Below are 57,671 nucleotides of genomic sequence, written 5' to 3' on the forward strand. Positions count from 1 at the left end.
TTTTCGGTCAGTCTGGCGATATCCGTCAGATCCATGCTATCGGCCTTATTGCTCAACTGGGTTTCTGAAAGCTCAACATTTAATGTATCCAACTGAGCTTGCTTATTTTCAGATTGTTTATTCTGACAGGATACGATTGTGACCAAAAATATAAAACTGAAAAGATAAATCTTTTTCATTTTAGTAGCTAGAATGTGATTGTAAATTAACTAAGTTCAAATAGATAACAATTCTTTGATGCAATTGTTTAAACTTTCTTCCCATTTAGGGATAGTAAGGTTGAATGTAGATTTTATCTTGGTTTTGTCCAGTACACTATATTTAGGCCTTGTGGCTTTTACCGGATATTGTTCGGTCGTTATAGGGTTCACTTTGCATGTATTGATACCCGCTTCTTTGTGGATTGCTAATGTGAAATCGTACCAGGTAGTATCCCCCTCATTGGAGTAATGGTATATACCGGGTTTAAATCCGTTTGCTTCACTGAAATCAAGTATTTTTACAATTGTTTTGGCCAGATCTGTTCCATTGGTAGGTGTTCCTCTCTGGTCGGCTACAACGTTTAGTGTTTCGCGCTCTTTGCCTAGTTTTATCATTGTCTTCACAAAGTTGTTCCCAAAAATGGAATACAACCATGCTGTTCGTATGATAATACTATCAGCACAAGCTTTCAATAATTCAGCTTCGCCTTCTTGCTTCGATTTACCATATACAGACTGAGGATTTACCGTATCAGTCTCAACATAAGGTTTGTTTGCTGTTCCATCATACACATAGTCTGTGGATATATGTATAACTTTAGCATTGTTGTTTGTTGCTGCCAGCCCTAAATTGGCAACAGCATCACGGTTGATTTTATAACATAAATCTACATCATCCTCTGCTTTGTCCACAGCTGTATAAGCTGCACAGTTGATAATATACTTTATATTATTTTCTTTTATAAAGGAATCTACAGCCTTAAGATCAGTGATGTCTAACTCTGCTACATCTGTAAAGAAGAAACGGAAGTTGTTTTCATGATTAGCCGATATTCGTCTTATCTCATTTCCCAACTGTCCGTTAGATCCTGTAACAAGAATATTTTTCTGAACGAGTTCGAACAGAAAAATATTCTTCGCTGTTTCATCTTGATCGTCGGCTTGTTTATTTCCTGAAAAAAAAGCCATTTTGATTTATTTTTTTAAATGCAGCTAACCAATTGTTGCTTGCCTGTTGCAGATACCTGTGGTGCTATTTTCTTTACAAGACCTTGTAAAACATTACCCGGTCCAAGTTCCACAAATTCAACAGCTCCGTCTGCAACTATATGTTCAACAGATTGAGTCCATTTTACAGGTGCTGTTAATTGTGCGATCAAATTGTCCTTTATAACGGCAGGATCTGTTTCTCCTACTGTAGACACATTCTGATATACAGGACATGTAGGAACTGTGATAATTGTATTGTTTATAGCTTCCGACAATTTTACTTTTGCAGGCTCCATCAATGGAGAGTGGAATGCTCCTCCTACTTTCAGCTTAAGAGCTCTTTTTGCTCCGGCAGCAAGTAACAATTCGCATGCAGCATCAATACCTGCATTAGAACCTGATATTACCACCTGTCCGGGACAGTTATAATTAGCCGGTACAACTACTTCGTTCTTGATAGATGCACATATTTCTTCTACTTTAGCGTCTGGCAATCCTAACACTGCTGCCATTGTAGAAGGATTCATTTCGCATGCTTCCTGCATAGCAAGAGCACGTTTATAAACAAGATTTAAACCATCTTCGAAAGACATGGCGCCGGCAGCAACCAAAGCAGAGAACTCTCCTAAAGAGTGACCCGCAACCATATCTGGCTTAAATTCATCGCCAATTGTTTTAGCCAATATTACCGAATGGAGGAAAATAGCCGGTTGAGTAACTTTAGTCTGACGGAGATCTTCGTCAGTACCGTTAAACATTAAATCTGTTATGCGGAAACCTAAAATCTCATTCGCTTTTTCGAACATTTCTTTAGCAACAGGAGATGTTTCGTAAAGGTCTTTACCCATTCCTACAAACTGAGCTCCTTGCCCTGGGAATACAAATGCTTTCATTTTCAATATTTATAATTTATATAAGCAATTCAATTCAGGGTGCAAAATTAGTAAAAAAATGAAATATAAGACACTGATAATGCACAAATAAAAAAAGTATGAGTTAAAAAGACATACTTTACTTCTTAATTCACTTATCAATACTATTATTTTGGATTGGTGTAGAAAATGCTTTTGCTGCCTCTTGCAAAGGTTATAGAATTACTAAAAAAGAAAGGCTAATGATCATATCTATCATTAGCCTCTCATATATAATTGCATTTATTACTCTGCGCTTTCTTCTTCGTTTACCGGAGCTATCAGTTTGTAACCTTTACCGTGTATATTGATGATCTCAATACTTGGGTCAGGTTTCAATAGCTTACGCAATTTAGTGATGTAAACATCCATGCTACGAGCGTTGAAGTAGTTATCGTCCACCCAAATTTGCTTTAGGGCATGATTTCTTTCCAGAATGTCGTTAGCATGAGCACACAATAGAGCAAGAAGTTCTGCTTCTTTTGTTGTAAGTTTAGTACTTTCTCCATTGATCGTCAAAATTTGTTTTTGAGTATCAAAGTTCATATTACCAAACTGATAAAGCTGTTGTTCTTTACTTCTTTTACCTTTCACACGACGGAAGATTGCTTCGATACGAAGAACAAGTTCCTCCATGCTGAACGGTTTCGTGATATAATCGTCTGCTCCGGCTTTGAATCCTTCCAGAATATCATCTTTCATATTTTTGGCTGTCAAGAATATGATAGGTATTTCTGTATTGATTGCTCTGATCTCTTTCACAAGAGTGATACCGTCTTTTTTAGGCATCATAACATCCAATATACACAAATCATACTTTTCTTTAACAAAGCCTTTGTATCCAACCTCACCATCGGTGTAGAGGTCTGTGTCGTACCCTTTGGCCTGAAGATATTCTCTTAGCAACATACCAAGATTTTCATCATCTTCACATAAAAACAGTTTCAATTTTTCTTCCATAACTTACTTATTTACAGTTTATTTTGCTTAACTAACTTTTACTCTTCATTATAGGCAGGCAAATTATAAATTTGGTGCCCTTCCCCAGCTCACTCTCGGCTTTTATTGTTCCTTTATGATCCTCTATTATTTTTTTTACGTATGCAAGTCCTAGTCCAAAACCTTTGACATCATGTCTGTTACCTGTTGATACCCGATAAAACCGTTCGAATATTTTCTTTACATATTCCTTTTTTATTCCGATACCATTGTCCTCTACAGCGATGTACAATTTATTATTGCTGTTCCACGTTCGAATCATCAGTTGCAAAGGAACATCTTCTTTTCTGTACTTCACGGCGTTATCGAGCAAATTGAACAACACATTTGTAATGTGCATCTTGTCTGCTTCGATAGCCGATTCGGTAGCTTCTAGATCGATATCGAGATTTCCTCCAAATTTTTCAACTTTGATCTGAAATGTGTTTGCAACCCCTACTACAATGTCATTGGCATCCAGTTCCTTGAGTTTTAGTGTAGCTCTTTGTTTTTCGAATAGCGACATCTGAAGAACTTTTTCTACCTGAAAACTCAATCGTTCCGTTTCGTCGTTTATTACCCCGGATATATGTTTAAATACCTCGGGTGATTTTGTAATAGCCCCGTCTTTTAACATCTGGGCGGCTAAAGATATAGTCGATACCGGTGTTTTCAATTCGTGGGTCATATTGTTCATAAAGTCATTCTTCATTTCCGATAAACGCTTTTGTCGGAATGTAATGTATATTATTATTATAAATGTAACCAACAAGATAAAAGTAAATATTATGGCCGGATACAAGAATGATACCTCGCTTGATAGATAGTGTCCTTTATCGGGAAAGTAAACTTTCAGATAGGTGACTTTATTTGGCGGATCATTCGGAAATAGTACTTGTTGATATGCATATTTCTTGTCTCTATCCAGAAAACGAGGTTGCCTATAAACCGGCTTATCATTTTTATCTACAACTTCGTACTGGAAAAGTAACTCTATATTATTGTTTTTTAATTCATTCTTTATCTTAGTCTCCAGATCTTTAAAGTTTATTCTTTCTTCTATAGGCACATCACTTGCCGATTTGAATATCCTGTTCAAGACATCATTCATGATATCTTTTTCATATAGGTATCTCTTTATCTGCTCTTCCTGTAGGTCGAAGAATGTTTTTGAGATCGCATTAGTGCCGCTTTTAGGCGACTGGAATACCTGTTTAGGCGGTGTTGTTTGTACCGTAGTCACATTGTGTTCCATATAAATGACTGTACCGTCGGGTGCTGTCATCTTTGTTCTTTGCTGCTGTGTAACAGTTTCTTCCTGTGGCTGATTTCTTAATGCCATAGAGCGATTGTAAGCCGCTGCATCCTTCTTCTGTGTTTCAATGAACGCTTCATCCAGATATTTTTTTGTTTGATCGAGTTCCAAATTTCTTGAAATTTGAGCCAAACTACGGTTTACCGCTTCATTAAACTGATCGCTCCTCAATCTTATTGATTCGCGTAAATAGGTTATTTGTAAATACAACAGACCAAAGAATGCTACAGCCATTATTGCTGCGAGTATCCAAATTGTCGATTTTTTCATTTTCTCTTAATATCCTCAGTCTTCTCTAGTCAATTAAATAATGCGATAATTATCAAACATTAACCTTTTGCACTGAACAACTATTTAACAATTGAGAGTAAGATATTGTTTAACATTTGAGGAAATAAACTTATATGATTTTTTTTTCTTATGCAAACTTATCAATATTTTTTATTGTACAAGTGTAAATTTTAAACTTATTCCAAAATTACTGTTGGTTGTTGGATAAGATGAAGCTGAAATCAACGGTTTATTTAAAATCCTGTCATAGAATGCTCTTAGGGTGAGTGCACGGCTCAAAGTATAGTCGGCTGATATCTTTAATGTAAAAACTGTAACCCCACTGGTAGCTTGGGTAAAATATTCCTCTATTTTTCTCAACAAGGCTTCTGATGATTTATAAGATACCTCTGTTTTTATATTCAGGTCATTATTAAAATTCTTAGGCGTTCTGGATGTTAATCCTATCACCCTATTAAATTCATTGATACGGTAACCGAATCCCAAAACAAATTCTTTTTCGAGATATTCGATGATCTGATAAGACGACATGTTCAGCGTAAGTGTACGCCCACTATTGTACTGAGCGTTGATATTCATGTTGTTATTGAGTATCCCTTCGGCTCCTATCAGGGGTCTGAACAATTCTGTAATACCTACTGATGATATATTGTATGGAGATGATGGGATAGGGTTACCTCCGAGTACATCACGTATGTACCCCAAGTCATCGCCTCCGCCTATGGCTTGTTGCCAGCCAGAGAAAGAGCTGTAACTTCCTACCTGATAAAAACAGCTGTAGGAATGACTCAACCTCAACGATCTGAACTTAGATTTAATAAGAGGTATATTGTTTAATCCATCGTAGGTTATGTTCCAATTCGGGAGGATAGACCATATAGATGGGAATGCCGACATGGAGATATTATTTACATCACGCCCTGTATAAGCTGCTATAAAAGCAGGAATAAGTACGTCTCCCGAGTTTGGGTTGACCGTTGCGGCATTTCCGCTTGCCAAACCATCGGGTAAGGTTACATTATTGTACTGTTTTTGTAGCCTGTCTTTGATTATTTCCTTATAAGCTAAGAATTTGTCGAATGTATCGGATTGATAGTCATTTTTTGAGTTGCTGCCTCTAAGAGTTGTTTTTAGAGCAATAGTAGTCATAGAGAAGTTTCCGCCCAGTGTGCGTGGCATCCCTTTCGACATATATTGAATTTCAGTTCTCTTATTATTTTCGTAATTGGCATTAAGCTCTATTTTGAGATTCTTGATAGGTTCTATCTGAGCCCTTAGTTCCAACTTTTCGGCACTGTTATATACAGCAGGCGATATATTCATAGTGTCCATCACCAACCAATCTCTACTCAACGATTTGTTGATGAACTTTTCTCCTCCTTCGAGACCGAATGCAAAACCCAGACCCGGAACAAGCCCGTACTCATTTGTATCTTTCTGTCCAAACATATCTCCAATAGTTGGGATAAATCCCGAAAGATGTGTTTCTCTTCGTTTCGAGTAATTAATATTCAGAGTACGTAATGACATTAAGCCTCTGGCGGAATAGTCTATTATATCAGTAAGTAGCTGCGAGCTATTCGGGTCGTTGATCTTACTCTCGACGCTGATCAGGATATTTGCAGAATCTTTATTCGTTATTAATATTGTATTTGTATCTGTCTTTTTGAATTTTACAGAATACGGTTTACCGTCTATCTTTGCTGATACCTGTATATTTTTTGTATTCAGTCCGTGCCTTAGGGTGTATGTTGTATCCTTTCGCAATGTAATATCCTGAGTAAAGCGCCTTCTTTCAGGCTGTCTCTTTTCTTGCTGTCTTTGAGTTGGAGACTGTCTTCTCCTCGAATCGAATCGATCGTTTACTTTTTTGAGGAATCCCCATTTATTGTATAGAGAAACCATGTCGATGCGATTGGTAAAGTCTAGGGTTACATTATTGCTTATCGTATTTCCTACCTCTATTCCTTCTACTTGTGCTCCCCGATCCCATTGATACCCGCTTGTGTAGCTGGCATTGGATGTCAGCCAGTCGGTAGCCGGAATGTTCTTGAATGGCAATTGATAAGTTACTCTGGCTATCTGGCGATAGGATAGAGGACTGCCTAAGTTTCTGATACTGTGCATGACAGAATCTTTCCAGATCTCATAGTCGTTCCTGTTCAGTTTCTTGTTTACTTGTAGGTATGGTTCTTCTATTTCGGCTCTGGTCCCCGATTGGAATGAGAATTTTAGATTTTTTGTAAAATCCCAATTGATATTAAAATCTCTGTCCCATAAGAAAGACTGACTCCACGACAAGAACTCATTATTATTGCTTCCGCCCAATGAGTAACTTTCTATGTCACGTAAGAGCGTCTCGCTATAATAACGGGTAATCCTTGAGTTGAGGGCAATATTACTTGGCAGGTAGTTGAACCCGAGCGATTTGGCATATTTAGCCGCGCCGGATTTACTTTTTGTATTCTTGAAAGGCTCCCACGTTTTTACTATCGGGCTATAATTATATCCAAAAGTCAGGTTGTAATTTTTAGTAACATCGTAGACTGTACTTGGATTTTTAATTTCAGTCTGATTAAATGAATATCCGATATTGAAATTTGCCGGGTCGTAAGGCATTGGCGTCTTACTTTGTATATTCACTTTTATATTGTTGAGGCTTATACTCTTTGTGGTAGACTTTTCTTGAGCAAGACTTTTTATCGAGTCTTTTTCTGCTTTAGTTTCTACCAAGCTGAATGATTCTTTCAGCGTTACATCCTGATCGAACGGATCGTATTTAGGCGTTGTCGTCTGATTCGAGTATGAATAATACAGCGGCAAGCTAACCTTTGCCTTTTCAGGTAAAAACCTTCCCAAATCTATGTTTGCGGCTATGCTGTATGTATGATAGTCGTCTTGTCGTCTTTCCATCAGGCTTTGATCCAGAGCTCCGAATCCAGCTGTCTCCTTCCGTCCCGAAACGCTGATGTTTCCCAGATCCGAAAGAGCAACATTCAGGCTACCCTGAGCCGCCCATCCTCCTTCTTCGTCGAAATCGGTCAGGCGAAGCTCGTTGATCCACACTTCACCCGATTTGGTTAGTCTGGAGTTGTTGCGGACACCGATCATGATTACGTAAACATCAGATAAAGACGGATTACCCATTACACTTACTTTATTGTTTGGTTTATCAGGGTCATACTCATGGTATAGGGTTGTATAAGAAACCGTTGAGCCCGACTTTCTTTTTTCTCTGTTTCTGTTCAGTTTTATATTTTTCAGTAACTCGAGAGGGAAATCAAACATATTATCTTTAGGCCATACCACAGCCCTGTCTCCGTTTCCATAATTGCCTTCGGGTGTTATTGTTAAAGGTATTTCATATTCATAGTAATTGTTCTTGTAGTCTGAACCTAAACGCATAAATACAGATATGTCTCCATTTGCCAACTCAGTTCTATTTATAAGATTTTCGGCATGTGTAAATAATTGTATGCGCTTATAGCGTCTCAGGTCGTAAGATGTATTCTTGTATATGGCTCGTGCATCTTCCGGATCGAGATTTGTCACGCGCATCGATAGCGATTGCTCATTTTCTTTGGTCAATTGTGTTTGGTCAGGATCTAGGGATCTGCTTAGCCCCGGAGGCAATACATAATTTACGGGTTTTCTTTCAGAGTTTTCTTCGATATTTACTGTCGAAATATCAATAGACCCATTTCCCATCTTAGCCCCACTTGTTAAGTCCTGATCGTAAACACGCCAATCACCTCTAACAAGCTGTAAGGTTCCGAATCGCAGCACTGTCTGCTGTTCAAAATCAGTCAGGAACATTCTCATGAAACGGATGCTCTTGAAATCGTTGATATTTCCAATTCGTTTTCCTTGGCGAATTGGAATTTTGAACTGATACCATCTTACCTTTTCTTCTTTTCCGTTTCGGAGCGGGACAGTTACTTCTCGTTCGTCTACAATATAGTTGCGACCGACATTCATGCTGTCCGGCTTCAGTGATACCCGATATTGGTAATACGATTCATTTTCATTCAGCGTGTAATCCTGATCTATATCTTCTACATCGGGAACTCCACGTGCTGCGGTAGAATACCTTTCTCCACTCTGATCTGTCGGTTTCGAATTTCCTTCCGTACCGTTATAGTATTTGTAGCGGTCGAGTATCCCTTTTCGCTCGCGGTCGTAGTCTGAACCACGATAGAAATGATATAAGTCTCTCGAAGGAGTATTGAGTGGAGAGAAAGGATCGTTTGTCATTTCATTTAGCGTGCTTTGAGGTAACTTTGTTCTCAGATTGTCTAAGAAATCCTTATATACGCCGTATGTTTTTTCTTCCTCTTGATTCAATCCATTTAGCCCGACATCCTGTTTTTCGCGGGCAATAGCTCCCAAATTATCATCGAATGCATATACCGTAGATTGGCGCGTAGGTACTTTTCCCCACACAGTTTTTGTATATGCTGTAGGATCATCATTGACAGGTAGTCCGTTTTCGTAAAACTTTTTCCCATCTTTCAAAACATCTTCCGATATTTCTCCCAGATTGAAATAAAGGTCTCCTCCTTTGTGCGAACTTGAAAAATCTTTTACAAATGGATCCATTAGCCAGAATTCAATGTATTCGATATTTGAAGCTTCGAAGTCACGCACATCCATTTTACGTGTAATGCCCGCCCAGCGATCTCGTGGATTTAATAATTTCCCATCCGAATCTATTTTTTCTCCATCCAGATTGTAAGGCCCCCTTTCGTTAGGGTAGTACGATAAGTTTAATGTTGGTATTGTTGCCGATTCTGTTTGTCTGATATCTCGGTTCGGATATATTTCGGTGATACCAATTTCCCTTACATAGTGATCTGATAAAGAGTCACTATTTATATAACTTGGTGTAAGTGACGACCCTTTGCGTGTAAATAACGGATCGATAGTAAACCAAGATAACATGGCTCTGTTTTTTGCATATTGGATACTATCCGAAGGTTTATTCCCTGATATAGTAGGAGGATAAACATATTTAGGTAGTTCCTTCGGTGTTGACGCAAGATTCCATGCATAAGGGCTTTTGAGTTCGATGCGTGATTGCGATGACTCAAAATCATCGAGATAAGAGAATCCACCCGTATCTTTATTTTGGTAATGTCCCGGTATCATGTGCGCAAACTCACCCATAAAACTAATTTGAGAAGGTTGTGTTGCATTCACAAACGGTATCTTGTCAATCAGGTTGGTGAGCCACATCGACTCGGTTTTATATGACGTATTCAATCCCCATAAGGTATTATTGACAGATTCTTCGCCAATAACTGTTTTAGTGGTAAGGGGTTTTTCGTATAGATGCATAATTGTACCGCCGATGTTGAAATTCTTTGAGATATCGTAGCTCAGATTCAGCCCCATCATTGTTTTTCGCTGCATACCTAACGATCGTTCCTCTAACGAAGCCTGTATATTGGCATCGGAATCTATCAGGTTCTGATTTATGATAGTGACTATACCTGATGTGTAGTCAACTATATAGTCTGTTCCTTCGGTGAGGAGCATACCATTGGCTGTAAGTTTAACTGATCCTTGTGGTATGTTTGTCGACATCAGGTCAATTTCAGCTTTACTGTTCGATGATCCTCTGAATGAACCGTATATCTTGAATTTGTTTTTTTCTGCGATTTGTCTGGCTACGGTCAATGTCGAGTCATATAATTGCTGGTAAACATACTTTTCTGCAATAATAGGACTGCCTATTTTATTCGCCAGATGCTTTCCGAATGGTTCAACCACAGGGAATATAATTCGTCCGTTCTGAGACTGGACGGTATATCCTTCAAGATAGTCGAAAATACCATCGCCTTTTGTTCCGTCTTTTTGGGTGACTTCTTTATTCTGAGAGTTCAATCTGTCTAGGTTCATCACCTTTATCAGAAGTTGATTTTTAATGTTTCCTTCAGGCAGATAGTTTATGTATGTACCTAAAGTGTCTGACTGATAGGCTATGTTTAATCTAAAACGGTCTTGTTGTATATTGCTTGCACCAAGGGAGTAAATGTTTTTCATCATTAAATCCCATGTATATGAGCGTGGAGACAGAGAGATGGGCTTTAATAATTTTACAAACAAAGCACCTGATTTGGGGTTGCTTGATTCATAATTGGCAGATATATCCGTTGATAGTTCTCCCACTTGATACGTAGTTCCATTTACTGTATACTGGTAAGCTACTGCAAGTACTTCGTCGGCTTGCAATGCAGAGTTTAGAGATAAGTACCCTAGTTGTGCGTTGTATGTATATTCCGAAGAACTAAGCATTCGCGCACTTTCTATCTTCTCATAGTCGAGTCCGCTTTCTATATAGCCATTAAACTCGCTGGTTACTTGCGAAATATCCCTAGCCCTGGTGTGAGCTGTGGTCATCGTACCATATAGGTTATTAGCGGCATTGTATGGTGTCTTTACAGAGCCTGTCCCTATCCATTTTGGGTTTTTAATATTGTCACGCTCTGCAATATCGGCAAAGGCAACAATATTTCTCGACTGCATAAAGTCGCTTCTCCTATTCGTAACCCACACTTCTATTTTAGTGATTGATACAGGTGAGTTGATATAAGGGATTTTACTCATTGCATTATCGTAATTATCACGGAAATAGTATCCCAAGAAGAAGTGTCTGTTTTCGTCGTATTGATCAGCCTTAAAAGAGAATTCGGTTGTTTGTATTCCTCCCTTTGTATTCACCGTCTGCGACTGAGACTCCTGTTGAGAGATAACTGTATTTATCCGTAGTTTTCCGAACTGAAGTTCTGCGTTGATCCCGAATAAGGCTGTTCCTCCGTTGATGAGCGAGTTTGTTGTACTCATGCTTACGTTTCCAGCCTCTATCTTCTTTATTATTTCGTCTTCCTTTCCATCGTACCCCAATTTCAGCTTTTTAGAGTCGAAATCAAATAAGGCTTTGGTGTCATAATTCATGCCAAAGTTGATCTTATCACCAACCGAGGCTGTAACGTTCATCTGGATATCTTCTTTGAACTGAAAGGTAGTGTGACTTCGGTTGCGTTCCGAGAGGGTAGGGTTGTCTGTGCTACTTCGTTTAAAGCCCATTGTAGTTTCAACATATCCTTGAGTTCTCACCTTTACTCCACCGGGTCCAAAAAGCCGCTCTGCCGGGCCTAAGTTTAGTTTTATGTCTTTCAGAGAAAACTCATCTTTTTCATCCTTCTTGTCGTATGCTTCTGCATTTTTAGATCTGAAATATCTACTCATGGATTGCTTGAGGGTGTAATCCATATACTCGTCAGAACTTAAAGAAAAAGGAGTGGATATTTCCTGATCTCCGATTTTTGTACGGAAAATATACAGTCCGCTGGCAGGGTCATATTCTACAGACTTCTTTAGGTTGTCGGGGTCTTTGAGGTCTGCCGGAGGATTGACGTTAAGGTCTTTATAAGTTTCTATCTGAGTTTTCTTTACCGGAAAGAGAGGCACAGTATCATTTGTTTCTAGCAAAAAGCTTTCTTTTTGGGCAATATCGATTTCCTTTTTTCCGTAAATACCGGAAAATAAACTGATCGAGCTTACTAAAAGCGTGATAAAAAACAAATATTTTGTAAGTTTCTTCTTCAATCCGACAAGGTAAATATAAATAGAGTGAATGATCAGAGCATTTTTAGTGCCGTCTTTATTATTTGCTCAACAGTACTGTCAGGTTTGTCTTTCAATATTTTGGATACTGCTTTTTGCGAAGCCTGTTGTGGAAAGCCTAACATTACCAGTGCTGCGATGGCTTCTTCTCCGGCCTGACTTGTTTTTGCAAACATCTCTACAGACTCAATTCCACTGACCTTGATTTTATCTTTCAGGTCAACAATTACACGTTGGGCGGTCTTAGTGCCTATACCCTTCACGGTTTTTAGTATATCCGAGTCGCCGGAGGCTATTACGTTTGTTAATTCCTGTACAGTCATCGACGATAGAATCATACGACCCGTGCTTGCTCCTATACCCGAGACACTTATCAATAAGATGAATAGCTCACGTTCTTGTTTTTCGGAGAAACCATATAGCTGGTAAGCGTCTTCTCTTATTGCCTCATATATGTATAATTTGGCACTCTTTTGTCCTGAGATACTGGTATATGTATTTAAGCTTATGTTAATAAAATAACCTATACCATGTGTTTCGAGTGTAGCGGAAGTAGGGGTCAGTTCAGCAATATCCCCTTTTATATAATCTATCATAATCGGTTCGTAAATTTTACTAATTTATAACGTGTAAATATTAAAAAAAGTATATTTCAAGACGATTTAGAGGTTGTTTAACTTTTGTTTTACCGAGTATACGTATAATAAATTAAGGATATTTGCTATCAAATCCAAATTCTTATATCACGCCTCTTTGCGTATGCCATTAAATAATAATCTAAAAATGAAAAATCAAATACTCTATCTTTCTTGTTCGTGTTTGCCATTCAGGCTTCTTATTTAATGGGCAAAGGTAAGATTTTTGTGTTACTTTTTGTACCTTTGTATGTTTCCATTGAATTATTTAATTTAAAACTATAACGATAAATAGAGTCCTAAATCAAGCAAATCATTTATGTATCGGTAAAATTGATAATGGAAGTTAAATAAAGAGATAATTGATAACCTCAAATATTTGAATTATATGAAAAAAAAGTGTTTTTTCGTTTTATTATTAACAATAGCTATGACTACAATTCAAGCTCAAAACCCGTTTTTCTCGGCGTATAAAACGCCTTACGATACACCGCCGTTCAATAAAATCAAGAACGAGCATTACGAACCTGCTATAGAAAAAGGAATAGCAGAGCATCAGGCTGAAATAAACAAGATAGTAATGATCAGGGCCGTTCCTACTTTCGAGAATACAATCGTTCCTTTGGAAGAGTCCGGAAAGTTGCTAAGTAGAGTAACATCTGTGTTCTTTAATCTACTCAGCTCGGAAAGTAATGATGAGATGATGGAAATAGCACAGCGTATTCAACCAAAACTTTCGGAGCATTCCAATTCAATAACATTGAATGAAGGTTTGTTTCAAAAAGTGAAGGCTGTTTATGATAAACGTCTGGAATCGAACCTTACACCCGAGCAAATCCGTTTGGTAGAAAAGACATACCGTGGCTTTGAAAATAGCGGGGCAACACTCGTAGGAAAAGATAGAGATACATATAAAGAGCTTTCTACAAAGCTGAGCCAATTGACTTTAGATTTTGGACAGAATTCTTTGAAAGAAAGTAATAAATTTGAGATGCTTCTGACAGATGAGGCTGATTTGGCAGGATTGCCTCAGATGGTGAAAGATGCTGCGGCAGCTAAAGCAAAGGCTAAAGGAAAAGAAGGGTATATGTTTGACCTTTCTGCGCCTAGCTATATCGCATTTATGAAATATTCTACTCGTCGTGACCTCCGTCAGAAACTATATATGGCATACAATACAAAATGTGTGGCAGGTGGAGAGTTCGACAATCAGGAGAATGTAAAAGAAATAGCTAAAACCAGAATGCAAATAGCGAATCTTTTGGGTTATCCGGATTATGCTACTTATACATTACGTAACAAGATGGCAAAAGATAAGGAGCATGTTTACGGCTTGTTGGATGACTTATTTAGCGCTTATGCACAGGCGGCTCGTGAAGATGTGAAGATGGTAGAAGGCTTTGCCGTAGGAATGGAAGGAAAAGCAATAGACCTGCAACCTTGGGACTGGTCTTTCTATTCAGAAAAACTTAAAGATGCTAAATATAGTGTAAGCGATGAATTGGTACGTCCTTACTTTGAATTGGAAAATGTAAAGAAAGGTGTTTTTGGCCTGGCTACAGATCTGTATGGAATCACATTTAAAAAGAATACTAAAATACAGGTTTATCATCCCGAAGTAGAAGCTTTTGATGTGTTAGACGAAAATGGTAATTTTTTGGCTGTTCTGTATACAGACTTTCATCCACGTGAAGGAAAACGCCAAGGAGCATGGATGTCTGAGTTTAAAGGGCAGTATGTAGAAAAAGGAAAAGACTCTCGTCCGTTTGTTACTATTGTGATGAACTTTACACGTCCAACAGAGACTGAGCCTGCTTTGCTTACTTTCGACGAGGTAGAAACATTCCTTCATGAGTTTGGACATGCCTTGCATGGTATGCTAACTAAATGTACTTACGAAACACTCTCAGGTACAAATGTTTTACATGATTTTGTAGAGCTGCCTTCTCAGATAATGGAAAACTGGTTGACAGAAAAAGAATATCTAGATAAGTTTGCTGTTCATTACAAAACAGGAGAAAAAATACCTGCTGATCTTGTAAAGAAACTTGTAGATGCCGCCAATTATAATGCAGGATATCTATGCTATCGTCAATTATCATTCGGATACCTTGATATGGCATGGCATACTCTAGAGCAACCATATACAGGTGATGTGATCTCATTTGAGCGTAAGGCAATGGACAAAACGGCTTTGTTGCCAGTAGTAGAAGGTACTAATATGTCTACATCATTCAGCCATATATTTGCCGGAGGATATGCTGCCGGATATTATGGTTATAAATGGGCGGAGGTATTGGATGCAGATGCTTTTGCATTGTTCAAACAAACGGGTATTTTCAACAAAGATACAGCTCGTTCGTTCCGTGAAAACATTCTAGAGAAAGGGAATACCGAAGAACCAATGACTTTGTATGTTAAATTCAGAGGGCAAGAACCTACTGTAAATGCATTGCTGGAAAGAAACGGTATAAAGAAATAAAGCCGGAGAAAATATTATAAAAAGAGTCGTCGGGGTTTTCCGATGACTCTTTTTTTATGGAAGGGTTAAATCTTATTGCATCAATAAAAAAGGAGTTGTCATCGAAAGAGACAACTCCAATTATAGACTTAATGTATTACAAACTTTCTGAGTTTTTTATTTAAGTAGTTTTATTTTAACCTTAATGTGTTAATCGATATGCTTTATTCGATATTTTGCTGTTTAATAATGTTTTATGTTTAAAGCTTCCAGTAAATAAGGCTGGTGCGTATAGCACTGGTTGAACTTAGTCCCTGTCTTAATGTCCAGTTCGATAAATCGGGTCTAAGCATACTGATGATAACCTTATCTCCTGCATCAAATGTTCCTCCTAGTGTTACGCTATAACTATAATCTTGTTGGTTAGTTGGTAGCCCTAAAACTACTACGTCGATTTCAGCGGCATCTATAAGGGTAGATTTGTCGTTTTTTTGAAGATATATATAGAATGGTAAACGATTCTGAGAGGTTGTTCCAATTCGGCCGTAAAGTCGTAGTGAGAATGCGTAGCTTCCCGATTCATTTATTGTGATATCGCCGAATGGAAGTTGGTTGGCCTGAGCATGGTCTCCATTTACACTATTATAGGTTGTGCTGATAGTAATATCGCTGGTTAAGTTTTTTAGGTTTATGCCTATCATGCCGTCACCGATTTTTATATTACTACAAGTCTGACCTAAAAAGTCTATAGAAGGTATGGTTGCTGCTGTTGGAGATGATGCTATCGGTGTCCCAAATATTCGGTACATAACTTCTCCTCCTCCGTAGGCGAGTTTACCTCCAATTCGTTCTATCGATAGTCCATTATCTATTGATGTTGCGGCAGTTCCTGAGTATGATCCTCCATTTCCTCCTAAATAAGGTACTTTTAGTATTCCTTCAAAAGGAACATTTGCCGTATAGGTATTAGGTGTCATTTGAGAACTACTGCATATTAAGGATGTGATTTGAGGTTGTATAACCGGACTGTCGTCTATTTTTCTCCATTCTGTCCCTGTCCAGATATGTACTCCAATAACAAAGTCGCCGGTATTTGTTAAATTAAATACTGTCATTCCTACATGTTTCTTCTTTAACTCTGCTTTGTTGTTTGTGTATTCAGTTTGTTCAGAGCTTGTAGAAGTATTCCAATACATAGGGTATAACTCATTTTTGTTTGTAAGTAGTACGCGAGGCAGAACTACACCTTTGTCTGATGTTTGGTTTTGACTTTTGGCCGCAAACTCCTTTAGGTCTAAAATAGAACCTCCCTCCGGTGAGACATTCGAACCTATTGTTACTTGTCCCGTAGCATTACTTGTGATCATAAAGCAAGCAAAGGTCATACATAGGTAAGCGAAACTTTTTGTTTTCCTTGTTCTTGTCTTTTCCTTTAATCCGTTAAGGTGAATTAAAAAGTAATTAAGTAAATTGTTTGTTGTCATAAATGTAAAAGTTAATTGTTTGTGTATTTAAGTCTGAAATTCCTGACATTTCAATATAATAATATGTTTGTGTGTATGGTGTGCCCAAAATGCTTTGTGCAAACAAATTACAAAATAGATAAAAGAGTAATATTTTATTATCTATTAGTGTTAAAGACTATAGTTTGATTTTCTCTGGGTATTAATTTTGTAAAATTTCCTTATATCGAACGGTTTAAATTTTGTTTTATAAAGTTTGTTATGTTAAATGAGTTCGTGTCAAAGTTTGTTTGCAAATGTAATGTTTATTTTTTATAAATACAATATTCAATTTTAATAAAAGAATATTGATTGTTGTTGAACAAGTCTTCCATCTTTTTTGGAAAGGGATTTTGTTATTGTGCTGAATGAGAGAGAATCATCACTTAAAGAGGAAGTATTCCAAGTTTGGATATATGATATAATAAAAAAAGAAACTGTTTATTTAACAGTTTCTTTTCCAGGGTGGAAGACGGGGCTCGAACCCGCGACCTTCGGAACCACAATCCGACGCTCTAACCAACTGAGCTACAACCACCGTTTTGCAATTGCGGTGCAAATATATGCATTTTTCTTGTATTAGCAAGGGGTATGATGAAAAATCTTAATCTTTTTTATTTAGACTCTTCACCTATAAAATCTATGTTCTTTTAATACAGATATTTCGAAATGAAAGTGTATTTTTGTCGACTTATATAAGAGTTTGATTAATGAATCTTTTGAAGAACTACGCATTTACGATCTTTTTGCTTCTCGGTATTCTGATTGGTGGTATTTGCGGTATTATTTTTGGAGAAGGGGCTAGTGTTGTAAAGCCTGTGGGGGATATTTTTCTCAACTTGATGTTTGTGCTCATCGTTCCACTTGTTTTCTTTAGTGTAGCGTCATCTATTTACAACATGCGCGACTCTAATATGGTGGGTAAAGTGATAGGAAGCATTGTTTTTGTATTTCTCTTTACCGGAGTTGTGGCCGCCGCCGTATCCTATCTTTTTACCCTCTTATATAATCCTCTAGGAGGAGTTAATCAGTCGGAATTTTTACTAGGGCTGCCCCAACAAACAGTAAAACAATTGACTTCTGCCGAAATATTTGTGAATGTCTTTACTGTTTCCGATTTTCAGCAGCTATTTACAAAAGCGAATCTGCTACCTCTTATTATATTCTCTATCTTCTTTGGCTTGGCGACCTCTTTTTCGGGTACGAAAGGAAAAATAGTGGCAGACTTTTTAAATGCTTCCACTCATGTAATTATGAAAATGATGGATATCATAATGAAAGCGGCTCCTATCGGACTAGGCTGTTACTTTGCCGATACGGTTGGGAATTTGGGCGGACAGATACTGAATGGGTATATGCATGTTTTCATTCTTTTCCTTATCCTTACGGGCATTAGCTTTTTCGGGCTCAACTCTATATATGTGTTTTGGGCTGGAGGTAAAAAAGGTTTTGTTTCGTTTTGGCAGAATATATTGACTCCATCGCTTACGGCGATTGCCACATCTTCCAGTGCGGCATGTATTCCTGTCAATATAGAAGCTTCTAAGCGAATGGGTATTCCCTCGCGTATTGCCGAAACAGTGATTCCGTTAGGTACAAATATGCATAAGGACGGTTCTATTATAGGCGGTGTTCTTAAGATCATATTTCTATTTACGATTTTCGGGCAAGAGATAACATCTTCTTCCAATATGTTTATGATTATAGGTGTTGCCGTACTATCTGCTGCCGTTGTAGGTGCTATCCCAAGCGGAGGTATGACGGGCGAATTGTTGATTTGTTCTATCTTTGGATTTTCACCTCAGTTTGCTGCTACATTGATGATTATAAGTACTATAATCGATGTGCCGGCTACACTGCTCAACTCTACGGGTAATGTGGTTTGTGCAATGATGGTAACCCGTTTGGCAGAAGGAAAGGATTGGGTAAAGAAACAGTTTATCGATGCATCATAAATTTATCTCTTAATAATATAGGGTCTTTACATCCGAAATAAAAAAGTGACATAAAAAAACAGATACAAATCTGTTACTTTTGTTACTTTTTTTGTTTTTATTCTTTGGCATGAGTTTTGTATTTATTTGCAATCAGTCGTGATCATTGTGAATTATCTTTTTTTACCTTATTATATTAACTAACGTAAAATCGTACACTATACCGTATAGATTTTTTCATTATATTTGTCCTCAATTTTTTAAGCAGGTTATTTTACATTATGAGTAAACAATTTTCAGAATATAATCGATTTAACTTATCTGATGTCAACAAAGAGATATTAGAAAAATGGGATAAAGAAGGCATATTCCAAAAGAGCTTGGAAATACGCACCGGAGCGCCATCATTTGTTTTCTATGAAGGACCTCCGTCGGCTAATGGTATGCCCGGTATTCACCATGTTATGGCTAGATCGGTTAAGGATATTTTCTGCCGTTACAAGACTATGAAAGGTTTTCTTGTAAACCGTAAGGCAGGATGGGATACTCATGGCTTGCCTGTGGAGCTTGCTGTAGAAAAGAAACTGGGTATAACCAAAGAAGATATCGGCAAGAAAATAACAGTAGAAGAATATAACGATGCTTGTCGCAAAGAGGTAATGAAATATACCGGGGAATGGGAGAACCTTACCCGCATAATGGGATATTGGGTAGATATGAACGACCCTTATATCACATACGATAATCGTTATATAGAAACACTTTGGTTCTTACTAAAAGAACTATATAACAAAGGCTACCTTTATAAAGGTTATACAATACAACCATATTCGCCCGCTGCCGGAACAGGACTTAGTACACACGAACTGAATATGCCGGGTGCATATCGTGATGTGAAAGATACAACCTGTGTTGCACAGTTTAAGATAAAATCTCCGAAACCTGAAATGTCTCAGTTTGGAGAGGCTTTCTTTTTAGCTTGGACGACAACCCCTTGGACTCTTCCGTCCAATACGGCACTAGCTGTAGGACCCGAGATAACCTATGTAGCAGTACAATCTTACAATCCGTATACAGGAAATAAGATAACTACTGTAATGGCACAGTCTCTTGTGTTCAGTATGTTCAATGAGAAGGCTAAAGACATAGCTCTTGAAGATTATAAGATAGGAGATAAGCTTATACCTTATAAGATTGTAGGAGAATGGAAGGGTAAAGACTTGGCCGGAATGGAATACGAACAACTTATCCCATGGGTTAATCCGGGAGAAGGTGCATTTAAAGTTCTTGCAGGCGACTTCGTAACGACAGAAGATGGTACAGGGATTGTACATATAGCTCCTACATTTGGTGCGGATGATGCCCGTGTAGCAAAAGCAAATAATGTACCTGCATTACTTCTGTTGGACAAAGACGAAAATCAACGTCCGATGGTAGATCTCACCGGGAAGTATTTCAACTTAGAGGATTTAGATCCTAGCTTTGTTAGTGATAATGTAAATGTTGAGCTATATAAGGAATATGCCGGTCGTTATGTAAAAAACGAATATGACGATACGCTTCCTGCTGATGCAACAACTTTAGATATAGATCTTTGCGTGATGTTGAAGCAACAAAATCGCGCATTCAAAATAGAACGTCATGTGCACAACTATCCGCACTGTTGGCGTACCGACAAACCGGTATTATATTATCCACTCGATAGCTGGTTTATACGTACCACTGCTTGTCGCGAACGTTTGATAGAGCTCAATAAGACAATAAACTGGAAACCGGAATCGACAGGTACAGGCCGTTTTGGAAAATGGCTCGAAAACCTGCAGGACTGGAATCTCAGCCGTAGCCGCTATTGGGGAACGCCTCTTCCTATATGGAGAACAGAGGATGGAAAAGAAGAAAAATGCATCGGTTCGATGAAAGAGCTTTATGCCGAAATGCAAAAAGCCGTAGATGCCGGTGTGATGAAAGAAATACCTTGGACAGGTTTCGAAGTCGGAAATCTGAATAAGGCAAACTATGAGAAAATAGATCTTCACCGTCCGTATGTTGATGATATAATACTTGTATCCGATTCGGGACAACCAATGACACGCGAGAAAGATTTGATCGACGTTTGGTTCGATTCGGGGGCAATGCCTTTTGCTCAGGTATTTTATCCAAATATCAGCGAAGATGAGTTCTCAAAAGTATATCCGGCTGATTTTATAGCTGAGGGTGTAGATCAGACCCGTGGATGGTTCTTTACTCTACATGCTATATCTACAATGTTCAAGGACAGCATATCGTTTAAAAATGTTGTTTCCAACGGACTTGTATTGGATAAGAACGGACAAAAGATGTCAAAACGCTTAGGCAATGCTATCGATCCTTTTGAGACAATAGATAAGTATGGTTCAGACCCTTTGCGCTGGTATATGATAACCAATGCGTCGCCTTGGGATAACCTAAAATTCGATATAGAGGGGGTAGAAGAGGTGCGCCGTAAGTTTTTCGGAACACTTTATAATACTTATTCATTCTTTGCTCTGTATGCAAACGTCGATAACTTCTCCTTTAAGGAAGACTTGATACCTGTTTCGGAAAGACCGGAGATTGATCGTTGGGTAATATCATTGTTGAATACGCTAGTCAAGGATGTGGATGAGTATTATAATACATACGAACCAACAAAGGCCGGACGTGCTATCTCTGATTTCGTAAATGATAATCTCAGCAACTGGTATGTGCGCCTCAACAGAAAACGTTTCTGGGGAGGAGAAATGACAAAAGATAAATTATCTGCATATCAGACCTTATATACATGTTTGGAGACAATAGCCAAACTTATGGCTCCGATATCTCCATTCTATGCCGATAAACTTTTCTGTGATTTGATTGTTGTAACAGAGCATGAAAAAGTAGCGTCGGTACACCTTTCGGATTTCCCTACTTATGATGCATCAGTAGTAGATAAGAATTTGGAAGAACGTATGCAAATAGCACAAGATATATCATCCGCTGTTTTGGCTCTGCGCCGTAAGACCAATATCAAGGTGCGTCAGCCATTGACACAAATCATGATACCGGTGTTGAACGATCAGCAAGGAAAAGATTTGGATGCTGTGCGCGAACTGATATTGAATGAAGTAAACGTCAAAGAGCTTAAGCATGTAGATAATGCTGCAGGTATCTTGGTGAAGAAAGTAAAACCCGATTTCAAAAAACTTGGGCCTCGTTATGGTAAGATCATGAAACAGCTTGCCGCAGAAGTTCAGGGGATGAGTCAGGAAGCTATCGCGACATTCGAAAAAGAAGAAAAATATACATTCGATATTGATGGACAAGCAGCTACCATAGAACTGGCTGACGTGGAAATCATATCTGAAGATATACCGGGATGGTTGGTTGCTAATGCCGGAAAATTGACTGTTGCACTTGATGTGACAATAACAGGCGATCTGAGAAAAGAAGGTATAGCCCGCGAGCTGGTAAACCGTATACAAAATATACGTAAATCCAGCGGATTGGAAATAACTGACAGAATAAATATAAAATTGACAGACTTGGAGCAGATAAGAGAAACTGTCTCGGAATATAATAATTACATAGCGTCACAGGTACTTGCTGACAAAATAGAACTGTTGGAGTCTGTAGATGGGCAAAATATTGATATGGATGATTATATTTTACAGATATCTGTTGAAAAAGTCTGAAAATGTATTATCTTTAAGTAAAATAAGAAACAGGAATTATAAAACTAACGGTTATGGCAGAAAAAACAAGATATTCTGATGAGGAATTAAATGAATTCCGCGATATTATTCTTGAGAAGCTAAATAAGGCTAAAGGAGAATATGAAGAGTTGAGAGCGGCTATAACAAATGCCGATGGGAATGATGTTACTGACACTTCACCGACATTCAAAGTCCTGGAAGAAGGTGCATCTACATTGTCGAAAGAAGAAGCCGGCCGTTTGGCTCAACGCCAGATGAAGTTTATCCAAAATCTTCAATCGGCTCTTATTCGTATCGAAAATAAGACATACGGCGTTTGTCGCGAAACAGGTAAATTGATACCGAAAGAAAGATTGCGTGCTGTTCCTCATGCTACATTAAGTATTGAGGCTAAAAACAGCGGAGTAAAATAAGTAGTAATTAAATAAAAAAAGCATAGAAGAAAGGAAGAAAAAGCAAGGGTGAATTATGCCTGTTTTTTCTTCACTTTCTTTACAGGAATCGGCTGATATATGGAGAAAAAGAATCAAGGACTGATAGCAATCCTAGTAATAGTACTCGTTCTTGTAATAGATCAAGCATCTAAAATTTGGGTGAAGACCCATATGTCTCTCTTTGAGAGTATTGAAATAACAAGCTGGTTCAAGATATATTTTGTGGAAAATAACGGAATGGCTTTTGGGATGGAATTCATCGGAAAGATGTTCCTTTCTATATTCCGTATCGTAGCTATCGGTTTTATTGGCTATTATTTATACAAGCTGATTAACGGGAGATATAAGACAGGATATATCATATGTATATCGCTTATATTAGCCGGAGCATTTGGTAATATCATAGACAGTGTATTCTACGGCGAAATATTTTCAGCTAGCTACTCCGGGCATGTGGCGTCCTTTGTTTCTTTGGGAGACGGATATTCTAGCTGGCTACATGGTAAGGTTGTAGACATGTTGTACTTCCCATTGATCGAAAGCACTTTCCCTTCATGGGTTCCTGTATGGGGCGGACAACCATTTGTTTTCTTCAGTGCCATATTCAATATAGCTGATTCAGCTATTACTGTTGGTATTTTTATCCTTCTTCTTTTCTATCGTAAGACTCTTGCGCTATCTTTAGAAAAAAACGGCAAAGCATAATTATGCAACGATCTGTTATTTATATCATTATTTCTATCCTTATTCTGTTTAGCTCTTGCGGAAGAAGACCGGGATATGTAATCTCCCCCGATAAGATGACAGATGTCTTATACGATATAAGGCTAGCTCAATCTATTTTCAATGACGATCCTCAATTCAGGTCTGATGACATGAAAGATGCGTTAGTGGCCGGAGTGCTCAAAAAGCATAATATAACTCAAGCCGAACTAGATACATCTCTTTTGTGGTACTCGGATAATATACAATATTATGCAGCAATAAATGATACTGTAGCTGCACGTCTCAAGTTTAGAAATGAATCGCTTCTAAATTCTAGATCTGCAATGCTGAGCAGGGGGGCTCAGAGTAATTTGATAGTACCTACATTTTACTATCTGAATAGTTATACTCCAACTCTTTCTTTCAATATAGATACATTGAAGATGAAGAGTATAAAGAATATATCCGATTTTCACCTAAAGTTTGATATACAAGGATTGAGCGCTAAGCAAAAAGCTGAGGCTGCAATTTATTTCAATTATAAGGACACCTTAGTTAAAACAAGGATTCCTATCGAAAGTAACAGTCATTATTCAATAAGTAAACCTTCGTTACCTGATAGCTTACTGAACGGCATATCAGGGTATATACACCTTAGAAATAATACGAGTAGTGGATCAAATGTCTTGATACATAATATAAGCTATATAGATTCTGTAGCTGTTGCAAGACATAAAGACGGTCTTTCTACAAGGCAACCGAACCGATCAACAGATAATATCCGTAAGGAAAGTCTAGGTCGTCCGGAGCCTAATTAAAAACTCGAAATTCCTATACCTTCAAAGTTTTGAAATGAAACGCTATTATTCGCATTATACCTTTATATATCCGAATATATATCTGAAAAATTATATTGTAGAGGTAAATGATAAAGGGCAAATAACTAATGCTTTCCCTTTTAGTCGTGAGATCGAGAAAACAGAGTTTTATTCGGGATTATTACTCTTCTATCCAGTGGGGGTAGAGGTGAATTTGCAAGATCGACTTAAAAGTGATTTATTTATCAGCCCCAATAAGTCGTTGGTGTTTTCTTACGAGAAATATAATATAACACATATAGAGGACTTAACATCTTATATCTATTAATTTGTAAATAGTATTCATGAATAGTAATGACTTTTCTATCACACTTATCATATCAACATATAATTGGCCAGAAGCTCTTAAAATTATATTGCTTAGTGTCATCAATCAAACATATTTACCAATAGAGGTAATCGTAGCGGATGATGGTTCAAGAGATGATACAAGAGAACTAATAGAAGAGATGCAGAAGTCTTTCCCATGCAAACTTATTCATGTATGGCAAGAAGATAATGGCTTCAGGGTGTCTGAAATAAGGAATAAAGCTATAGTGAAAGCTGCGGGTGATTATATTGTTCAAATAGATGGAGATATTATTCTAGAAAAACACTTTATAGAAGATCATTATTTATTTGCTCAAAAGAGTTTTTTCACACAAGGAAGTCGAGTGAAGTTATCGCCAAAGTCTAGCTTGGAGATATTAAGGAATGGCAAGGTGGATATTCCTTTTTCATGGTCTTCATTCTTTCAACCCAATAGATTAAGGTTAAGATTCTTGCAAAACTATTTTCGATTCATATATAAAGTAAATCATCCTTACCTTGTTCGGGGTTGTAATATCGCTTTTTGGAAAGAGGATTTACTAAGGGTAAACGGATATAACGAAGATATTATCGGTTGGGGATATGAAGATAATGAGTTAGGAGCACGACTTATTTTTGCCGGAATAAAAAGACAATTCTTAAAGATGGGAGCAGTAGGATATCATCTTGATCATCCTATCAATAGTAGAGACAAAGTCAATCAGAATCACAAAACCTTCTTAGAAACTATTAATAGTGAAGGAACCTATTGCCAAAATGGGTTAGATAAATATTAATAAATATTTTTTTTTCTGTAACTGATTAGTAGTTTGTTATGTATGGTGAAGAACCCGGATGCTTTTTTGTGAAATTATCCCAAAATCTCTTCCTGTAGTATAACGTCCGTTTAAGACAATCCTCTACATCAAAGTTTCTGCTTTGGGCATATTCTTTAATAAATAAGAAAATCATATCATCGCTTCCCCATAATCTTCTGAAGTTAAAACAAGCTTTATCCATACTGATAGGTTTATCAAACTCCATTCTATTAAGGTCTACCAGATAAAAGATATAATCGTCTCCCTCCTTTTTATATAAGACATTCCCTGAAGAGTAGTCTAAATGGAGTATTTGCTGTTCATGCAGGCCAGCTGTATATCTTGCAAACTGCTTTATCAGCTCTTCCTTTTCTGATAGGAGCGATGTTTTTAGTTCACGCATTGTGCCATCAAAAGACTCATGCTTTGATATATAGAAGCTGTTTTTAAGCAACCCAAATTTAGTATCTTTTATATAGGCTATCGGGTCGGGAGTATGAAGTCCTTTCTCCTTTAGCTTAAAAGCATATTCGTATGATCGTCGGGCTTTAGACTTTCTAAATGTCCTGTATACTATCTGATTGATAAAAATAGGCTTTTTAAAGAACTTTACATTTACTTTAAACCCATCTACATCAAATAGTTTTATAATATTCCGAGCGGCATATAGTGTTTCACCTTCATAAGCAAAAGAGGCAGAAAGATTTTCTACAAAACCGTCCAGATATTTATATTCGGGATTAATAACAATTTCTATCATCTTAAAACTCAGAAGTGAAATGGAATTTTATATCCTTGAAATCTTGTTGAGCCATCATCAATACATAGTTAGAGTCTGCAAGAAAGACATCTCGTCCTTCTTTATCTACTGCCATATATTGAGCCTTACGCTTTTTAAAGTCAGCCAGTTGTTCCTTGTTGTCACTTTCTACCCAACAAGCTTTATACAAGTTGATTGCTTCCCATCTACACTGAGCACCATATTCATGCAATAGGCGATATTGGATTACTTCAAATTGAAGCTGACCAACAGTTCCTATAATTTTGCGTCCGTTAAACTGGTTTGTAAACAACTGGGCAACACCTTCGTCCATCAATTGGTCTATTCCCTTCTGAAGTTGTTTAGATTTCATCGGGTCAGCATTTTCGATATACTTGAACATTTCAGGAGAGAAGCTAGGTAAACCTTTGAAGTGTAAATCTTCTCCAGATGTCAGTGTATCCCCGATCTTAAAATTCCCGGTATCAGGCAGACCTACAATGTCACCTGCAAAAGCTTCATCTACAGTCTCTTTCTTTTGAGCCATGAAGGCTGTAGGAGAGGAAAACTTCATCGAACGGTTCAATCGCATATGTTTATAGTTTACATTCCGTTCAAACTTTCCTGAGCATATCTTAACAAAGGCAATACATGAACGGTGATTAGGATCCATATTGGCATGTATCTTGAATATGAATCCTGTAAAAGCCTGTTCGTCAGGTTTTACTTCACGCTCGATTGCTTCCACAGGACGTGGAGACGGTGCAATCTTTACAAAACAATCCAAGAGCTCCTTTACCCCGAAATTGTTGAGAGCCGATCCAAAGAATACAGGGGCAATTTGCCCTTTCAGGTATGTATCCATATCCAGTTCGGGATATACTCCGTCAATCAATTCGATATCGTCTCTCAGTTTTGCAGCCAAAGGTACATCAATGTATGTCTCCAGCTCAGGGCTGTTTATATCTTTAAAGCCTATTGACTCTGTAACTGTTTGTTTACTTGGAGTGTATAGGTCTAATTTTTCCTGATATATATTATAAACTCCTTTGAATCGTTGTCCGCTATCGATTGGCCAACTCAAAGGACGAACACCGATTTGTAATTCGGCTTCCAATTCGTCTAGTAATTCAAATGGATCTCTACCTTCTCTATCCATCTTGTTGACGAATATCATGACAGGAGTATGGCGCATACGGCAGACCTCCATCAGCTTGCGTGTTTGTGCTTCAACTCCTTTCGCAGAATCGACAACAATGATCACACTGTCCACTGCAGTCAGGGTACGATAAGTGTCTTCGGCAAAATCCTGGTGACCGGGAGTATCGAGTATGTTGATTTTATAACCATCGTATTCGAATCCCATAACAGAGGTGGCAACAGAAATACCACGTTGCTTTTCTATCTCCATCCAGTCCGAGGTAGCAGTTTTCTTTATCTTATTTGACTTTACTGCTCCGGCAACATGTATTGCCCCTCCAAATAGTAATAACTTTTCAGTAAGGGTTGTTTTACCCGCATCGGGGTGACTTATAATAGCAAAAGTGCGTCTTTTTTGTATTTCTTTCTTAAGTTCGCTCATTGATTTTTCCGTAATAAGTTGCAAAAGTACTAAAAAAAGCGGATATAATATGCCTATCCCAGCAAGCAATAGAGAACTGTATGTTAGTTAAAAAAGTGACAAAATATAAATGTTCTGTTAAGTATTAGTAAACAATGAAATAGCTAACAAAAGGTGACAAAAGTAACACCTTTTCGATCTGTTTTTATTGTCACCTTTTCTCTGTTACAAAAAGTGTCTGTATTTTATTTTTTGTTACTATAACTGTCTTTATATAAGATAATTTTATAAAAATGATTTGTACAGAAGTTTGCTTGTCTAGTGTTATTTAGTGTTATCACTATTTTTTGTTTCTAAGCTATTGTTTACATTTGCTTTATCGATAATGAATTCATGTATGAAGTTCAGATTTAAATCCATAGCGATCGTCATTTTTAGTTTGTTAATTCTGGTTTGCTCTTATCAGGCTTATTGGTTGGTCAATTTCTATAACCAGCAATATGAGAAGTTAGAAACAGTAATAAACAATACGGCAGAAAGTAGTTCCTTCAAAGAGTTGGCAATCAGAATGTCTACCATATCTGCCAATGATGCTGAAGAGGAAGAAGCAGAAAATGGTATTCCTGCTTCTGTAGAAACAAAAACTTATAACTCCGGCAAAGGTAAGACAACCATTAGTATGAGTTTCTCTAAAGAACGAGGAGGCGAAAAAAGTAGCTCTGATTCTATTTACGCAGACTTGCAAGAGGTAACGATACAAATCAAGAAAGGACTTTTGTCTGCTATTGGAGAAATAACCCCACTCGACTTAGTACGTTTGGATAGTATTATGAGTGCCGATTTGTCTGCACAAGGGTTCGATATACCTCATGTTATCCAGTGTAGAACATCTATTGGAGATACCTTGGTGACTCAAATACCTAAAGGAACTTTCGATTTTAAGAATAGTAAGGAATATGTTTTAGAAGGTCTCAAAACCCAGATACATACTTATTATTTGTATATGGATAATCCTAAGTGGTATATCTTTAAAGGTATGTGGGGGTTGACTTCCGTTTCTGTATTGATGGTTATTTTACTAATTGTGACTTTTATATATTTGCTTAAAATCATATTAAGACAAAAAACAATAGATGAAATAAAAACAGACTTTGTAAATAATATGACACATGAGCTTAAAACGCCGATATCAGTTACTTACGCGGCTGTAGATGCTCTTCAAAACTTTGGATTTGGCGATGACCCTATAAAAAGAAAAGAATATCTTGATATCTCACGTGAGCAGTTAATGTATCTGAATAGCCTTGTGGAACAGATACTAACGATGTCGGTAGAAGAGCGGAAAAACCTCAAACTGAATTTGGAAAATATAGAAGTGGGGAGCATATTTGAGAGTCAGAAAAATAAGTTTTTACTGAACACTGTAAAACCAACCTCATTTGTAATAGATATACAACCTGAAGGATTGAGTATTGAAGCCGATCGATTGCATTTTGGTAATGTAGTAAGTAATCTGATTGAAAACGCAATCAAATATTCCAACGATTCGGTAGAGATTCGTTTGTCGGCACGTAAGTCGGGAAACAAAATTGTTTTATCTGTATGTGATAACGGAATCGGTATTCCGGACGGGTCTTTGGATAAGATATTTGATAAGTTTTACCGTGTTCATACAGGTAATGTTCACGATGTTAAAGGATATGGTTTAGGGCTTTTTTATGTAAAGACGATTGTTGTTAAGCATGGCTGGAATATTAAAGCAAAAAGTGTGGAAGGTAAAGGAACTTGTTTCGAAATAATGATAGGATGAATAAGATAAAAGTATTGTTAGTAGAGGACGAACCAGCCTTGTCTATGATCATTAAAGATGCTTTAGAGAAAAAGGAGTTTGTTGTTGATATAGCAGTTAATGGGGAAAAAGGGCTCGAGCTTTTTCATCGGTTGAAGCCCGATATCGTCGTCGCAGATATAATGATGCCAAAGATGGATGGTTTCACAATGGCTCAGCTGATACGTAAAAGTGACAAGAAAACCCCGATCTTATTTTTGAGTGCTAAGTCGAGGACAGACGATGTAGTTCAGGGGTTTGAAATAGGAGGAAACGATTACTTGAAAAAGCCCTTCGGAATGGATGAGCTTATTGTGCGTATCAAGGCTTTGCTAAACAGAGCGCAAACGGAGATCCCTCAAGATAAAATATATGAGATAGGAAAATATACATTCGATCCCTTGATGCAGAAATTGGTTCACTCTCAACGTACTGAAATCCTCTCTCACCGTGAAGCTGCTATATTGGAACGTCTTTGTTCCAATCAGAATAATATCGTAGAGAATAAAGCTGTACTGATTGAGCTTTGGGGCGATGATAGTTTCTTTAATACACGCAGCCTGCATGTGTTTATCGTAAAGCTGCGTAAGAAATTAGCTTTAGATCCTACAATTCAAATTATAAATATTCGGGGGATAGGTTATAAAATGATTTTCTGATTATACCGGCAGATAGTTTCTATTTCTCAAACCTCTCTTTTATGTCTTCATATTTTTTTTCTCCTACATAACGCTCACGAGGAACAAAATGCGTGGAGAATATACTCTTCGAGTCTTCATAATCAACATAATTTATTCCTGCCAGATCGGATACAGAATAAATAAAGTCTGCTGACGAATAAACTCTGTTTTTGTCAAAGACAAGATCTTTCCTGAATTTTCTGTATGACGGCGATAGCCATACAAGAAAAGGGACTTCGCTCATCGTTGGTGATACTTTTTCATAAGCATGACCTGCAAAATCTCTGTAATCGTACATTTCCTCTCCGTGGTCGGATAAGTAGATCATGGCTGCATCCTGATGCTGTAATTTTTTTAGAGAACCGATAATGCTGTTTACTATATAGTCGTTGTAGAGAACAGAGTTGTCGTAAGCATCTATTGCTTTTTTTGCTTTTTCGTCTCTGTATGGAGCATCTTTCACCAAGCCATCTTTTTGGTTGTTGAAGAAGATGTATTCTTTGGGATATCTGAATTCATAGGCCATGTGATTCCCTATGAGATGTATGATAATCAATTTATCTTTCTTGTCATTCTTCTCCAGTATTTTATTCAGTATGGGAAGGACAATATCATCGTGTTGTCTGTAAGATGCAAGATTGTATCTTTTCTTCGCAAGCGATAGCAGTATGTCGTAGCTTGCCCGCATTTCGTCATTAAATCTCTGATTGCTTATGAGGTATGTTTCGTATCCCGCACGGTTGAATAATTCGTACATAGATGGTTTCTCGGTGAAGTATTCCGAATGATCTACTTCGTTCATCGATAATAAAGAACGAACCACCGGAATTGTATGCACATGTGGAGCTACTACATCATTATATACAACAAGGCTGTCTCCGTATTGTGACAACAAGGGATTTGTATTTCTTGGATAGCCGTAGAGAGACATGTGATGTTTGTTCAGTGATTCGCCAATCACCAGTACCATTATCTGAGGAATGGAATCTTTATGGTTGGTCTTTACGTCATAGTCTAAGCTTTGGCGAGCCTGTATTTCTTTTACCTCATGGGTTGTACGGATCTTGTAGCTGATAAATGTTCTGTAGAAATTGATAAAATATACAGACCGTGATACCCTGCCTATGCCTACAATGGCTATTATTGTTATTATACTCAATATAAACAGTGTTTTATATTCTTTTATTTTGAGCTTTCTGAACGATCGCATTTTACAAATCATCACGATAGGTATCGCAGCATATACTACAACTCCGGCTATAACCCACATACTCAGGTAATGGGCTATAAATTCTTTACTCTCTTCGGGATTGGTTTCGAATAGACTGGTCACACTGTTTTGTTCAAGCATAACGTGTGCAAACAGTAAGTAGGCCAGATAGATTGATCCCGGAATAATTGAGACAGCCAACATGATGGAGTATATGATCTTTTCAGATCTGGAACTGATAAATAGCGATAAGATCCAGATGGCAGCAAAGAATAAACCACAGACCAAGAAAACAGCAACTTTGTCTAAAAAAGTAAAATTTTGAGCTAAAGGGCACAGTATAGGCAGTAGGAGTAGGATATAAAATAAGAAAAAGAATTGCATTTTCTTTTTCTTTAATATGCTGTATATTTCGTTCATTGGTTACATCACAAGTGTTAATAATTTATCGTCAGTAAATCTGCCTTAGTTTAAATAATACGGATTTAGAGTCGACAAATATAGTATTTTATTCTTACTTTTGATATTGTTTAATATCACTCAAAACATAATTTTGCAGTATGAGTAAACGAACCACCAGAAAATCGAAGAATAAAATTTCACGAAACAATTATCTATTAACCAAACCCGTATATCTTGGTGATAAGGATATTCCGATGTCTATTGAACTCGTTCAATATGATACAACACGTTTGGAGGTTCGGAATATTCAATTGCAAGAATCTATTAAGGATAAGATAGATACAACGAAGGTAAATTGGATAAAGATAATAGGGATATCTGATGCTAATACTGTATACAGAATTTGTAAAGAGATTGGACTACACGGTTTTGATATTAAGGACCTTCTGGGAAACAGACAAGTTGTAAAGGCCGTTGGATATGAAAATATCTCATTTGTTCTGATGTCTCTCTTTTATCAGGTGAAAGATACTACAGATATTGACGATATGCAGATTGGATTTATTCTTGGAAAGAACTTTGTTGTCAGTTTTCAGGAGGCAGCAATCCCTGTTTTTGATGATGTAAAAAGAAATATAGAAGAGAATAATGTTGTAGTGCGTCAGAAAGGAGCTGATTTCCTTCTATACATTTTGATGAGCGCCGTGAATCAGGCGAATGTGAATACCGTAATGGATATTGAAGACAGGCTGGCTGATGTAGAAGATCATTTGATAGAAGGCAAAGGGTCTATCGATATTCTGCGTTTGATGCACGAATGCCGGGTCGATTATATGCATATAAAGCGTACTATCACTTCTCTGCGCGAAGAATTTGTCAATCTCTTGCATAACAACAATAAGTTGATAGAAGAAGAAAATATTGTTTATTATAATGATTTTGATGATCGTATGCGTTCTATCTTGGGCAACTTGGCTTCTTTCCATGAGTCGCTGACTTCCCTTCTGGACTTGTATTATAATAACAATAACCTTAAAATGAATGATATTATAAAACGATTGACGATAGTGTCTACCATATTTATTCCAATGACATTTATGGTAGGTGTCTGGGGTATGAATTTCAAGTTGATGCCCGAAATGGATTGGAAATATGGTTATCTCGGAGCTTGGATAACTCTTATATTGATTGCGGTTCTTTCTTACCTTTGGATAAGAAGACAGAAATGGTTTTAAGAAAAATAAAGGAAATTAAGTATGAAAAAGAGTATTGTTAAGTTGTTCTTTATTGCGTTTCTAATGTGCTTTTCGGTACAGTCATTGCTCTCTGCACAGCTACAAGTCGTAAAACCAACAGAGGATATAAAATCATTGTTTGATAAAGGACTTTATCAAGAGGTGGTAGAACAATATGCCGCTCAGCCACGTAGCCTTTCGGCCGATAACCTTGCTTATGTAGCAGAGGCTTATTTTTACTTGGACGATCTGATCAATGCGTCGCGATATATAGATTTATCCGTGCAGAAAAATGCAAAATGTGCCCGGGCTTATTATGTGAAAGGATTAGTTCAGAATGCAAATGGCAGTGCAGATGATGCAAAAGCTAGCTTTGAAAGGGCCATCGCTATTTCTCCTGATTTTGCAGATGCATACGTCGGATTAGGTGATGTATTTGTTGCAAAAGAAGATACAGATAAAGCTTTGGAAAACTATAAGAAGGCTACATCATTTAATCCTCCGTCTGAGAAAGCGTTCTACATGATAGGAGTAATATATGCAAGCCGAGACGATCTGTCTGATGCATTGAATGTATTTTATACAGCCAAAGACAAAATTAAGAAGGATGAGGAATTGTTGGTTACAGTTCTTTATAATATAGCACGGATAGAATATGATTTTGGTAGATATACAAAAGCTGCAGAAGCCTATGAGGAATTAGTCGGCTATCTTCCTGACGATTATTATTCGTATGAAAAGCTGGTTCAGTGTTATGTTAAGCTTGGGGAGTACAACAAGGCGGCTGCATCTAAGACTAAGCTATATAATGCATATAAAGAAGGCCAGTTGGCTTCGACTACCATCTCTGATAATTTTTGTATAGATCAGTTTAAAGTTGGTTCTTTTGATGTATATGCATATGAGCGTTATGAAGAGAGCTCATCTCAGCCTTTCGTTAAAAATATATTCTATGTGATGAATGACTCGGGAGAAGTGGACTCTTCTATTTTCGTTGAATATACACCATCTCTTGATAATCAGTCTGGAGGAGAATACAAAGTTTCTAAAATAAAAGGAGTAACACGTTATATTTACGGACGTACTTTTCCCAAGGGCGTGGAATATACCTCTCTACGTTCATATATAGAGGATGTCATCTCTGGGAAAGAAGTTCCTGTAAGTTCTAACTAATTGCTTTTTCCAGAGCTTGCCAAAGGGTCTCTTTTGGAAGAGGGGCAGTAACCTCAATCCGTTCTTTTGAAACAGGGTGTAGGAAAGATACTTTACGTGCGTGAAGGCTGATACCTCCATCAGGATTGGACCTGTCGAAGCCGTATTTCAGATCACCTTTTATGGGACATCCCATTTTAGACAGTTGTACACGTATCTGGTGGTGGCGGCCTGTTTCAAGGTCAACTTCAAGTAAATTATATCTGTCGGATCGTGCTATCAACTTATAGTGCAGTATGGCTAGCTTCGAATTTGGCTTTTCCACATCGTAAGCATACGATTTGTTCTGTTTTTCATTTCTAATCAGATAGTTACTGAGCGTTCCTTCAGCTTCTTTCGGCATGTTTTTTACTATTGCCCAGTAGGTTTTATCTATCTGTTTGTTTTTGAACATTTCATTCAAACGGCTAAGGGCTTTGCTTGTCTTCGCAAAGATAACAATGCCGCTTACCGGCCTGTCGAGACGGTGTGTTACCCCGCAAAATACATTTCCGGGTTTGTTGTATTTCTCCTTTAGATATTCTTTTACAATTTCTGAAAGTGGCTTATCTCCGGTTTTGTCTCCTTGTACAATCTCAGATACTGTTTTATTGATGATGATGATATGGTTGTCCTCGTATAATACAGTCATTTTTCTCGATGCCTTTGTTATATTTCGATCTAAATAAAGAAAGGGCAAAGGTAAGAACTTTTCATCGTTTTTGTATCTATTGTTATCTTTATCCCGTGCTGCTCTATTATGGTTCACTTAATTGGATTCTTCTCTCGTTGCTTTACGATTGGTTTATAAAGACTATTATTCTATAAATTTTCTATAATTATACATTCGATCTTGTCTGATTTGGTATAAAAATATATCTTTGTTGAATGATTGTTCAATTATGGTGTCAGAAGAATTAATATTAGAAAGAACATTTGAGCTGTTGCTCTTGAAAGGCTTTGATGCTGTGTCAATATCTGATATACAGCAAGCGACTGGTCTGTCCAGAGGTCTTCTGTATCATTATTACAAGAATAAAGAGGATCTGTTTATACAGGTTACTGAAAAGTATTTTATAAGAATATTTGATTTTGAAGTTCGACGCACGGCAAATTACACAGTTTTCGAATTTGTTGATTTTATGTGCAAGCGTTTTAAGAACATCGCTAGAATAGTATCTGATATTGTTGGAGGTGCATCTAAGAATACAAATGTGTCGATGCTCAACTATCATTTTCTTTTCTATCAAGTGATGCAACGTGATGCCATATTTAGAAATAAATATCAGGCTACAATCGAAAAAGAAAAAATCGGGTGGGAGAGTGCTCTGAGAAATAGTGTATCGAAGAAAGAGATAAAGCAGGATACAGATATTGAAGTTTCAGCGATGCAATTGTTCACCCTGACTGATGGTATTTGGTTTCAAAGTATTTTCAGTACAGATGGCAATTCGATCGTTCAGAATCTGGAAAAGGCTTTATTGCATTATCTTTTTTTATTAAAGTAGTATTATTTTTTTTTAATATATTGAACGTTTGTTCAGTGAGTGTATAGTATTATGGGATGGATTTATTTATTATTAGCCAGTTTGTTTGAGGTTGGGTTTACATTTTGCATATCAAAAGCAAAAGAAGCAATTGCTCCTCATTCATACTACTGGTATATTGGTTTTGGTATTTGTCTTGCTTTGGGTATGTATTTGTTGATAAAAGCCGTTCAAACAATACCAATGGGTACAGCTTACGCTATATTTACAGGCATTGGTGCAGTTGGTACTGTATTGTTAGGAATCTTGGTGTTTAAAGAGCCTTCTAGCTTTTGGCGGTTATTCTTTATTTTTACGCTTGTCTGTTCAATTATTGGATTGAAAGTAGTATCGAATTAAGACCGATATTTTTGTTTTGAAGTAAAGTGAATCAGCTTTCGTGCCTGAATACGATTTGATATGAAAAATATCACCTGTTTTTTTTTTATGTTTTTCAGCCGACTTTATTTAGTCTATAGATTCTGATAATGAGGCTGAAAAGCTCAATAATAAGGCTGGTTGCAGCTTGCAGGGCTCTATGAATTGTGAAAATATTATCAAATTAGTTCGTATAATTTTTGGAGAATATAAATTATGTACTATCTTTGCACACGCAAAACGGTTAAGGTGCCATAGCTCAGTTGGTAGAGCAAAGGACTGAAAATCCTTGTGTCCCCGGTTCGATTCCTGGTGGCACCACGTTAAAAAGACAGTTACAATTATGTAGCTGTCTTTTTTTATTGTCAAAAAAGTGTTTTTTTAAGGGTGTAAGTTAAACCAACAATAGGATGACAGACGACAGAAAGTGCCGTATGTTTATTCTCAGATATTTTTTTAGTCCAAGGATATGAATTTCTGGATTATTAGAGTTAAGCTACGAGTAATTTGTTGTAAAAATAAAATAATAGTTTTCCTCAGATAAAATAGATTAGTATTTTTACATATTACTCTATTAATAATTTGGACTATGAGGAAAGTTATTATTATGTTTTTACTGTGCTCATCCTTTAACTATTCATATTCTCAGTTTAATATATTGGAAGAAGCATACAAAAAAAAGTCAGAAAAGAAGCTTGAAGATTTCTTTGATCATTGGCGAAAAGATATTTTGCCAATTTCAGATAAAGAATATCAAGCCTTATTGACTACAGAGAAAGCTGTATATGATGTGTTTTATGCTTTTTATAATCCAATAGACTTGCAAAGAATTGGAAGTTCTGAGTGGGGAGATACTATATATCAGAACACAAAATATATAATCATTCAGCATAATCTTCAGTATATAGTTCAAAATAAAGTATTTTATACTGAAGACGAGAAAATAATAATTTACAAAAAGCTATTGAAAAAGGAAGGACAAGATGGTATTGACAGTTTAAATCTACAAAAGATACCTGCTTTTGCAGAAGAAAGATTAATGAAAGAATTATTAGAGAAAGATATCATAAGCACTGATACTATTACTAATTTTAGACCGAATATTTCTTTTAGAGGTAAAGAAGTTGTATATCTAAGTCCTTCATACAATATAGAATTAACAACGTTTTTAGGTACTCGTATTAAGAAGAATAAAGAAGCTCTTAATTATTTATATTATTTGTCGGACAAAGAGGTAGCTAAAAGACAATGTTTTCTTGAAAAAAAGATAAAAATATGGAGAGGACACTGGGGAGCATATTGGCAGCTTTTGACATACCCACAAGTGTATACTATAGTCTTTGATAAAGAAATGAACTATGCTAAATTATTCTTTAGACTTGTTTATCAAGGAGGTGAGGCTTATCTGAAAAAAGAGAATGGTAAATGGAATCTAATATCTTCTAAATTAACATGGATAGAATAATAATAGCGATAGATACTTTCTATTGTATAAAAATATAGATAATATTGAAAACCTATAAATATAGAAAATAATATAATTAATTAATGACTACTTTCCTATATCAAAATATACCTTGACCTCTTTTTTATTTAATCTTTTCATTAGCCAATTCTTTATCTTTTCCTGTTCATTTTTCGAAAGGGTGTTCTTCGATGTAATCATAAACATACCTGTTTTTTCGCGAGATAAAGTATCGTTTTGTTGATAGACATATGCATCAGAGTATGAACAACTCTGTATCTGGGGATATAGAGGAGCCAATTCAGATAATAATTGCTTCCCTATGAAATATTGGCTCTGTACACTATCTATTTTCTGTCTATAACCTGTGACTTCCAAATTAAGAAGGGCTATTTGTTGTCTTAACCTTTCTTCTTCCGATTGTGCTTTCAAGCGATCTTTAGCCATGTCATTGTCTATAGCAAGTCCTTGCTCAATTGTTATTTTAGCATCAATTAAAGAGAATAAATTAGCCTGATCAATAATCGCTTTTTTATCATCTTCCGTCAATGATGATCCGCCATATACTAAATTAATTTCTTTTTTATTGGCACTAATCTCATTGTTGAGCAGGTAATTTCCTTTATATATTCCAACGTAACGTGTATATTTTTCTGCATTTGCCCTGAACTTCTCATTCTGAGACATGCGATAGCCTAAATAGATACTAGGTAATATGATTATGATTAGAATAATAGATAATGCTTGATTGATACGCTTCTTTTTAGTTTCACTTATATTGATATCTCTGATTGGAAATTTCAGCATTTGAGAAATCAAAACCGAAGCATAAGCAATACAGACTGTATTGATGGTAAATAAATAAAACGCGCCGTAGAAGAAAGAGAACTGAAAAGTTGCCAAACCATATCCTGCTGTGCACAGAGGAGGCATCAAGGCTGTTGCAATAGCTACGCCGGGTATGACATTTCCTTTTTGCTTACTGCTGATTGCGATTATACCTGCAAATCCACCAAATAGAGCAATCAATACGTCGTAAATAGTCGGGCTGGTACGAGCTAGCAATTCGGAGTGGGCTGTATGAACAGGTGTAATCGTAAAATATATAGTTGAGGCTATTATACTCGCTAATACTGCAAATCCAAAGTTTTTTAAAGACTGGCGAAGCAGGCCAAAGTCGTGAATAGCGATACTATAGCCCATTCCGTTAATCGGCCCCATCAATGGAGAAATAAGCATGGCACCTATTATTACTGCCGTTGAATTGGTGTTAAGCCCCACTGATGCTATAATAATAGCACAAACTAATATCCAGATGTTGGTTCCCTTAAAAGAAATTCCTTGTGTTATGGAATTGTGTATTTCTTCAAAATCTTCTGTCTGCTTTTGTAAGCTGACATAGGTAAGTATCTTTCTAATTGAATTGTACATAATGCATATTATTAGATTTTACTTCTTGTCACCCTATTTTATTTTTACCGAAAAGATACTTCTTTTTTGATTAATTATATATTTTTTTACCCTAATTTTTTATTCCGGCTTTCTATTCTTTATTTATTACAAAGAATTAAATATTAGTCCCGATGACATTTTTCTTTTGAGAGAAATTGCCATCGGGACAATAGAACTTTAAGATCGAGGATATTATAAATCTATTTCTTTTTTATCATTTAAGACATGCTTTCCATAACGATATTGGTACAATCCCACTTCTATTTTTGTTTTGTCAGATTTCACAGGTGCAATAACTATAAAGTTCATCTTTTTCGCATCTTGGTCAATCACTTCGTTTTTGTCTCGGGTCTTTTGGTCTTCCCATGTTCCCGAATTTGCATATATACAAGGTTGCTTGTCGAGATTAATATAGGATTTTATCATCGGGATATGAGTGTGTCCAAAGATGACAATACGAACGTTAGATAGAGCATTCCTAAAATACTGTACATCTGCCTGATTGTCGATGAATTCTGTTCTCAGGCTACCTACTATTGCTTCGTTGATATCTGTCATAACAATAGCATTGTTGTATTTTAATCGACGATTCCAATTGCTTTGTGTAAACAAGTTATTGTATAACTTCATTTGGATACTTCCATCAGTTGTGCTGTTATATGGCAGAATGTCGTTTATCGAATAAGTCTTTGTGTAGTTCCCTACATTTGTTGTGATAATAGGGTCACTGAAATTGTCCTTCACATAAATAAGCCCTTCCATTACTTCTTTCCACAGGTTATAATAAATGAATTTACTTTCTTGTTCGGCATTACCTGGGTTATTTTGTACTACTTCAGGAACTTTGGTTGCTGCTTCCGGAGTAGTGGGATCGGTAAACGAGTTGGCTGCAATACGAGCAAAGAAATAACCCGGAGGTAAAGTTGCACCCGGAGCTTCACTCTCATTTGCATTTGGAGTTATCGCGTTAAAGAAATCGTACCGATGGCTGTGTTCTATCGCTATCTGAGGATAACCTTCGGGATGATAAGTCCCTATTCCATATTTAGCTCCTGCATCGCGAGCTTGGTTCACTCCCGGCATTGCAATATCGATATTTTCTGCCGTGAATCCCATGTCGTGATTACCCGGAATATAGGTGAGTTTTATCTTACCATCTTTAATTATTCCGTTCAAAATATCAAAAACATTCTTATTTGCTGCTACAGACTTTCTTATAAAGTCGGCCTGCGAACCACCACCATAAGGATTTACACGTGTAGGAATATACCATTCGTCCAGTATATCGCCATTAAGAACAAGTTCTTTGATAGTCGTTGACGACCTTACTTCAGTTAAGAATTCTTCTAAACGTTTGAGGTGTTTCACATTTTCTGAGTAAGACAAATCATTTCCTAGATGCAAGTCGCTAATAACGACAATCTTGTTTCGTCCGTTGATATTCCCGTTGCTGATACTGTCAAATGGATTTGAGGTAATCTCTTCGTCAGTATTATTGCATGAAACCAAACTAAAGGGAAAGGTTACTGCAATAAGTAAAAGTAAATAATAAATTTTTTTCATCGTATAATAAATATTAGTGATAATTTTTTTAAGCAGTTTAATTCATTCGGGTGTTTTCTAATATCGATTCTCTCTAATTTACGTATTGCTGGTATACCGAATATATGCTATTGACACGGAGTAGCAATACACAATTGGATATGCAAATCTATGCAATATCAAAACTTGCGATGTTTCATATTTACAAAACTGCTGTCTTATATTTACAAATTTTATAGTTTAGTTTTGCTGATTTGCAATATTAAAATTCCTTAATGAGCTCTGTATTTAGATAATATTAAATCTATATTCCCTACAGGAAGCTATTTTGTGAAAATTACAGTTGAAGATATTCCCGATAACATATTTTGTGTTTTTAACGAAATTTCTCTTTCAATATCCTATAATTATTAGTTTTGTTGGCATGAAAAGTTAAAATTAAAACTTACTTTTGCAGAAGAAAGGTCCAAAAAGTATTTTGAAGACGAGACTATTTAAATTACCAGACCTGTAATATTTCAAATTTGCTTACATTATTAAGATCTCTTTTTTACAATTAGAGTAAAAAGAAGATCTGGCTCAAAAGTGAAAAACAAGTTAAATGAATGCGACTTCATTCATATCCTTATCTTATTACATTTAATTATTACCCATAATGCAATATCTATATATAGCTACAGTCTTTGCTGGTGCGCTTGTATGTTTGCTTGCCTCGCTATTGTTAGTTCTTCGCCGTAAGACCGGAGAACGTTCTCGTGTAATTCTTGCGGTCATAGTCTTTTTCTCTGTTTTTAATTATATTCCACGTTTTATTGCGCTTTGCAACGGGGTAGTTCCCGATTTTGTGGTTTCTGCAAAATTATTGTTGGTGGCAAACTTTATGGTTGTATCTTACATTATGTATCCTATAGAGGTTATTGCTCCCGGCTGTTTAAATTTTTGGCGGATAATAAAGCTATATTCTCTTTGGCTGTTTTTGCTGGGTGTTTATCTTGTTACCTCCCGCACAGGTATGCACTATACTCCATATAATACGCTTCTGGAGATGTTGCCCGATGCTCATCGGTTTGAGGTATGGTTTCGCCTTTTACTTGCGTTGTTGATATTTCTCCCCGGGTTGTTTGTCTTTTTTGTTCATCGTACAAGACGCTACAATAACACCGATTATATTTGGTTGAAGAAATACTCGATTACACTTTTTATAAATATTCTGGCATATGTTCTCATCTTGATATTTAATCACCCTATACTGAATATTTCGTACTATTATATTAGTGTCGGGTGTAGTCTCTATATTGTTTACATGGAGCTATTTGATCGTCTGATCGGAAAATCAGTTCTTGAGAAAAATGCTGAAGAAAAAGATGTACAGTCTGAAGAAGCTACAGTAGAAGATGTGCAGTCATCCTCATGTCCTGAGCAAAAAAATACGATCTTGATTGATAGATTAGATGCATATATGAAGAAAAAATATGCATGGCGAGATCCTTATTTGTCTCTCAATATGTTAGCCTCAGAACTTTTTACTAACCGTACAACTCTGGCGCAAGTTATGCGCGAAAATGGCTACGAAAGCTATACACACTATATTAATAAGCTGCGCATTGAGGATTTCTTGCAACAAATAGAATCAGGACAATATGTTAATTATCAAGAAGCTTTCTTTTTTGTCGGATTTCGTTCGCGTAGCACCGCTTTACGTAATTTCAGACAACTAACAGGAATGATTCCTTCCGAGTATTTTCAAAAGAAAAATATTCAGATAAACGAAGGTAATGTGATTCATCATTACTGATCTATAGGCGTTAAAAATATAAGGAAGTGTTATTCATTTAATTGAAAGCACTTCCTTATATTTTTCTTATAATAAATTTATTCTATTACTTTATTACAAGCTCTCAAGCATTCTTTTTATAACGGTTTGTGCTGATATCTCACGGTTTGCCGCCTCTTGAATAACAATAGACTGAGGGCTTTCTATAACATCGTCACTTACAATCATATTACGGCGTACAGGTAGGCAATGCATAAAATAAGCATTGTTAGTAAGTGCCATTTTCTCACTGGTTACTGTCCACGACATATCTTTGCTTAGTATCTTTCCATAATTCGGATCGGTATACGCAGCCCAGTTTTTAGCATACACAAAGTCTGCTCCGGCCAGCGCCTTATCCTGATCGTATTCGACTTTAGCACCACGCACAAATTTAGAGTCCAACTCATAGCCTTCAGGGTGAGTGATAACAAAATCAACATCCGCCTCATTCATAAAATCGGCGAAAGAGTTAGGTACTGCCTGTGGCAATGCTTTCGGGTGTGGAGCCCATGTTAAAACGACCTTCGGACGAGCTGTTTTCTTATATTCTTCGATTGTAATTAGGTCGGCAAATGCTTGTAGTGGATGACCTGTAGCAGCTTCCATACTAAAGACAGGTTTTCCCGAATATTTTATAAACTGATTGAGAATCTTTTCTTGATAATCATCTTCTTTATTCTCGAACTGCGCAAAAGCACGCACACCAATGATATCACAATAGCTTCCCATAACAGGAATTGCCTCTAATATATGTTCAGACTTATCACCATCCATAATCACTCCTCGTTCTGTTTCCAGCTTCCACGCTCCTTGGTTGATGTCAAGTACCATCGTGTTCATACCCAGATTCATTCCGGCTTTTTGTGTGCTGAGGCGGGTGCGTAAGCTTGAGTTGAAGAACACCATTAGCAAGGTCTTGTTTTCTCCAAGCTTCTTATAAGCAAAACGATTTTTCTTTATTTCCAGAGCTTCCTTTATTGCAGCATTTAGGTCGCCCAAGTCTTTTACATTGGTATAAGTTTTCATTATGTTGTTTGTTATTGTATTCAAATTAAAGGTACAAAGTTAAATCTTATTCTTTGGATATATCTCTTTTTTCTCTTTTTCTGTCGTATACCTTTTTGCTCTTATGTACATTTGTTGTACGTCGCCACCCCGGCGATTGAGATAATTCATCTTTCCGGTCTGCTTTTTTTACAGCTTTTATATAGTCCTTTATAGATATTTTACCTGCTGTTTTCTTCTTTTTCTTCATGACAAGAATTTAACTGTTATAGAAATATTTTTATCCGCTTGTTTATGTATATGATAAAAACGGATAAAATAATTGATAAAAATAAAATAATTCCGAAACGGATAATTGTATAAGGCATGCTTATACCCCATAGCTTAATAATGACAAAGTAATGAATAAAATATATGGCAGAGCCTAATGAACCTAAATAAGTAAGATATGTATTAGGCATTCTATAGCTCGAATGCTTAAATACAAATATTATTATAGCAGGACAACAAACAATGAGCGACAGGTAGGTATCTCGTACAAAGCACATCTCTTTGGCATATGAAGATTCAATACATAATGTGATAAGGCTTAATGCAATGAGAGCCGCCAAGGTGATACTGCTGGATTTTAGTATTAAGTTATGTTTATAAATGTAATATCCTAAAAAAATAAAAGGGAAACCTACAAAAAAGCCATTTCTTACGATGTGTATATTCCCCTCTCTCAATGGTTCGCAGAAGACACCAATTGAGAAAATGAGAATCGCCAAGACTAGAAGAACAGTATCATTCTTTATAAATTTCTTTGCGATATATAGCAAGAGAGTGCCATAGACCAGAGCGATTACATACCATAAATGTAAGATGCCTAAAGTGATATATTCAAAGAAGAGCGAGACTGTAATGGGTGGCTTATCTATATTCAATAATATATAAAAAGCCGACCATACAGCATATATTATCAGTAGATGTCGGATATACTTTTTTAAGGCTTTCGGATTATCAATTTTTTTTGCAAGGTAATATCCGTTTATAATAAAGAAACAAGGTACTGCAATCCGCGCGATACCTTGCGATATTAGCCAGTTGAGCAAAGGGTATGTAGCTGATAATGGGCCTATGTGTATTGTTATTACCAATATACTTAGAAATACCTTGAAATAATCGAGTGTAACGTTTCTTTCCATTATCGGTACTAAATCAAAGCCTAATCTCTCTTACGACCTGGTTTGTCCATTACCATCTATCAGCCATTTATAGGTGCATAGCTCCTCTAATGCCATAGGTCCACGTGCATGCATCTTTTGAGTGCTGATACCTATTTCGGCTCCCAATCCAAATTGCGCTCCATCGGTAAATGCCGTAGATGCATTGGAATAGACACAAGCTGCATCTACCATTTTTTCAAAAAGCTTGATCGCTTCAGCATCCTCACTGATGATAGCTTCACTGTGTTTCGAGCTATATTTGGATATATGGTTGATTGCTTCTTCTATATCTGTTACTGTTTTGATAGACATCTTATAATCGAGAAACTCTGTGCCGAAACTTTTTTCGTCAGCCTTCTTTAATTGGTCGTACGAGTAGTATGAGAACAGTGCTTCGTATGCATGTTTATCGGCATAGATAATAACGTCTTTCTTGTCAAGGTCTTCGCACAGATAGTGTAAGTCATCGAGTCTTTCTCTATCTATAACAAGGCAATCGAGGGAATTGCAGACACTCACTTTTCTGATTTTAGCATTGGTAATAATATCCTTCCCTTTCTTGATATCCCCATCTTTATGGAAATATGTATGACAAACACCTGCACCTGTTTCTATCACAGGAATTCGAGAATTCTCACGAACATAGTTTATCAGCTCTTGCCCACCACGAGGTATAATAAGGTCTACATAGTTGCGGGCATTCATTAATGCTTCAGTTGCAGTCCTGTCGTTAGGCAATAGTGTACAGACATTCGGATTGATTCCATTTGCGTCCAATACGTTTCTTATCAAATCAATTATGGCTTCATTCGAAAAACGAGCGTCAGAGCCGCCTTTTAGTATGCAGGCATTTCCAGATTTGAGACAAAGCGAGAATACGTCGAAACTGACATTCGGACGTGCCTCGTATATGATACCTATCACTCCGAAAGGCACAGTCACCTTTGATAGGTTCAGTCCGTTGGGCAGTGTTTTCTGCATTAGTGCTTTTCCTACAGGGGAGGGGAGTGATGCTACATTGCGGATATCTTTCACAATATCCATTATCCGTTGCTCATTGAGCAGCAAGCGGTCGTATTTTGGATTACTTGTATCCATTCTTTGCAAATCCTTCTGATTCTCTGCAAGAATGTAATACATTTTCGATTCGGTCTCTTTTGCAATAGCTTCCAGTATTGCGTTTATTTCTTTTTCTTCCAATAAGTTAAGGCTTTTACTAGCCTCTGCAACTAACTGGAACGTATTCTGGTGATAATCGTCCATTTTTATTTTTCAATATATAAATAGTCGTAATGAATTATTGCTTTTTTATTATTTTTCCCTATTACTTCTTTGGCTTTTTCGCTGCTATATGCAGTTTTTCCAATGCCAATCAATTTTCCTTTTTCATCCATGATGCGCACTACATCGTCAGCTTCGAAGTTACCAATAATTTTGGTTACACCAACAGGAAGTAAGCTGACAGCCTTGTCTCCCAAGAGTACCTCTTTAGCATTTTGGTTGACGTATATTTCTCCTTTGGTAAATCCTTCGGAGTGAGCAATCCATTTTTTTATACTTGTTGTTTTCTTTGTAGAGGGAATAAAGTGCGTGGAAATCACATCTTTCCCTTTTATAAGATCTACAAGTATATTGTCCCTACGCCCGTTGGCTATTATTACTTCAATGCCTTCTTCTGCAGCTTTGCGTGCAATATTATACTTGGTAGTCATCCCGCCACGTCCGGTAGATGACTTCGAAGATTGTATACAGTCTTCTATATTGTCTTTTGTAATATCTATCTTCTTAAATATCTCCGATTTAGGGTCGGACGGATTGCCATTATATATACCGTCGATATTGCTCAGTATAATTAGTTTTTCGCAGCCCATCATTGTAGCTACCAGCCCCGACATCTCATCATTGTCTGTAAACATAAGTCCGGTAACAGAAATGGCATCGTTCTCGTTGACTATCGGTATGACTTTATTTTCCAACATCACAGACATGCAATTTCGTTGATTAAGATAATGTCGTCTGGTTGAAAAATCTTCTTTCGTAGCCAATATCTGTCCACAGGTAATATTCTGTTGATGAAACAAATCTGAGTAACGGTTTATCAACCTTACCTGTCCGATGGATGAATATAGCTGACGGGCAGAAATCGTGTCTAACTTAGACTTGACTTTAATCTCCGATTTACCTGATGCTACAGCACCCGATGATACAAGAATAACCTCGACACCACTTTTGTGCAGCTCTGCAATCTGGTCTACCAGTGCAGACATACGCGTGACATCTAATGTCCCGTCTTTTCGGGTTAATATCTGGCTTCCTATTTTTACAGTAATACGCTCTTTCATTAGAAGAATATCAAAAAAACAAAGTTAAAATTTTATTTCAGGTAAAATGATAGATAAAATAGAAAATAGGCGTTAAATTGCTTGCTATCTTTTCTTTTTGTGCTTGTAGTGTCTTAAAATGATTTTGAATGTTTTGCTAAGTTGTTTATATATAGGTGGTTATTTGTAAAAGGTGACAAAAGTAACAGTTTTTGACGTTGTTTCTGATGTCACTTTTCTACTACAGCTTTGTGTAGCAGACTTTATACTATATATGATAAAATTTATTGAAAAATTGTATGCCTATACTAACCCTTCGGGCAGATTTAGATATAATATTCTTTTTTTAGCATCAATTTTTTCGACAAAGTCCTCTGTTGCGGGTATTATCAGATCTTCATCGTCGTTCTTCACGAGGAATAGTGTGTTAATCGTTTTGTCGTCTATTTCTTCAATCGTACCTAAATTGCCTGCAACTTTGTCCACTACCGAAAATCCAATAAAGAAGTTCCACGAATAGTCTATATCATCATCCGATTCTTCTTCAAAGTATTTGCGGGGGAAAAACACTTCCAATCCCGACATTTGCATTGCTTTATCTTCGCTGTCTACACCCTCAAATGTAATTAAAGCCGTTTCACTTCCTTTGAACCTATATTCGTCCACAAAGAAAGGGACAAAGATGCCGTCTATACGGCATATCAAGTATGGGCAATCCACCCGGTCGAATATATCGTTCTCAAAAGCAAAACTTATCTCACCTTTTATTCCATGAGGTTTGATAAGTTTCCCTATTTTAAATACTTCGCTATCTTTTATCATAGCTCAGGCTTGTTTATTTTTTCTTTTGTTGGTTGCTTTTTTTCCCTCCACCATTATTGTTGGGCGTATTTCTCTGACCGAGATCCTTCATTTCAGGAAGTTTGATGTTTGAGTTCCTGATATCAATCTTATGACCCGATAAATCATAAAGGTCAAGGAATATTTTGTGATCTTCCACATCTTTGTTCCACTGTATATATGATTTTTTCATATGTGTGGCAACCAGCAAAATAAATTGTTCTTTTTCTTTGGGGTCTTCTATTGATATAGCCATCTTTGCCATCTTTTCCAATGTTTTACCATAATGGCGGTATTGCATGTCGGGACGACTATATTCTATTTTTCCCGGCTTGGTGTTCAAGTCTTCTTTTTTAACTACCTCGTAAGGATAATCTATATCCAGCTTAAAGTCGGACATAATAGCCAAGTGATCCCATAAGATGTGCTTGAAATCGTTTACATCACGAAGGTGTGGAAACATATTTCCCATAATGTTTATTATAGTATCTGCACAGCGTTTGCGTTCGTTTCGGTCAGGTATTGCAAGACAATAGTCGACCATATTTTGTATATTCCTTCCATATTCAGGAAGAGTAAGTTTTTTTAACTGAGTGTTATACTCCATTTGTAAATGTAATATATGTATAAATAAAAAGGTAAGTAATTAGATATCCACAAAGATACGAAATAATTACTTACCTCTATAAATTAATTTTCTTACTTCGCAGTTTCTGCTATTTTTTCGGGAGCAGACAATGTCTTTTTGTACAATTCTGTATCCCCGAGAACTTCTATTGCTTTATCTACGTCAGCATCATGTTTAAGAGAATAAAGTTTCTCCCCACGCTGATAATAATAACGTTTGACGATGGCTGAGTTTATCTGTTTCATTATATCTTCTTTGAAGGTTTCCAAGTCCCGATCAAGGTTCGGGATAAGTTTTGCTTCCAAAGCCTTAAACTCATCATTGGCATATTTCATATAGCCTTCAAACTCCATCACCTCTTTTAGTGAAGCCATTGATTTTTCGCTCATGCGATCGTATTGAAAATCTTTGGATTTAACGAACTTCTTAAAGTCCTCGTAGTCTTCGTCAGATATAGAAAATTTTTCAGGCGATTCGATCGATTTATGTCTTACTACCCAATCTGTAACCCAATCGAAAACGATGTATTGATTTTCGAGGTAATAGGTGATATTTGGGGTTTTAGGTTCATTCATTACAATATCGGGAGTAACACCTCCGCCGTCTCTTACTTGACGTCCTGCCTGAGTGTAAAATACAGTAGTGAGGCTATCCGGTATACGTCCCACACTACCATCAGCATTTCTGTGGGAATAATCTATTGCTTGCACACATCTGCCACTGGGGATGTAGTACTTAGAAGAGGTTACTTTTATTCCACCTCCGTAAGGTACTTCACGAGTTACTTGTACCAATCCTTTTCCGAAAGTGCGTTCGCCAAGCAGTACAGCCCTATCCATATCCTGTAATGATCCGGCTACGATTTCGGCCGCAGAAGCAGAGCCTCTATTCGTTAAAACGATGATTGGTATCTCAGTATCTATTGGTTCCAGTGTGGTGCGGTATGTCCTATCGGTCTGTTTTAGTTTTCCTTTGGTAGACAGTACAACCTTTCCTTTTGGCACAAACATATTTACAATCTGAACCGCTTCTTCCATGATTCCTCCACCATTTTGGCGTACATCGAATATAAGGGATTTAGCGCCTTGTTTCTTTAGCTCCAAGAAAGCGTTTTTTACTTCAGCAGCACTTTTGTCGGTAAAGGTGCTAAAACTTATATATCCTATAGTAGGAGTTACCATACCATAGTATGTAATAGGATCCATAACAACTTTCTCGCGTACAACCTTCAATGTTAAAGGTTTTTTCTCGCCTTTGCGTTCTACCTTTACTTCTATTGTTGTTCCCGGTTGCCCTTTTAGATTATTGCTTACAAAACTGCTCAATGTGCGCCCAAATACCTCTCCGGGTACAGAGTCGCAGGTGGTCATATCTTTTCCGTCTATCTCCAAGATTACGTCTCCCGCTTTCAATCCGGCTTTTGCGGCGGGCTTATCACCGTATGGTTCTATGATAGTAACTCGTCCATCCTTGAAGGATACGATAGCTCCAACTCCGGCATATTCGCCTGTTATTTGGGTGCTAAACTCTTTCATGTCATCCTCATTGTAGTATTCTGTATAAGGATCAAGCGTGCCTAGCATATTGTCTATGCCTGTGCGTATTGTTTTATTGATGTCGAGGCTATCGACATAGAACATATCCATCTCGCGGACTACACTGTTGAATATTTCGATGTTCTTATTTATATCAAAATAGCGCTGTTGCTCTTGGTTCTTTCCCTGATTACTTTGTGCGTAGACAAAAGTAGTCCCCAAAAGTGCTGAGAATGTGAAAAATGCAATTAAACGGTTTCTCATTAGACTGTAATTATATAAAATGTTTTGTATTCCATTATTTTACGCAAAGGAAATACTTTTTTTATAAATAAATAAAATTACGATGGTTATATATCTCTTATTTTTAACAAAAAACGTAAAAGTGTAGAAAATTCGGGATAGTGAACTAAATAAACAAACAGAGCGTTATACTTCTTTTGATTTACTTGCTTATTAAAGTAAAATTCAGCGCCTGAGATTTTTCTTTCAATACTTTCACAAGCTCTAGAATGAAAAAGGAGGGACAAACATTGAAGACAAATACAAATGTGAATAGTTTATTACATCTCCGTATATCATCAGGCACTGAATTTAATCTTTATTTCTATTTAATGTCAGTATATTTTTTAGTATTACCAATAATTACTTAACACAATCCTTCCGGGTAGAATGTTCGTTTTCGTTTTTTATAATTCATACGTGCAAAATAATGATTCTGGGCGACAGGGCTATAGATCTCATTCGTTTGCATAACTCCTCATTCCGGGCTTTTCGGATGAATACAACTGAAATTTCATGTTTTGCGTGAATATATGACAATATGATACAAAATGCTATATTTCTTAATTCTGTTAAAATCAATATTTTTTATAGCAATGTAATTGATTATTGCTGTAGTTTAAAAAGTTGTATCCGTTTGTTGGTACAAATATATTATTTATAATTCATATTGCAATTTTTTATTTTATTTTGCTCTGTTTTATCCCTTTTCTTGTTAGTTAAAGTGTTGTTGGTTATTTGGTTATGTTGTTGTTAATCTTTATTAACGATAAAATCAGAGATGTTAAACAGTTGGTAAACTCATTCCTGTGATTTTTCTGTACAAGTCGAGGGCGTATACGTCTGTCATACCTGAAACAAAGTCTAAAACGGCAAGAATTCTTTGATATAATGTTGGTGCGTCTTTTTCATATTGTTCCGGTATACGGCTAAGGATTAATTTTGAATATTTTGCATTAGGCTCTTCCACAGCCGATATAAATGTGTCGAGAAGGAATCCAATAATCCGATGCCCGGCCAGTTCTATATCTACTACATCTTTTGTTTTATATATTTTTTTATAGCTAACATCTGTAGCTATTTGGTAAGCATTATTGGGTAATGGAGAAATACATTTTATTAATGGTTTTTCAAACGCACCATCCAGGATACTCTGTTCGTTTTCCAGAAATACATTAGAGCATTCATCTACAAGTAAACCGATAACACTTGAGCGAAGATATGCAATTTGCTCATTAATATCGCTGACTACCTGGAGCGTTTTCTGCATTTTTCTCTGTTTTTCTTCCGGAAAGAAATTTAAGAAGAGCTCTATTGTTTGCTCAGTAGTTAATAGTCCTAACTTGTGAGCATCTTCTAAATCCATTATTTTATAACAAATATCATCGGCAGCCTCTACGAGATATACTAAGGGATGTCTGGCGTATTTTAACGGATCTTCTTGAATGCAGTGCATGCCCAATTCGTTTGCTATTCTTCTGAAATCTTTTTCTTCTGCTTCAAAGAATCCGAATTTGCCGGCTCCATTTGCAGCGATGGAAGAGTAGGGGTACTTAACTATTGAAGCTAGCATAGAGTAGGTCATAACAAAACCGCCTCTTCGTCTGCCATTAAACTGATGTATAAGCAGACGTATTGAGTTCGCATTGCCTTCAAAGTTGATAAAATCTTCCCAACGTCCACCTTCTTTTATTATTTTTTCCTTTAGCCGCATACCTTTGTCTTCAGAGAAATAGCTCGTGATGGCTGTTTCACCTGAATGGCCGAAAGGGGGATTACCCAGATCGTGAGCAAGGCAACCGGCAGCAATGATAGAGTTTATTTCTTCGAAATCGGCCGGCGAATTTGGATACTTTTTTCTTAGTTCCTTTCCGACAATGACACCTAAAGAGCGTCCTACACAAGAAACCTCGATGCTATGGGTGAGCCTGTTGTGCACAAATATACTACCCGGAAGAGGAAAGACCTGTGTTTTGTTTTGCAAACGGCGGAAAGGTGCTGAAAAGATTAACCTGTCATAATCTCTTTGAAAATCAGTTCTATCATGATGTTTGTCATCATGGTATTCTTCCATTCCGAATCGTTTTGCCGAAAGCAGTTGTTGCCAGTTCATACCTTAATTAGTTTGAGAATCAAAGATAAAGTTTTTTCAGTTATTTTTATATACGAACATAAGTTATAATACTTCTTAAGTCTTAGGATTGTTTTGTTCTGGTTTTAGAAAAAAAAGGTATATTTGAACTTAAATTCAAACATTTCAGAGGGCTCTCTTGATTAGGCACTTTATCTTAGCTTTAATAATGAAAACAAATCCGGATAAAATAAAACAAAGAGTACAAACTCTTGTTGTTGCTTGTGGTATTATTCTGATGATAGGTAAATTTACAGCCTACGTTTTGACTAATTCTGTTGGGATTCTTACCGATGCAATGGAAAGTATTGTAAATATAGTTGCCGGTTTTATCAGCCTGTATGCCATACATAAAGCAGCCAAACCCAAAGATCAGGATCATCCGTTCGGGCATGGTAAAATAGAACTAATATCGGCTTCGATAGAAGGAATATTAATCATTTTGGCAGGAGGGTTGATTATCTATGAAGGTATTGCAAGATTGTTTACCCCTTCTGTAATAGAAAAGCTTGATATTGGTATTGTTGTTATTGCCGCTGCCGGTATTGTAAATTATATTCTTGGATATTATAGTATTCATCAGGGGAAGAAATATGATTCTATAGCACTTGTTGCAGGAGGAAAGCATCTCCAATCGGATACATATTCTACTATTGGGCTTGTTGCAGGTTTGTTGATACTTTATTTCACCGGTTTGGTATGGATTGATAGTGCGCTTGCAATTATTTTTGGTGGAATAATTGTTTTTACAGGAATAGGTATTTTGCGAAAAACGATACAAAATCTGATTGATACGGCAGATATTGTTGCATTGGAGAAAATAACCAAATCGATAAATGAAAATAGAAAGGATGATTGGATTGATATTCACAATCTGAAGGTGTTAAAATCAGGAAGCGACTTTTTTATAGATTGTGATCTCACCCTGCCATGGTATTATAATATAGATCAGGGACACTCTTCTTGCGAAGAATTAAGGTTAAGTCTTATCAAGTTATTCCCTCAGCATACATTGATATCTATACACTCCGATTCGTGCCTCGAGAAATATTGCTCGGTTTGTCGGGTTAAGGACTGCTCATATAGAAAAGAACCATTGAAAGAAAGAATACCTTTTACCAAAGAGACGCTAACTACTGCCGAGGAAAGTTAAGGGATCATAAATTTATTCTTATTTGTCGCTTTTTAGTTATTGATTATTAGGTTTTTGTGTTTTTAGTGTTCTGCTCTTTTTATTTACTCCTTAGCTGATAGTTACTAAAAAAACTAACTTTGCATTCGTTTTTACAGAGTAACTCTTCGCCGATGAAAATCGATAAGACCTATACAGTATCGTTAGTTGTTGCCATTGCCTTTTTTATGCAAGGGCTTGATACCACTGCCGTAAATACAGCCATTCCCGCTATGGCTCGGTCTTTCAATACAGATGTTGTACATCTCAGTGCGGGTATTACTTCCTATCTGATTGCATTAGCTATCTTTATTCCTGTAAGTGGTTGGATTGCCGATAGGTATGGCACACGTAAAGTTTTTTGTACATCCATCGTGTTGTTTATCACTGCATCAGCTTTATGTGGTATGTCTCAGACATTGACACAGTTTGTAATATTCAGAATATTTCAAGGTATGGCAGGTGCAATGATGACTCCCGTGGGAAGGCTTGCTGTATTAAAGTCGGTAACGAAAGACAAATTGGTGACGGCAATGGCATACATTGTATGGCCTGCGCTTGTCGCGCCTATTTTAGGGCCGGTAGTAGGAGGGTATCTTACGACTTATTGGACCTGGCATTGGATTTTTTACCTGAATATACCTATTAGCATAATATGTGTGATTCTTGCCTGGCGTTTTATTCCTGAAGAAGAGAAGAGCAACGCTCCCAAAAAACGGTTCGATTTAGTTGGTTTTGTGCTCAGTGGTTCAGCCTTAGTCGGATTCATGTATGGGGTGGAACTGCTTAGCCGCAGGGAGGTGCCGTACTATGTATCTGTACTACTTATACTGGTTAGTATCTGTTTGCTCCTGTTTAATGTTCGCTATTCGAAACATATATCAAATCCTCTGATAGACTATTCTGTTATACGAATCCCTACCTATAAGGTAACTATATTTACAGGATCTCTTTCTCGTATGGTGATAGGGGTGGCACCATATCTTATACCACTGATGTTTCAGGAAGGGTTTGGGCTAAATCCATTTGAATCAGGATCATTGTTTCTGGCTACCATGGCAGGCAATCTGGCAATGAAACCCGCAACTATATGGGTGATGCGCCATTATAATTTTCGTACAGTGTTAGTTGTGAATGGTTTTCTAGTCGCTTTATTTTCTTTTTTCACAGCATTGCTTTTACCAACTACTCCTGTTATATTGATTGTTGTTGTAATGTTCCTTTCGGGCATGTTTCGTTCCATGCAGTTTAGTGCTATTACAACTTTGGCCTTTGCCGAAATACCACAGCAGCAGATGACTGCGGCTAACACATTATACAGTACCGTGCAACAAATGTCTACAGGAATGGGGATCGCAATGGGTGCAGTATTCCTGAGATTCTCTAATATGATAAACGGATATTCTGAACATTATACTGTTGCAGATTTTCGTTTGGCTTTCATCTTTGTGGCAATACTCGGTATTATTTCTCTATACGGTTTCACAAAGTTAACTCCCGATGCCGGAGATGCTGTTCGTGTGAAAAAAAGAGACCGGAACGTAGGATAAAAATATTCTCATGCAGCTTTTATCCTTCTCTATTCATCTATAATAATATAGATACTAATCTGTTATAACTATGAAAAACTTTATTTTGTTTTTATTTTTATCTTTTCTATTCGTATCGTGTTCTGATAATAAAGCTGATGATAATATTGTTTACTGTACAGACGAGATGCGTATGATTGGTGTCGGAGTTAAGCATAAAGATGGGAGCCCTTATGTGCTGGATAGTGTAAAGTCTTTTATCGCAACAAAGGAAGGATTGAAGAACGTCAGTGTCTTCAAGGATTTTAATGATACATTTTTTCAGTATTGTCAGAAGCAGGGAACCTATCTTTTTGTAGGCGACGGATTCGATAGGCATTTTCCTGACTTTGTGAAGCCAACGAAGTGGAATGAAACCAAATTTATTGAGGAGGTTGACTTTGTTGGATATAAAAAAGATAAGGAGCTGTTTAGAAAGACTATTAAGGTTTATACAGATGCTTGTCATGTATTCTGTGATGAAAAAGATCTGGCGATAATTTATTTAGAATAAATATTGTGAATGTAACTGATGGCACAAAAGCATAAGTAGTGATACTTGTGCTTTTCTTTATGCTCTAAATATTTTATCTTTGTGCTTTCAATTACAATAAATCATGCAAAAAGATATAGACTTACGCATTACGCCAGAGCAGGCGTCAGATATCGAGAAAGTCAGACGCATCTATTCATCCCAGACAAGTATTCCATTAAGAGATATAAATTCGGTTCGTATTCTTCGTCGATCCATTGATGCCCGCCAACGAAATATTTTCGTGAATCTCAAAGTAAGAGGCTACATTAATGAAGAACAAAATGATCCGGATTTCCAAACTACTTATTACCCCAATGTAAAGCATTGTCCGCAGGCTATTGTCGTAGGAGCAGGGCCGGCAGGTCTGTTTGCGGCATTACGCCTTATAGAGCTGGGCATTCGCCCCATAGTGGTAGAGCGAGGTAAAAATGTTCGTGATCGTAAACGTGATACAGCACTGATGAATCGTGAGCATGTCGTGAATCCAGAGTCCAACTATTGTTTTGGTGAGGGGGGAGCAGGGGCTTATTCGGATGGAAAACTTTATACTCGAAGTAAGAAGCGTGGTAATGTAGAAAAAATTCTGAATGTTTTTTGCCAGCATGGTGCTGACGCATCTGTGCTTGTTGATGCACATCCGCATATCGGTACAGATAAACTACCGGGTATAATAGAAAAAATGCGTGTGCAAATCATATTGTCAGGCGGAGAAGTTCACTTCCAAACACGCATGGATAAGCTGATTATAGAAGACGGTAGTGTAAAAGGAATAGAAACTAATATAGGAAAAGTTTTTCATGGTCAGGTTATTTTAGCAACAGGACATTCAGCCCGAGATGTTTATTATATGCTGTACGACCAGAAAATAAAAATAGAAGCCAAGGGATTGGCTGTTGGATTTAGAGTAGAACATCCCTCTCATCTGATCGATCAAATACAATATCATTGTGAAGAAGGACGAGGAGAATATTTGCCTGCTGCAGAATATAGCTTTGTAGTTCAGGCAGGAGGGCGAGGTGTATACTCATTTTGTATGTGTCCGGGAGGAACAATCGTACCATCGGCAAGTGGACCTAAACAGGTTGTAGTGAATGGTATGTCTCCATCTAACCGTGGCTCTCGTTGGTCTAACTCAGGTGTAGTGGTTGAGATTCATCCTGAAGATTTTCCTGAATATGAAAAATATAATGAATTGGCTTTGCTCAAGTTCATAGAAGATCTGGAAGAATCGGCATGGGTACACGGAGGAATGACTCAGGTGGCTCCGGCACAACGATTGTATGATTTTGTAAACGGAAAGAAGAGCTCTACTTTGCCTGAAACATCATATGCTCCCGGAGTTGTGTCTTCTTCGATGCACGAATGGATGCCGAGATTTGTTGCATCGCGTTTGCAAGAGGCCTTCAAAAAAGTGGGGCAGAGCTACAAAGGATATTTGACAAATGATGCAATACTTCTGGCCGTAGAAAGCCGTACATCTTCTCCTGTACGTATAATCAGAGATCGTGAAACGATGCAGCATATAGAAATAGATGGGCTTTACCCATGTGGGGAAGGAGCCGGGTATGCCGGAGGTATTGTCTCTGCTGCAATGGATGGTGAACGATGTGCTGAAGCATTGGCAGAGAAGATGAAAAAGGAAAAAATATAAGATAAGCAACTCAGAAAAAATAGAAATTTTAAATCTCAATATAGCATGAATAGAAAAATCATTACTCT

At 36.9% G+C, this 57,671-nt stretch carries 44 protein-coding genes and 2 tRNA genes (2 of these 46 only partly in view); 22 read left to right on the forward strand and 24 right to left on the reverse strand.

The features are described 5' to 3' along the window. From PKC55_RS02455 to ruvA, 7 genes are all read right to left on the reverse strand, one after another. Positions 1–179: the 5' portion of a hypothetical protein gene (locus tag PKC55_RS02455; RefSeq protein ID WP_135105115.1), read on the reverse strand. The gene continues 376 nt to the left of window position 1, outside the view; 179 of the gene's 555 nt are visible here — the first part of the coding sequence; it begins with the start codon at positions 177–179; its stop codon lies off the left edge, out of view. Between the two features lie 36 nt (positions 180–215). Beyond that, a complete protein-coding gene (gene rfbD / locus PKC55_RS02460; protein WP_291128531.1) occupies positions 216–1,169 on the reverse strand; it encodes a dTDP-4-dehydrorhamnose reductase in 954 nt (317 codons plus the stop codon). 14 nt (positions 1,170–1,183) lie between these two features. Beyond that, entirely contained in the window at positions 1,184–2,083 is a 900-nt protein-coding gene (fabD, locus tag PKC55_RS02465; protein ID WP_291128529.1) for an ACP S-malonyltransferase, read from the reverse strand. A gap of 264 nt (positions 2,084–2,347) precedes the next feature. After that, positions 2,348–3,061, reverse strand: coding sequence for a response regulator transcription factor RprY (gene rprY / locus PKC55_RS02470; protein WP_006842944.1), 714 nt, complete (start codon positions 3,059–3,061; stop codon positions 2,348–2,350). A 31-nt stretch (positions 3,062–3,092) separates the two neighbouring features. After that, complete coding sequence (locus tag PKC55_RS02475) at positions 3,093–4,664, reverse strand: sensor histidine kinase (RefSeq protein ID WP_252638951.1); 1,572 nt, start codon at positions 4,662–4,664, stop codon at positions 3,093–3,095. Positions 4,665–4,835: 171 nt separating this feature from the next. Beyond that, positions 4,836–12,296, reverse strand: coding sequence for a T9SS outer membrane translocon Sov/SprA (gene sov / locus PKC55_RS02480; RefSeq protein ID WP_324371704.1), 7,461 nt, complete (start codon positions 12,294–12,296; stop codon positions 4,836–4,838). A gap of 32 nt (positions 12,297–12,328) precedes the next feature. Beyond that, positions 12,329–12,910 carry a Holliday junction branch migration protein RuvA gene (gene ruvA / locus PKC55_RS02485; RefSeq protein WP_291124329.1) on the reverse strand — a complete coding sequence of 194 codons (582 nt, stop codon included), beginning with the start codon at positions 12,908–12,910 and terminating at the stop codon, positions 12,329–12,331. A 469-nt stretch (positions 12,911–13,379) separates the two neighbouring features. Here ruvA and PKC55_RS02490 point away from each other — a divergent pair, with 469 nt between their 5' ends. Further along, a complete protein-coding gene (locus tag PKC55_RS02490; protein ID WP_374043268.1) occupies positions 13,380–15,431 on the forward strand; it encodes a M3 family metallopeptidase in 2,052 nt (683 codons plus the stop codon). A 239-nt stretch (positions 15,432–15,670) separates the two neighbouring features. On the opposite strand, the gene PKC55_RS02495 is transcribed toward PKC55_RS02490, so the two are convergent. After that, positions 15,671–16,777 (reverse strand): phage tail-like protein, encoded by a 1,107-nt coding sequence (locus PKC55_RS02495; protein ID WP_291124325.1) that lies wholly within the window; start codon positions 16,775–16,777, stop codon positions 15,671–15,673. Positions 16,778–17,375: 598 nt separating this feature from the next. Beyond that, a tRNA-His gene (locus tag PKC55_RS02500) sits at positions 17,376–17,451 on the reverse strand. Positions 17,452–17,622: 171 nt separating this feature from the next. Between PKC55_RS02500 and PKC55_RS02505 the strand changes: the two genes are divergently transcribed. The 7 genes from PKC55_RS02505 (at position 17,623) to PKC55_RS02535 (ending at position 25,661) form a co-directional block, all read left to right on the forward strand. Next, on the forward strand, positions 17,623–18,867 hold the full coding sequence (locus tag PKC55_RS02505; protein ID WP_291124323.1) for a dicarboxylate/amino acid:cation symporter: 1,245 nt from the start codon (positions 17,623–17,625) through the stop codon (positions 18,865–18,867). Between the two features lie 260 nt (positions 18,868–19,127). Continuing rightward, complete coding sequence (gene ileS / locus PKC55_RS02510) at positions 19,128–22,538, forward strand: isoleucine--tRNA ligase (protein WP_291124322.1); 3,411 nt, start codon at positions 19,128–19,130, stop codon at positions 22,536–22,538. Between the two features lie 53 nt (positions 22,539–22,591). Further along, positions 22,592–22,972, forward strand: a complete 381-nt coding sequence (locus PKC55_RS02515; RefSeq protein ID WP_006842933.1) for a TraR/DksA family transcriptional regulator — start codon at positions 22,592–22,594, stop codon at positions 22,970–22,972. Between the two features lie 99 nt (positions 22,973–23,071). Beyond that, positions 23,072–23,698 (forward strand): lipoprotein signal peptidase, encoded by a 627-nt coding sequence (locus tag PKC55_RS02520; RefSeq protein WP_006842932.1) that lies wholly within the window; start codon positions 23,072–23,074, stop codon positions 23,696–23,698. 2 nt (positions 23,699–23,700) lie between these two features. Then, entirely contained in the window at positions 23,701–24,516 is an 816-nt protein-coding gene (locus tag PKC55_RS02525) for a DUF4296 domain-containing protein (protein WP_291124320.1), read from the forward strand. A 34-nt stretch (positions 24,517–24,550) separates the two neighbouring features. Next, a complete protein-coding gene (locus tag PKC55_RS02530) occupies positions 24,551–24,844 on the forward strand; it encodes a hypothetical protein (protein WP_291124318.1) in 294 nt (97 codons plus the stop codon). A 16-nt stretch (positions 24,845–24,860) separates the two neighbouring features. Further along, complete coding sequence (locus PKC55_RS02535) at positions 24,861–25,661, forward strand: glycosyltransferase family 2 protein (protein ID WP_291124316.1); 801 nt, start codon at positions 24,861–24,863, stop codon at positions 25,659–25,661. Positions 25,662–25,686: 25 nt separating this feature from the next. Here PKC55_RS02535 and PKC55_RS02540 read toward each other — a convergent pair whose 3' ends face one another. Then, positions 25,687–26,442: a lipopolysaccharide kinase InaA family protein gene (locus PKC55_RS02540; protein WP_291124314.1), complete on the reverse strand. Its 756-nt coding sequence runs from the start codon at positions 26,440–26,442 to the stop codon at positions 25,687–25,689. Position 26,443: 1 nt separating this feature from the next. Beyond that, positions 26,444–28,024 carry a peptide chain release factor 3 gene (locus PKC55_RS02545; protein ID WP_324371711.1) on the reverse strand — a complete coding sequence of 527 codons (1,581 nt, stop codon included), beginning with the start codon at positions 28,022–28,024 and terminating at the stop codon, positions 26,444–26,446. Between the two features lie 376 nt (positions 28,025–28,400). Between PKC55_RS02545 and PKC55_RS02550 the strand changes: the two genes are divergently transcribed. Both PKC55_RS02550 and PKC55_RS02555 read left to right on the forward strand, forming a co-directional pair. Then, the gene (locus PKC55_RS02550; protein ID WP_291130656.1) at positions 28,401–29,813 is read left to right on the forward strand and encodes a sensor histidine kinase; all 1,413 of its coding nucleotides are present in this window, start codon (positions 28,401–28,403) and stop codon (positions 29,811–29,813) included. Beyond that, a complete protein-coding gene (locus tag PKC55_RS02555) occupies positions 29,810–30,490 on the forward strand; it encodes a response regulator transcription factor (RefSeq protein WP_291130655.1) in 681 nt (226 codons plus the stop codon). The genes PKC55_RS02550 and PKC55_RS02555 overlap by 4 nt, the downstream gene beginning before the upstream one ends. Positions 30,491–30,509: 19 nt before the next feature. Here PKC55_RS02555 and PKC55_RS02560 read toward each other — a convergent pair whose 3' ends face one another. Next, positions 30,510–32,141 carry a sulfatase-like hydrolase/transferase gene (locus tag PKC55_RS02560; RefSeq protein WP_291130653.1) on the reverse strand — a complete coding sequence of 544 codons (1,632 nt, stop codon included), beginning with the start codon at positions 32,139–32,141 and terminating at the stop codon, positions 30,510–30,512. A 140-nt stretch (positions 32,142–32,281) separates the two neighbouring features. Between PKC55_RS02560 and corA the strand changes: the two genes are divergently transcribed. Together corA and PKC55_RS02570 are read left to right on the forward strand one after the other, a co-directional pair. After that, positions 32,282–33,358, forward strand: a complete 1,077-nt coding sequence (corA, locus tag PKC55_RS02565) for a magnesium/cobalt transporter CorA (RefSeq protein WP_291130651.1) — start codon at positions 32,282–32,284, stop codon at positions 33,356–33,358. Positions 33,359–33,379: 21 nt separating this feature from the next. Further along, entirely contained in the window at positions 33,380–34,531 is a 1,152-nt protein-coding gene (locus tag PKC55_RS02570) for a tetratricopeptide repeat protein (protein WP_291130650.1), read from the forward strand. On the opposite strand, the gene PKC55_RS02575 is transcribed toward PKC55_RS02570, so the two are convergent. After that, positions 34,524–35,201: an RluA family pseudouridine synthase gene (locus PKC55_RS02575; RefSeq protein ID WP_291130647.1), complete on the reverse strand. Its 678-nt coding sequence runs from the start codon at positions 35,199–35,201 to the stop codon at positions 34,524–34,526. The genes PKC55_RS02570 and PKC55_RS02575 overlap by 8 nt on opposite strands. A 250-nt stretch (positions 35,202–35,451) precedes the next feature. Between PKC55_RS02575 and PKC55_RS02580 the strand changes: the two genes are divergently transcribed. From PKC55_RS02580 to PKC55_RS02595, 4 genes are all read left to right on the forward strand, one after another. After that, on the forward strand, positions 35,452–36,057 hold the full coding sequence (locus tag PKC55_RS02580; protein ID WP_324371718.1) for a TetR/AcrR family transcriptional regulator: 606 nt from the start codon (positions 35,452–35,454) through the stop codon (positions 36,055–36,057). A 51-nt stretch (positions 36,058–36,108) separates the two neighbouring features. Continuing rightward, complete coding sequence (locus PKC55_RS02585) at positions 36,109–36,435, forward strand: DMT family transporter (RefSeq protein ID WP_135105136.1); 327 nt, start codon at positions 36,109–36,111, stop codon at positions 36,433–36,435. Between the two features lie 266 nt (positions 36,436–36,701). Beyond that, positions 36,702–36,774, forward strand: a tRNA-Phe gene (locus PKC55_RS02590). 337 nt (positions 36,775–37,111) lie between these two features. After that, a complete protein-coding gene (locus tag PKC55_RS02595) occupies positions 37,112–37,918 on the forward strand; it encodes a hypothetical protein (protein WP_291124400.1) in 807 nt (268 codons plus the stop codon). An 87-nt stretch (positions 37,919–38,005) separates the two neighbouring features. On the opposite strand, the gene PKC55_RS02600 is transcribed toward PKC55_RS02595, so the two are convergent. Next, positions 38,006–39,349, reverse strand: coding sequence for a TIGR00341 family protein (locus tag PKC55_RS02600; RefSeq protein WP_291124398.1), 1,344 nt, complete (start codon positions 39,347–39,349; stop codon positions 38,006–38,008). 213 nt (positions 39,350–39,562) lie between these two features. Further along, complete coding sequence (locus PKC55_RS02605; protein WP_291124396.1) at positions 39,563–40,933, reverse strand: metallophosphoesterase; 1,371 nt, start codon at positions 40,931–40,933, stop codon at positions 39,563–39,565. Positions 40,934–41,567: 634 nt separating this feature from the next. Between PKC55_RS02605 and PKC55_RS02610 the strand changes: the two genes are divergently transcribed. Continuing rightward, on the forward strand, positions 41,568–42,707 hold the full coding sequence (locus PKC55_RS02610; RefSeq protein ID WP_283687207.1) for a helix-turn-helix domain-containing protein: 1,140 nt from the start codon (positions 41,568–41,570) through the stop codon (positions 42,705–42,707). A gap of 93 nt (positions 42,708–42,800) precedes the next feature. On the opposite strand, the gene PKC55_RS02615 is transcribed toward PKC55_RS02610, so the two are convergent. The 9 genes from PKC55_RS02615 to PKC55_RS02655 all read right to left on the reverse strand — a co-directional run bounded on the left by PKC55_RS02615 (position 42,801) and on the right by PKC55_RS02655 (position 52,660). Next, entirely contained in the window at positions 42,801–43,754 is a 954-nt protein-coding gene (locus tag PKC55_RS02615) for an N-acetylornithine carbamoyltransferase (protein WP_291124392.1), read from the reverse strand. Between the two features lie 46 nt (positions 43,755–43,800). Next, entirely contained in the window at positions 43,801–43,983 is a 183-nt protein-coding gene (locus PKC55_RS02620; RefSeq protein ID WP_291124389.1) for a hypothetical protein, read from the reverse strand. A gap of 16 nt (positions 43,984–43,999) precedes the next feature. Beyond that, positions 44,000–44,920: an acyltransferase gene (locus PKC55_RS02625; protein ID WP_324371725.1), complete on the reverse strand. Its 921-nt coding sequence runs from the start codon at positions 44,918–44,920 to the stop codon at positions 44,000–44,002. A gap of 30 nt (positions 44,921–44,950) precedes the next feature. Next, the gene (locus PKC55_RS02630) at positions 44,951–46,204 is read right to left on the reverse strand and encodes a glutamate-5-semialdehyde dehydrogenase (protein WP_291124383.1); all 1,254 of its coding nucleotides are present in this window, start codon (positions 46,202–46,204) and stop codon (positions 44,951–44,953) included. Positions 46,205–46,206: 2 nt separating this feature from the next. After that, positions 46,207–47,283, reverse strand: coding sequence for a glutamate 5-kinase (proB, locus tag PKC55_RS02635; RefSeq protein WP_135105155.1), 1,077 nt, complete (start codon positions 47,281–47,283; stop codon positions 46,207–46,209). Positions 47,284–47,565: 282 nt separating this feature from the next. Continuing rightward, positions 47,566–48,084, reverse strand: a complete 519-nt coding sequence (gene rimM, locus PKC55_RS02640) for a ribosome maturation factor RimM (RefSeq protein WP_135105156.1) — start codon at positions 48,082–48,084, stop codon at positions 47,566–47,568. A 13-nt stretch (positions 48,085–48,097) separates the two neighbouring features. Beyond that, on the reverse strand, positions 48,098–48,709 hold the full coding sequence (locus tag PKC55_RS02645) for a DUF4290 domain-containing protein (RefSeq protein WP_135105157.1): 612 nt from the start codon (positions 48,707–48,709) through the stop codon (positions 48,098–48,100). A gap of 92 nt (positions 48,710–48,801) precedes the next feature. Continuing rightward, positions 48,802–50,529, reverse strand: coding sequence for a S41 family peptidase (locus PKC55_RS02650; protein WP_291125587.1), 1,728 nt, complete (start codon positions 50,527–50,529; stop codon positions 48,802–48,804). 802 nt (positions 50,530–51,331) lie between these two features. Next, entirely contained in the window at positions 51,332–52,660 is a 1,329-nt protein-coding gene (locus PKC55_RS02655; protein WP_291125584.1) for a deoxyguanosinetriphosphate triphosphohydrolase, read from the reverse strand. A gap of 187 nt (positions 52,661–52,847) precedes the next feature. On the opposite strand from PKC55_RS02655, the gene PKC55_RS02660 reads away from it, so the two are divergent. The 5 genes from PKC55_RS02660 to PKC55_RS02680 all read left to right on the forward strand — a co-directional run. Then, positions 52,848–53,831, forward strand: coding sequence for a cation diffusion facilitator family transporter (locus PKC55_RS02660; protein ID WP_135105160.1), 984 nt, complete (start codon positions 52,848–52,850; stop codon positions 53,829–53,831). Between the two features lie 152 nt (positions 53,832–53,983). Then, a complete protein-coding gene (locus PKC55_RS02665; RefSeq protein WP_291125582.1) occupies positions 53,984–55,399 on the forward strand; it encodes a DHA2 family efflux MFS transporter permease subunit in 1,416 nt (471 codons plus the stop codon). A gap of 70 nt (positions 55,400–55,469) precedes the next feature. Continuing rightward, on the forward strand, positions 55,470–55,931 hold the full coding sequence (locus PKC55_RS02670) for a hypothetical protein (RefSeq protein WP_291125580.1): 462 nt from the start codon (positions 55,470–55,472) through the stop codon (positions 55,929–55,931). Positions 55,932–56,034: 103 nt separating this feature from the next. Beyond that, positions 56,035–57,603, forward strand: a complete 1,569-nt coding sequence (locus PKC55_RS02675; RefSeq protein ID WP_283687196.1) for an NAD(P)/FAD-dependent oxidoreductase — start codon at positions 56,035–56,037, stop codon at positions 57,601–57,603. 45 nt (positions 57,604–57,648) lie between these two features. Beyond that, on the forward strand, positions 57,649–57,671 hold the 5' end (the start) of the coding sequence (locus PKC55_RS02680) for an alpha-L-fucosidase (protein WP_324371734.1). It continues 1,405 nt past the right edge of the window; the window shows 23 of its 1,428 coding nt (coding positions 1–23); the start codon lies at positions 57,649–57,651; its stop codon lies off the right edge, out of view.

The sequence above is a fragment of the Dysgonomonas sp. genome (assembly GCF_035323175.1).
In the GTDB taxonomy this organism is placed as follows: domain Bacteria; phylum Bacteroidota; class Bacteroidia; order Bacteroidales; family Dysgonomonadaceae; genus Dysgonomonas.

Excerpts from the sequence above, each read along its gene's own strand:
- PKC55_RS02675 (WP_283687196.1), top strand. The coding sequence starts at position 56,035 with ATGCAAAAAGATATAGACTTACGCATTACGCCAGAGCAGGCGTCAGAT.
- PKC55_RS02600 (WP_291124398.1), bottom strand. The coding sequence starts at position 39,349 with ATGTACAATTCAATTAGAAAGATACTTACCTATGTCAGCTTACAAAAG.
- PKC55_RS02515 (WP_006842933.1), top strand. The coding sequence starts at position 22,592 with ATGGCAGAAAAAACAAGATATTCTGATGAGGAATTAAATGAATTCCGC.
- rimM (WP_135105156.1), bottom strand. The coding sequence starts at position 48,084 with ATGATAAAAGATAGCGAAGTATTTAAAATAGGGAAACTTATCAAACCT.
- PKC55_RS02625 (WP_324371725.1), bottom strand. The coding sequence starts at position 44,920 with ATGGAAAGAAACGTTACACTCGATTATTTCAAGGTATTTCTAAGTATA.
- rprY (WP_006842944.1), bottom strand. The coding sequence starts at position 3,061 with ATGGAAGAAAAATTGAAACTGTTTTTATGTGAAGATGATGAAAATCTT.
- PKC55_RS02550 (WP_291130656.1), top strand. The coding sequence starts at position 28,401 with ATGAAGTTCAGATTTAAATCCATAGCGATCGTCATTTTTAGTTTGTTA.
- rfbD (WP_291128531.1), bottom strand. The coding sequence starts at position 1,169 with ATGGCTTTTTTTTCAGGAAATAAACAAGCCGACGATCAAGATGAAACA.
- PKC55_RS02490 (WP_374043268.1), top strand. The coding sequence starts at position 13,380 with ATGACTACAATTCAAGCTCAAAACCCGTTTTTCTCGGCGTATAAAACG.
- PKC55_RS02535 (WP_291124316.1), top strand. The coding sequence starts at position 24,861 with ATGAATAGTAATGACTTTTCTATCACACTTATCATATCAACATATAAT.
- PKC55_RS02580 (WP_324371718.1), top strand. The coding sequence starts at position 35,452 with ATGGTGTCAGAAGAATTAATATTAGAAAGAACATTTGAGCTGTTGCTC.
- PKC55_RS02670 (WP_291125580.1), top strand. The coding sequence starts at position 55,470 with ATGAAAAACTTTATTTTGTTTTTATTTTTATCTTTTCTATTCGTATCG.
- PKC55_RS02610 (WP_283687207.1), top strand. The coding sequence starts at position 41,568 with ATGCAATATCTATATATAGCTACAGTCTTTGCTGGTGCGCTTGTATGT.
- proB (WP_135105155.1), bottom strand. The coding sequence starts at position 47,283 with ATGAAAGAGCGTATTACTGTAAAAATAGGAAGCCAGATATTAACCCGA.
- PKC55_RS02520 (WP_006842932.1), top strand. The coding sequence starts at position 23,072 with ATGGAGAAAAAGAATCAAGGACTGATAGCAATCCTAGTAATAGTACTC.
- PKC55_RS02545 (WP_324371711.1), bottom strand. The coding sequence starts at position 28,024 with ATGAGCGAACTTAAGAAAGAAATACAAAAAAGACGCACTTTTGCTATT.
- PKC55_RS02475 (WP_252638951.1), bottom strand. The coding sequence starts at position 4,664 with ATGAAAAAATCGACAATTTGGATACTCGCAGCAATAATGGCTGTAGCA.
- PKC55_RS02615 (WP_291124392.1), bottom strand. The coding sequence starts at position 43,754 with ATGAAAACTTATACCAATGTAAAAGACTTGGGCGACCTAAATGCTGCA.
- PKC55_RS02540 (WP_291124314.1), bottom strand. The coding sequence starts at position 26,442 with ATGATAGAAATTGTTATTAATCCCGAATATAAATATCTGGACGGTTTT.
- corA (WP_291130651.1), top strand. The coding sequence starts at position 32,282 with ATGAGTAAACGAACCACCAGAAAATCGAAGAATAAAATTTCACGAAAC.
- PKC55_RS02530 (WP_291124318.1), top strand. The coding sequence starts at position 24,551 with ATGAAACGCTATTATTCGCATTATACCTTTATATATCCGAATATATAT.
- PKC55_RS02505 (WP_291124323.1), top strand. The coding sequence starts at position 17,623 with ATGAATCTTTTGAAGAACTACGCATTTACGATCTTTTTGCTTCTCGGT.
- PKC55_RS02655 (WP_291125584.1), bottom strand. The coding sequence starts at position 52,660 with ATGAACTGGCAACAACTGCTTTCGGCAAAACGATTCGGAATGGAAGAA.
- PKC55_RS02555 (WP_291130655.1), top strand. The coding sequence starts at position 29,810 with ATGAATAAGATAAAAGTATTGTTAGTAGAGGACGAACCAGCCTTGTCT.
- PKC55_RS02525 (WP_291124320.1), top strand. The coding sequence starts at position 23,701 with ATGCAACGATCTGTTATTTATATCATTATTTCTATCCTTATTCTGTTT.
- PKC55_RS02620 (WP_291124389.1), bottom strand. The coding sequence starts at position 43,983 with ATGAAGAAAAAGAAGAAAACAGCAGGTAAAATATCTATAAAGGACTAT.
- PKC55_RS02645 (WP_135105157.1), bottom strand. The coding sequence starts at position 48,709 with ATGGAGTATAACACTCAGTTAAAAAAACTTACTCTTCCTGAATATGGA.
- fabD (WP_291128529.1), bottom strand. The coding sequence starts at position 2,083 with ATGAAAGCATTTGTATTCCCAGGGCAAGGAGCTCAGTTTGTAGGAATG.
- PKC55_RS02570 (WP_291130650.1), top strand. The coding sequence starts at position 33,380 with ATGAAAAAGAGTATTGTTAAGTTGTTCTTTATTGCGTTTCTAATGTGC.
- PKC55_RS02585 (WP_135105136.1), top strand. The coding sequence starts at position 36,109 with ATGGGATGGATTTATTTATTATTAGCCAGTTTGTTTGAGGTTGGGTTT.
- PKC55_RS02495 (WP_291124325.1), bottom strand. The coding sequence starts at position 16,777 with ATGATCACAAGTAATGCTACGGGACAAGTAACAATAGGTTCGAATGTC.
- PKC55_RS02560 (WP_291130653.1), bottom strand. The coding sequence starts at position 32,141 with ATGAACGAAATATACAGCATATTAAAGAAAAAGAAAATGCAATTCTTT.
- PKC55_RS02630 (WP_291124383.1), bottom strand. The coding sequence starts at position 46,204 with ATGGACGATTATCACCAGAATACGTTCCAGTTAGTTGCAGAGGCTAGT.
- PKC55_RS02660 (WP_135105160.1), top strand. The coding sequence starts at position 52,848 with ATGAAAACAAATCCGGATAAAATAAAACAAAGAGTACAAACTCTTGTT.
- ruvA (WP_291124329.1), bottom strand. The coding sequence starts at position 12,910 with ATGATAGATTATATAAAAGGGGATATTGCTGAACTGACCCCTACTTCC.
- PKC55_RS02665 (WP_291125582.1), top strand. The coding sequence starts at position 53,984 with ATGAAAATCGATAAGACCTATACAGTATCGTTAGTTGTTGCCATTGCC.
- PKC55_RS02650 (WP_291125587.1), bottom strand. The coding sequence starts at position 50,529 with ATGAGAAACCGTTTAATTGCATTTTTCACATTCTCAGCACTTTTGGGG.
- PKC55_RS02605 (WP_291124396.1), bottom strand. The coding sequence starts at position 40,933 with ATGAAAAAAATTTATTATTTACTTTTACTTATTGCAGTAACCTTTCCC.
- ileS (WP_291124322.1), top strand. The coding sequence starts at position 19,128 with ATGAGTAAACAATTTTCAGAATATAATCGATTTAACTTATCTGATGTC.
- PKC55_RS02575 (WP_291130647.1), bottom strand. The coding sequence starts at position 35,201 with ATGACTGTATTATACGAGGACAACCATATCATCATCATCAATAAAACA.